Source organism: Variovorax sp. OK605 (assembly GCF_900115445.1).
GTDB lineage: Bacteria > Pseudomonadota > Gammaproteobacteria > Burkholderiales > Burkholderiaceae_C > Variovorax.
The window spans coordinates 280,950-338,168 of the sequence record NZ_FOWL01000005.1 but is presented as its reverse complement, the minus strand read 5'-3'; the positions used below and the strand labels follow the sequence as shown (position 1 = coordinate 338,168).

The window sequence follows — 57,219 nt, the reverse complement described above, 5'->3', positions numbered from 1 at the left end:
GTCACCACGCTGGTGCTGATCGTCTGCTTCGCCGCGCTGGGCGCGGGCAACGGCGCGCTGTTCCAGCTGGTGCCGCTGCGCTGGCCCGCGAGCACGGCCGTGGCCGGCTCGATGATCGGCGAGATCGGCGCGCTCGGCGGCGGGCTGGTGCCCAACGCCATGGGCTTGTCGAAGCAGTACCTGGGCAGCTACCTGTGGGGCTTCGTGTTCTTCGCGCTGCTGTCGCTGGTGATGCTCGGCGTGATGCGCGTGATGCAGATCCGCTGGACCCGCACCTGGGCCGAAAAGGGGGGCCGTGCGCGCCTCACGCCTTCGCACGCTGCGCACGCTGCAACCTCCAAAGCCTCCTCGCGCGTTCGCAAGGCCGCCCGCTCATGACCCTCGCCGCCCGCCCCCGCCCTCGCCCTCGCCCTCGCTCAACGTGGCAGGAACAGCAGCCACACGATGAGCAGCACGTTGAACAGCACCGACACGCCCAGCGCGAGCTTGTAGAGCGCCAGCGGGTCGCGGCGGATCAGCGGCGTGGCGGCGGGCGCGTTCACCGGGCGGGACGCGCCGCGCTCCAGCGCGAGCAGCAGCTCCTCGGCGGTTTCGAAGCGCTCGCGCGGGTCGCGGGCCACGGCCTTGCGCACCAGGTGGTCGAGCCAGATCGGCACGTCGGGGCGGATGCGCGACAGGGCCACCGGGTCGCGCCGGTAGCGCGCCACCTGGTAGGGCTCGATCTCGCCGTACGGCAGGTGGCCGGTGAGCCACTGGTACAGCGTGACGCCGAATGCGAACAGGTCGCTGCCCGCGTCGGCCACGCCGCCCTCTTCCCACTGCTCGGGGTTGATGTAGCTCGGCGTGCCGGCATGCAGCTCGCGCTGCGCCGCGCCTTCGCGCCCGGACAGCGCCACGCCCAGGTCGAGCACGCGCCAGCGGCCGTCTTCGCCCAGGTGCAGGTTGCCCGGCTTGATGTCGCGGTGCACCACGCCCTGGCGGTGCAGCCGGCCGAGTGCACGGCTCAGTTCGATGGCGGCGCCCACCACCTCGGCCACGGCGCCGCGCGCGTTGGCCTTGCGCAGCTGCTCCAGCGTGCGCCCGCCGTGCCAGTCGAACACGATGTACAGCGCGCTGGCCTGCGCGGCGCGCTCGTGCACGCGAACGAACCCGTTGCCGCCGACGCGCAGGCCGAGCCAGGCTTCGTGCGCCAGCATCGCGCGCTCCTGCGGGTCGCTGGCGCGCGAGGGGTGCAGCGTCTTCAGCGCGACCAGCTCGCGCGTGACCGGGTGCCGCGCCTGGTACAGCAGGTGCACGCCGGTGTCGGCCACCCGCGCGGTGACGGCGTAGCCGTCGAGCACGTCGCCCACCTTCAGGGCGCCCGGCGGCGCCAGCCGGCGGCCGTCGCCGAGCTCGTCGTCGAGCTGCCGCGCGTCGAGCCCCACCACGCGGATGACCAGCGCGGTCGCGTTGTCGTGCGTGCCGGCCTCCAGCGCCGCGTTCACCAGCGCCTCGCTCGCGGCCTCGGCGTCGCCCTGCAAGGCCAGCGCGGCCACCTGCTTCGGCTTGAGCACGCCGTGCACGCCGTCGGAACTCAGCACGAAGCAGTCGCCCACGCGCACATCGCCCTGCAGGTAGTCCACGCGCACCTGGTCGTCCAGGCCGATGGCGCGTGTCAGGCGGCTGCGCATGTCGGGATGGTCGAAGGCATGGTCCTGCGTGAGCAGCAAGGCCGGCCCGCCGTCGTCGCGCACGCGCCAGGCGCGCGTGTCGCCCACGTGGGCCAGCGTGTAGCCCTGGCCGTGCAGCACCAGCGCGGTGAGGGTGGTGAGCGCCGTGCCGCCGGCCTCACTGCCCTCGCCGCTTTGCCTGCTCTGCCGCCGGCGGTTGTGGTCGGCCAGCCAGCCGTTCTGCGCGCCGATCAGCCGGTCGAGCGCCGCGGTCGGCTCCCAGGTGTCGGGCGTGGCGAAATAGTCGGCCAGCAGGCCCATCACCGTGGTCTGCGCCGCTTCGCGTCCGCGACCGCCGCTGGACACGCCGTCGGCAATGGCCGCGATGAGCCCGCGCGCCTCGTCGCCGCGCGGCGCATGCACCGCACCGGCGAAGTCTTCGTTCAGCTCGCGCGGTCCGCGCTGGCTGCTGTAGCCGATGTCCACTTCAAAGCTCATGGCGCGATTCTGACCGCGCGCCACGGGCGTCCGCTCGCTCTGATCCCCTGAAAGGACCCGCCCCATGAAGAAAATGAAACTCGTGATGGTCGGCAACGGCATGGCCGGCGTTCGCACGCTCGAGGAGCTGCTGAAGATCGCGCCCGACCTGTACGACATCACCGTCTTCGGCGCGGAGCCGCACCCCAACTACAACCGCATCCTGCTGTCGCCGGTGCTGGCCGGCGAGCAGACGGTCGACGAGATCGTGCTCAACAGCTGGGAGTGGTACGCCGACAACCACATCACGCTGCACGCGGGCAAGAAGGTGGTCGAGGTCGACCGCGTGAAGCGCACCGTGCGCGCCGTCGACGCGCAAGGCGACGTGACCGAGGCCGCCTACGACCGCCTGCTGATGTGCACCGGCTCCAACCCCTTCATGCTGCCGGTGCCCGGCAAGGACCTGAAGGGCGTCATTGCCTACCGCGACATTGCCGACACCGACTACATGATCGAGACCGCGCGCACGCACAAGAACGCGGTGGTCATCGGCGGCGGCCTGCTGGGCCTGGAAGCCGCCAACGGCCTGATGCTGCGCGGCATGAGCGTGACGGTGGTGCACGTGATGCCCTGGCTCATGGAGCGCCAGCTCGACGATGTGGCCGGCAAGCTGCTGCAGAAGTCGCTGGAAGACCGCGGCCTGAAGTTCCTGATGGGCGCGCAGACGCAGGACATGCTCGGCGACGGCGACGATGGAAAGGGCGGCCGCGTGAAGGCCATCCGCTTCAAGGACGGCACCGAGGTCGCGGCCGACCTGGTGGTGATGGCCGTGGGCATCCGCCCCAACGTGGAGCTGGCCGAGAAGATGCGCCTGCACTGCCACCGCGGCATCGTGGTGACCGACACCATGCAGACCGTGACCGACGCGCGCATCTACTCGGTGGGCGAATGCGCGGCGCACCGCGGCATTGCCTACGGCCTGGTGGCGCCGCTGTTCGAGCAGGCCAAGGTGGCGGCCAACCACCTGGCGCAGTTCGGCATCGGCCGCTACCTGGGCTCGCTCACCTCCACCAAGCTGAAGGTGACGGGCATCGACCTGTTCTCGGCCGGCGAGTTCATGGGCGGCGAAGGCACCGAGGAAATCGTCATGAGCGACCCCTTCGGCGGCGTCTACAAGAAGCTGGTGATCAAGGACGACAAGCTGGTGGGCGCCTGCCTGTACGGCGACACGGTGGATGGCAGCTGGTACTTCAAGCTGCTGCGCGACGGGCGCAGCGTGCACGACATCCGCGACAAGCTGATGTTCGGGGAATCGAACATCGGCGACACCGGCCACGAAGGCCACAGCAAGGCCGCGAGCATGCCCGACGACGCCGAGGTGTGCGGCTGCAACGGCGTGAGCAAGGGCACCATCTGCAAGGCCATCAAGGACAAGGGCCTGTTCACGCTCGACGAGGTGAAGAAGCACACCAAGGCCAGCGCCAGCTGCGGCTCGTGCACCGGGCTGGTCGAGCAGATCCTGATGTTCACCGCGGGCGGCGACTACTCCGCCACGCCCAAGAAGAAGGCCGTGTGCGGCTGCACCGACGTGAGCCACCAGGACGTGCGCGACGCCATCCGCAAGGAACACTACCTGACGCACGACGCGGTGTACCGCAACCTGGGCTGGCGCACGCCCGACGGCTGCGCCACCTGCCGCCCGGCCGTCAACTACTACCTGATCAGCACCTGGCCCAAGGAGGCGAAGGACGACCCGCAGAGCCGCTTCGTCAACGAGCGCAGCCACGCCAACATCCAGAAGGACGGCACCTACTCGGTCATTCCGCGCATGTGGGGCGGCCACACCACGCCCGACGAGCTGCGCCGCATCGCCGACGCGGCCGACAAGTACAAGATTCCGACCGTCAAGGTCACGGGCGGCCAGCGCATCGACCTGCTGGGCGTGAAGAAGGAAGACCTGGCCGGCGTCTGGAAGGACATCGGCATGCCCAGCGGCTTTGCCTACGCCAAGTCGCTGCGCACGGTGAAGACCTGCGTGGGCAGCGAGTGGTGCCGCTTCGGCACGCAGGACTCCACGCAGATGGGCAAGGACCTGGAGCGCGCGCTGTGGGCCATGTACGCGCCGCACAAGGTCAAGCTGGCGGTGTCGGGCTGCCCGCGCAACTGCGCGGAAGCCGGCATCAAGGACGTGGGCGTGATCGGCGTCGACTCGGGCTGGGAAATCTACGTGGGCGGCAACGGCGGCATCAAGACCGAGGTGGCCGAGTTCCTCGTGAAGGTGAAGACGGCCGAGGAAGTCATGGCCTGCGCGGGCGCGTTCCTGCAGCTGTACCGCGAGGAAGGCTGGTACCTGGAGCGCACGGTGCACTACATCGGCCGTGTCGGCCTGGACCACGTGAAGAAGAAGATCCTGGAAGACGCCGAGGGCCGCAAGGCGCTGTGGGAGCGGCTGCAGTTCGCGCTCGACGGCGAGCCCGACCCGTGGTTCGAATCGTCGCGGGCCTCGGTCGACGTGCGGCAGTTCACGCCGCTTTCCGTGTGATGAACGACACGACACACGGAGCCCACGGTTTGAAACGCAGAGTCTTCATCGCTTCCACGGCCATCGCCGGCATGGGTGTCGGCATGGGGATCGGCATGGGCACCGTCGCCCACGCGCAGGTCCTGGACCTCAACGACGCCATCAACAAGGCGGGCCGCCAGCGCATGCTGTCGCAGCGCGCGAGCAAGGCCTACCTGGCGCTGGCGCAGAACGTCGAGTCGCGCAATGCGCAGCAGGTGCTCGACAGGTCGGTCTCGCTGTTCGAGCGGCAGCTGGGCGAGCTCAAGTCCTTCGCGCCCAGCGCGGCCATTCGCGGCACCTACGACGCGCTCGACGGCGCGTGGGGCGAATTCAAGCGCGAACTCACGGGACTGAATCCCGGCAAGGCCGAAGCCGCCAAGGTGGTGAAGCTCGACGCCGCCGTGCTCGCGCTGGCCAACCAGGGCACCACGCAGTACGAGGCCGCTTCGGGCAAGCCGGTCGGCAAGCTCGTGAACATCGCGGGCCGCCAGCGCATGCTGTCGCAGCGCATGGCCAAGTTCTGCCTGGCCAGCGCCATGCAGATCGACCCGGCGGGCAGCACGGCCGAAATCGGCAAGTCGCGCACCGAGTTCCTCGCGGCGCTCGAGGTGCTGCGCAACGCCCCCGAGGCCACGGCCGCGATCCGCCAGGAACTGGTGCTGGCCGACGCGCAATGGATCTTCTTCAACCGCGGCCTGCAGCGCCTGGATGGCGCGAGCGCGTCGGCCTCGCTGATGTCCGACGTGTTCGTTTCCAGCGAGAACCTGCTCGCGATCATGGACCGCGTGACCGGCCTGTACGCCGAGATCAAGTCATAGAACAGAAGAGAGCCCCACCATGAGCGACTGGAAAGTCATCTGCCGCATCGACGACATCCCCGTGCTCGGCGCGCGCCGCGTGGCGCGGCCCGCAGGCGTGGACGTCGCCGTGTTCCGCAATGCCGGGGACCAGGTGTTCGCGCTGCTCGACCGCTGCCCGCACAAGGGCGGCCCACTGAGCCAGGGCATCGTGTTCGGCACCAGCGTGGCCTGCCCGCTGCACAACTGGGCCATCGGGCTGGACGACGGCTGCGCCAGGTCGCCCGACGAAGGCTGCACGCCGCGCTTCGCGGTGAAGGTGGAAGACGGCGTGGTGCACCTGGACGCCGCCGAGCTGGCCACGCATGCCATCGACCTCGAGCGCCCGGTGGCGGGCCCCAGGCCTTACCCGACGATGTCGGTCTTGCCGCTGGAGCCCCTTGAGCCGCTTGAGCCCCTTGGGTCGCTGGAGCCGCTGGAATGAGCCATGACTGAAACACGCTCCACCTGCCCCTATTGCGGCGTCGGCTGTGGCGTCATCATCGAATCCCAAGGCGCCGAGATCACCGGCGTGCGCGGCGACCCCGGCCACCCCGCGAACTTCGGCCGCCTCTGCACCAAGGGCTCGACGCTGCACCTCACGGCCAGCGCCACCGTCACGCGGCAGACGCGCCTGCTGCAGCCTCTGCAGCGCCTGGTGCGCGGCGAAGCGCCCGCCGCGGTGCCATGGGACACCGCGCTCGACAACGCCGCCGGCAAGTTCGCGCAGGTGGTGCGCGACCACGGGCCCGACGCGGTGGGCTTCTACGTGTCGGGCCAGTTGCTCACCGAGGACTACTACGTCTTCAACAAGCTCGCCAAGGGCCTGGTGGGCACCAACAACATCGACACCAACTCGCGCCTGTGCATGAGCAGCGCGGTGGCCGGCTACAAGCAGACGCTGGGCGCCGACGCGCCGCCGGCCTGCTACGACGACCTGAAGCACGCCGACTGCCTGTTCATCGTGGGCAGCAACACGGCGTGGGCGCACCCCATTCTGTTTCGCCGCATCGAGGACGCGAAGGCCGCCAACCCGGCGCTGAAGATCGTCGTGGCCGACCCGCGCCGCACCGACACGGTCGAGATTGCCGACCTGTTCCTGCCGATCCAGCCCGGCACCGATGTGATGCTGTTCAACGGCATGCTGCACCTGATGCTGTGGGAAGGCTGGACCGACGCGGCCTACATCGCGGCGCACACCAACGGCTTCGACGCGCTGAAGGCCACGGTGCGCGAGTGCACGCCCGACAAGGTGGCGCAGGTGTGCGGCATCTCGAAGGACGACCTGCTTGCGGCGGCGCGGCTCTTCGCCACCTCGGCGGCCACGCTGAGCCTGTACTGCCAGGGCCTGAACCAGTCGTCGAGCGGCACCGCGAAGAACGCGGCGCTCATCAACCTGCACCTGGCCACCGCGCAGATCGGCCGCCCCGGCGCGGGCCCGTTCTCGCTGACCGGCCAGCCCAATGCCATGGGCGGGCGCGAAGTGGGCGGCCTGGCCAACCTGCTGAGCGCGCACCGCGACCTGGCCAACCCCGGGCACCGCGCCGAAGTGGCCGCGCTGTGGGGCGTACCGTCGGTGCCCGAGAAGCCCGGCAAGACGGCGGTGGAGATGTTCCAGGCCGCGGCCGACGGCGAGATCCGCGCGCTGTGGATCGCCTGCACCAATCCCGCGCAGTCGATGCCCGACCAGGCCACGGTGCGCCGCGCGCTGGAGCGCGCCGAGTTCGTCGTGGTGCAGGAGGCCTTTGCCACCACCGCCACCTGCGCCTTCGCCGACCTGCTGCTGCCCGCCACCACCTGGGGCGAGAAGGAAGGCACCGTGACCAACAGCGAGCGCCGCATCTCGCGCGTGCGCCCGGCCGTGCCGGCGCCGGGCGAGGCGCGCAACGACTGGTCGATTGCCGCGGCCTTCGCGCGCCGGCTCGAGCAGCAGCTGGGCCGCGCCTGCACGCTGTTTCCGTACGACACGCCCGAGCAGGTGTGGAACGAGCACCGCGAGTCGACGCGCGGGCGCGACCTGGACATCACCGGCCTGAGCTACGCGATGCTGGAAAGCGCCGGCCCGCAGCAATGGCCGCTGAAGGAAGGCGAAAGCACCGGCCGCGTGCGCCTGTACGAAGACGGCGTGTTCCCCACGCCCGACGGCCGCGCGCGCTTCGCCGACACCGTCTACAAGCCGGTGGCCGAGGCCCGCGAGGCGCGCTACCCCTTCTCGCTGAACACCGGCCGCCTGCGCGACCAGTGGCACGGCATGAGCCGCACCGGCACGGCGGGCCGGCTGTTCGGCCACGTGCCCGAACCCATGGTGCAGATGCACGCGCAGGACATGGCGCGCCGCCAGATCCAGGAAGGCGACCTGGTGCACCTGACCTCCAAGCGCGGCTCGATCCTGCTGCCCGCGCGCGCCAGCGCCGAGGTGGGGCTGAACCAGGCCTTCGTCGCGATGCACTGGGGCGAGGAATACCTGAGCGGCTGCTCGTCGACCGGCGCGCGGCTGGCGGGCATCAACGCGCTGACGACGCCGGCCTATTGCCCGACCTCGAAGCAGCCCGAGCTGAAGCACACGCCGGTGAAGATCCTGAAGGCGGAGCTGCCGTGGTCGCTGCTGGGCATGGCCTGGCTGCCGCCCGACGCGGCGCTGGCCGCGCAGCGCGCGCTGCAGCCGCTGATGGCGATGTTTCCGTTCGCGACCTGCGTGCCGTTCGCCGGGAACACGCAAGGTGCGCAAGGTGAAGAACGCAGCGGCATCCTGTTTCGCGCCGCCGCGCACGACGCGCCCGACGATGCGCTGGTCGAGAAGATCGAAGGCCTGCTCGGCCTGCAGGTGGCCGACACCCTGCGCTACGCCGACCGTCGCCGCGGCCAGCGCCGCAGCGCGCGGCTGGTGCGCCGCGCCGACGGCAGCGCCGGGCTCGAGGCCTTCCTGCTGGGCGGCGACACCAGCGCCGAGGCCTGGATCTCCACGCTGCTGCGCGAGGAGCTGCCGGCCCAGAGCTACGGCCGCCTGCTGCTGTCGCCGGGCGCGCGCGCGCCGGTGGCGGTGCAGTCGCGCGGCAAGACCGTGTGCGCCTGCTTCAACGTGGCCGACGCGGCGATCCAGGCCGAGCTGGGGCGCTGCAGCGGCACGCCCGACGAGCGGCTGGCCAAGCTGCAGGGGGCGCTGAAGTGCGGCACGAACTGCGGCTCTTGCATTCCGGAGCTCAAGCGGATGGTGCGGGCGACGCCGGCGGAAGCGCAGGCGCTCACGCCATGACCGCCTGCCTTGCGCTTGCGCCCTCCCCCGCTCGGGGAGGGCCGGGGTGGGGGCCGGGGTGGGTGCCGGCGGCGTCACCATCGGGCGTCCTGCCTGCCCCCATCCCGGCCTTCCCCCGAAGCGGGAAGGAGCCAATCCAAGGCATAAGCCAACTCACATTCCGGCATAAGCCTTGCAGGACAATCCCTTACCCATGGGAATCAGCCAATACATCAAGGAAATCGGCCGCGGCGCGCGAGGCGCCAAGCCGCTCGCGCGCGAACAGGCCATCGACCTGTTCGGCCAGGTGCTGGACGGCACCGTCACCGACCTGGAACTCGGCGCCTTCTGCCTGGCCATGCGCATCAAGGGCGAGACGCCCGAGGAGATGGCCGGCTTCCTCGACGCCACCCATGCGCGGCTGGACCGCATCCCGGCCGGCGACCGTGCCCTGGTGGTGCTGCCCAGCTACAACGGCGCGCGCAAGCTGCCGGTGCTCACGCCGCTGCTGGCGCTGCTGCTGGCCCGCGAAGGCCTGCCGGTGCTGGTGCACGGCAGCGCCAGCGAAACCTCGCGCGTGCTGGCGTCGAACGTGCTCGCGGAACTCGGCGTGGCGCCGATGACCGCCATCCGCCCCATCGCCAACGGCGAAGCGGCCTTTGCGCCCACCGAACTGCTGAACCCCGCGCTGAAGCGCCTGCTCGACGTGCGCCGCGTGGTCGGCCTGCGCAACCCGGGCCACAGCGTGGTGAAGCTCATGCAGCCCGGCGCCGGCCCCTGCGTGGTGGTGGCCAGCTACACGCACCCCGAATACGCCCGCACCATGGGCGAGACCTTCGAGCTCACGGGCATGACCGCCCTGCTCTCGCGCGGCCTCGAAGGCGAGGTGGTGTCCGACCCGCGCCGCACCGCGCAGATCGACGGCTTCGTGCGCGGCGTGCGCACCGAGCTGCAGGCCCAGCAGCCCGGCACCACCGCCGACGTGCCCGGCCTGCCCAAGGAAATCGACGTCGCCACCACGGCCGGCTACACGCGCCGCGTGCTGGCCGGGGAGCTTCCCGTGCCCGAGGCCATCGCGACGCAAGTCAGGCACATCACGCAACTGGCATCCCACGCATGAACAACAACGCCCACCCCACTTCCTCCGCCCTGATCACCGGACGCTGCACGCTGGTGGGCGCCGGCCCCGGCGACCCGGAGCTGCTGACGGTCAAGGCCGTGAAGGCGATCCAGGCCGCCACCGTGCTGCTGGTGGACGACCTCGTGAACGACCAGATCCTGGCCTACGCCCGCCCCGACGCGCGCATCGTGCACGTGGGCAAGCGCGGCGGCTGCAAGAGCACGCCGCAGGCCTTCATCGAGCGGCTGATGATCACGGCGGTGCGCGAGGGCGAGACCGTGGTCCGGCTCAAGGGCGGCGACCCGTTCATCTTCGGGCGCGGCGGCGAAGAGGTGGAGCACCTGCGCGACGCCGGCATCGAATGCGCGGTGGTCAACGGCATCACGGCCGGCCTGGCCGCGGTGACCTCGCTGGGCGTGCCGCTCACGCACCGCGACCATGCGCAGGGCGTGGTGTTCGTCACCGGCCACGCCAAGACCGGCGCCGGCGCGGCCGAAGACCCGACCGACTGGCGCGCGCTGGCCGCCACGGCGTACAACGCGCGGCTCACGCTGGTGATCTACATGGGTGTGTCGGGCGCGGGCCACATCGAGCGCGAACTGCTGCAGGGCCTGCCGGCCGACACGCCGGTGGCCGTGATCCAGCACGCGAGCCTGCCGCACCAGCGGCACATCGCGACCACGCTGGGCAACCTGAAACACGGCATCGCCGAAGCCGGGCTGGCCAGCCCGGCGGTGATCGTGGTGGGCGACGTGCTGCGCGGGCTGGCCGCGGCCGCCCTGCCGGTGGACGCGGGCACGGACGCGGGCAAGGACGCGGGCAAGGACGCGGGCAAGTTCGGCACCTGACCCGGCACGGGTCGCGCGGGCGCCGCGCACCGGAGAGTGGCGCGGCCGGGCACCGCGCACCGTAACGTGGCATGGATCGTGCTGAGCCTTCGGCAATGAATGCCGTTGTCACGCCTGTCCCCGCCGCGGTCGAGATCGTCGCGCTCACCAAGCGCTACGCCCCCGGCACCCCGGCCGCCGTCGACCAGATCGACCTGCGCATCGCCAGCGGCAGCTACTGCTGCCTGCTGGGGCCTTCGGGCTGCGGCAAGAGCACCACGCTGCGCATGATCGCCGGCCACGAGTCGGTCACCAGCGGCGACATCCTGCTGGACAACCGCAACATCACCAACCTGCCCGCCGCCGCGCGCGGCACGGCCATGATGTTCCAGAGCTTCGCGCTCTTTCCGCACCTCTCGGCCACCGACAACGTGGCCTTCAGCCTCAAGATGAAGGGCATCGGCAAGGCCGAGCGCCACAAGCGCGCCAACGACCTGCTGGAGCGCGTCGCCATGGGCCACCTGGCCGCGCGCAAGCCCGGCGAGCTGTCCGGCGGCCAGCAGCAGCGCGTGGCGCTGGCGCGCGCGCTCATCACCGAGCCGCGCGTGCTGCTGCTCGACGAGCCGCTGTCGGCGCTCGACCCCTTCCTGCGCATCCAGATGCGCGCCGAGCTGCGGCGCTGGCAGAAGGAGCTGGGCCTGACCTTCGTGCACGTCACGCACTCGCAGGAAGAAGCGATGGCGCTGGCCGACACCATGGTGGTCATGAACCACGGCGTGATCGAGCAGGTCGGCTCGCCGCACGCGGTCTACAACCATCCGGCCAGCGAGTTCGTGGCGCGCTTCATGGGCGGCCACAACGTGCTGGACACGCCGGCCGGCCCGATCGCGGTGCGCAACGACCACATGCGGATCGCCGCGGCGTCCGAGGGCACGGGCGGCCTGGCCGCCACCGTGACCGACGTCGAATACCAAGGTACCTACGTGCTGCTCGGCCTGGCGCTCGACGCCGCCGCGCCGGGGCGCCAGAACGTCTCGGTGCTTCTGGGCGAAGCCGCTTTTCTGGCGCGCCCGTACGCGCAGGGCGAGCCGGTGCGGCTGTCGTGGGCCGAGGCCGACGCGCGCGCGCTCGGCCCCGGCGTCAAGCCGCCGGGCGAGCGGGCATCGGCCCCCGCCGGCGCCTCCCTGCGCGACGACACCGCCGCGCTCGCCATGCCCCTGTGAGCGCAGCAGCCGCCAGCTTCCCGTTTTTTCGCGTCCGTTTCATTCCACTTCTTTCCCTGGAGACTCAGCCATGACCGAACCCATCGACTCGTCCGCCGGCGTCAAGCGCCGCATGCTGCTGCAAGGCACGGCCGGCATCCTGGCCACGGGCATCGCGCCCTTCGTGCACGCGCAGGAAAAGGTGGTGCTGCGCTACCTGGGCACCGCGGTGAACCAGGACAAGGCGATCGCCGAGAAGTTCAAGGCCGACACCGGCATCGAGATCCAGTACGTGGCCGTGACCACCGACGACGTGACCAAGCGCGCCGTGACCGCGCCCAACAGCTTCGACCTGATCGACACCGAGTTCTTCTCGCTCAAGAAGATCGTGCCCACCGGCAACCTCAAGGGCATCGACACCAAGCGCGTGAAGAACGCCGACAAGATCACCTCGCTGTTCACCAAGGGCGAAGTGGCCGGCAAGAAGGTGGGCGACCAGGGCACGGCGCCCGTGAAGGTGATCTACCTCGAGGGCGAGAAGAGCAAGGCCTTCGCCAAGTCGGCCACGCAGTACATGTCGCTGATTCCGACCACCTACAACGCCGACACGCTGGGCATCCGCCCCGACCTCATCAAGCGCCCCATCGGCTCGTGGGCCGAGCTGCTGAACCCCGAGTTCAAGGGCAAGACCGCGATCCTGAACATTCCGTCGATCGGCATCATGGACGCCGCGATGGTGGTGGAGGCCAAGGGCATCCACAAGTACGCCGACAAGGGCAACATGACCAAGGCCGAGATCGACCTGACGATCAAGACCCTGATCGAAGCCAAGAAGGCCGGCCAGTTCCGCGCGCTGTGGAAGGACTTCAACGAGTCGGTGAACCTGATGGCCTCCGGCGAAGTGGTGATCCAGTCGATGTGGTCGCCGGCCGTGACGGCGGTGCGCAGCAAGGGCATCGACTGCACGTTCCAGCCGCTGAAGGAAGGCTACCGCGCCTGGGCCTCGGGCTTCGGCCTGCCGGCCACGCTGTCGGGCAAGAAGCTGGACGGCGCGTACGAGTTCATCAACTGGTTCCTCGACGGCTGGGCCGGCGCGTACCTCAACCGCCAGGGCTACTACAGCGCCGTGCTGGAGACCGCCAAGACCAAGATGGAAGCCTACGAGTGGGCCTACTGGATGGAAGGCAAGCCCGCCGCGCAGGACATCAAGAGCCCGCAGGGCGACGTGATCGCCAAGGCCGGCTCGGTGCGCGACGGCGGCAGCTACGAGCAGCGCATGGGCGGCATCGCGTGCTGGAACGCCGTCATGGACGAGAACGAGTACATGGTGCGCAAGTGGAACGAGTTCGTGGCGGCCTGAAAGCCAGCCCGACCTCCCGCCCGAACTCCGCCTTCACTCCGTGAGCGCTCCCGCCACCCGCGCGCCCGTCGCCGCCGCCCCCCACGCCGTGAAGGCGTGGTGGCAGGCGGCGCCGTTCGCGCTGGTGTTCCTGCTGTTCTTCCTGATTCCGCTGGCGCTGGTCGCCATGGTCAGCCTGTGGAATTTCAACGAGTACGAGCTGATCCCGGCCGTCACGCTGCGCAACTACCTGAGCCTGTTCGAGGGCTGTTCGCACCTCACCGACAACGGCGACCTGTGCGTCACGCTCAACACCTACCTGAGCACCTTCAAGTTCTGCCTGCTGGTGTGGGGCATCACGCTGCTGATCGGGTTCTCGGTTGCGTACTTCCTGGCGTTCCATGTGCGCTCGTCGACCGTGCAGACGGTGCTGTTCGTGCTGTGCACGGTGCCGTTCTGGACGTCGAACGTGATCCGCATGATCTCGTGGGTGCCGCTGCTGGGGCGCAACGGCCTGGTCAACCAGGCGCTGATGGGCACGGGCCTGGTGAACCAGCCGGTCGAGTGGCTGCTGTTCTCCGATTTCTCGGTGGTGCTGGCCTTCGTGCACCTGTACACCATGTTCATGATCGTGCCGATCTTCAACAGCATGATGCGCATCGACCGTTCGCTGCTCGAAGCGGCCAACGACGCGGGCGCCTCGGGCTGGCAGACGCTGTGGAACGTGGTGGTGCCGCTGTCGCGCACCGGCATCCTGATCGGCTCGATCTTCGTCATCACCATCGTGATGGGCGACTTCGTGACCATCGGCGTGATGGGCGGGCAGCAGATCGCATCGATCGGCAAGATCATCCAGGTGCAGACCTCGTACCTGCAGTTTCCGCTGGCCGCGGCCAACGCGATGATTCTTCTGGCGGTGGTGCTGATGATCATCTGGGGCCTGACCCGGCTGGTCGACATACGCAAGGAGCTCTGAGATGCAGACACCCATCAGCGCACAGCGCGCCCCGGGTTTCTGGCCGCTGGCCGCCGTGTTCGCGCTCTTCGTGCTGTTCCTCTACGGCCCGATGATCACCATCTTCGTTCTGAGCTTCCAGGGCCCCGAAGGCGGCCTCACGTTCCCGCTGCGCGGCGTGTCGCTGCACTGGTTCCACAAGCTGGCCGAGGGGCTGGGCACGGTGGACATCGGCGCGGCCTTCCGGCGCTCGCTGGCATTGGGCGCGGTGGTGATGGCGTTCACCGTGGTGCTGTCGGTGCTGGCCGGCCTGGCGTTCCGCAAGAAGCTCGCGGGCAGCAATGCCCTGTTCTTCGTCACGGTGGCGAGCCTGATCATGCCGTCGATCATCATTTCGCTGGGCATCGGCCTGCAGTTCCGGCTGCTCGACACCGGCATCAAGGGCGTGCTGAGCGCCATGGACGCCACCACGCTGCTCGAAGGCTACGGCACCGCGCTGGGCCTGTTCAGCTCGGCCCTTGGCGCGCACCTGACCTGGACGCTGCCCTTCGGGCTGCTCATCATGTTCGCCGTGTTCAACCGCTTCAACCCGGCCTACGAGGAAGCCGCGCGCGACCTCGGGGCCACGCCGTGGCAGGCCTTCCGCTTCGTGGTGCTGCCGCTGATCGGCCCGTCGATCGTGGGCATCGGCATGTTCGGCTTCACGCTGTCGTGGGACGAGATCGCCCGCACCTCGCAGGCCATCGGCGACGTCAACACGCTGCCGCTGGAGCTGCAGGGGCTGACCTCGACCGTGACCACGCCTTCGATCTATGCGCTGGGCACGGTGACCACCGTGGTGTCGCTGGTGGTCATGGGGGTGGCGCTGGGCGCGGCCGCCATGCTGCGGCGGCGCTCCGTGCGCAAGGCGTGAGCGTTTTCCTACAGCCCCCTCTAAAATCGCGCTCCAACAAAAGCGCAAGCAAAAGAAGAGGTGGGCATGCTGGATATCGACAAACTCAACGAATTCACCCAGAACCACGGCGAACTGCGCCGTGGCCGCGGGCTGGTCACCGGCACCATCGCCCTGAGCCTGGCCATCCTGTGCTTCCTGGGCGTCCTGGCCTTCCACTTCCCCCAGTACCTCACCACGCCGGAGTTGCGCAAGAGCTACAACGTCGACGTGATGCGCTTCATCCTGCTGGCGGCGCTGGTCATCTCCGGCGGCATGTCGCTGGTGAACATCATCTTCAACCGCTCGCGCTGGCTCTCGTCGGCCGCGTTCCTGCTGGTGGCGGCCTCGGCGCTGCTGGGCGGGCACAAGGTGCCGGTGCACGACTTCGCGGACAACACGCCGTACATCGGGCTGGACTGGTTCATTCTTGACCTGCTGGGCTCGTCGCTGATCTTCATCTTCATCGAGAAGCTGTTCGCGCTGCGCAAGGACCAGCCGGTGTTCCGCGAAGAGTGGCAGACCGACTTCCACCACTTCGTGGTGAACCACATGATCGTGGGCTTCGTGCTGCTGGCCACCAACCTGATGGTGCACAAGCTGTTCGGCTGGGCGGCCAACGACGGCATCCGCGGCTGGGTGGGCAACCTGCCGTTCTGGGCCGGCATCCTGCTGATCGTCCTGGTGGCCGACCTGGTGCAGTACTGGACCCACCGCGCCTACCACGAGGTGCCGGTGCTGTGGCGCCTGCACGCGGTGCACCACAGCGTGAAGAGCATGGACTGGATGGCCGGCTCGCGCCAGCACATCCTCGAACTGCTGATCACGCGCACGCTGGTGCTGGCACCCATCTACGTGCTGGGCTTCAGCAAGGAAGTGATCGACGCGTACATCGTGGTGGTCGGCTTCCAGGCGGTGTTCAACCACTGCAACGTGAGCGTGCGGCTGGGCCCGCTGCGCTACATCATCGTGACGCCCAACTTCCACCACTGGCACCACAGCCAGGACATCGAGGCGCTCGACAAGAACTACGCGGCGCACTACGCCTTTCTCGACTACCTCTTCGGCACGGCCGTGAAGAGCACCAAGCTCTGGCCCGAGAAGTACGGCGTGCTGGGCGACTACGTGCCCAACGGCTTCTTCAAGCAACTGAAGTTCCCGTTCGTCTGGAAAGGCTGATGCGCTTGCGTTTCCAGACCTTCGCGGCCCTGACTGCCGCGGGCGCCGCCCTGCTGCTCACGGCCTGCGCCACCCGCCTCGACCTGCCCTCCAAGGACAACGGCCTGCGCCTGCGGGTGCAGAGCTCGGTGATCGCGCCGGGCAACGGCGGCGAGCTCATCGCCGCCGACGCGCTGGAGCCGGGCGACATCCTGCTGACCTCGATCGCCACGGTGAACTCCTTCGGCATCCGGCTGGGCACCTTCTCGCCGGTGAGCCACGCGGTGCTGTACCTCGGCGACGGCCAGATCGCTGAAGCCGTGGGCACCGGCGTGCGCGCGCGGCCGTTGGCCGAGGTGGTCGACGAAGAACAGATGGTGGTCGCCTTTCGCGTGCCCGGCGTGGACGAAGCCGGCGCCGGGCGCATGCGCGCCTGGGCGCTGTCGCAGGTCGGCGCGCGCTACAACACCGTGGGCGTGCTGCTGAACGCGCCCTTCGTGCTGAACCGCCGCCTGTGCGAGCTGCCGCTGGTGCCGGCGGCCGTGAGCCACTACTGCATGAGCGGCATGGCGATGGTGCAGCTGGGCGCGAGCCGTGACGACCAGTTCTTCTGCTCGCAGTTCGTGCTCGAGGCCTACAAGCAGGCCGGCCTGCCGATCACCAGCGCCGACCCGCGCTGGGTGAGCCCGGCCGACCTGCTGCACATGCGCGAGGGCGACGTGCCCTCGATCGCCGCCACGCAGCCGCTGCGCTACGTGGGCCACCTCAAATACAACCCGCCGCCGCTGCTGGCGGCCGACGGCCCTTGAGCGCGGCCGACGTGTCCCGCTTCGACGTCGTCGTGATCGGCGCCGGCGCCGCCGGGCTGTTCTGCGCCGGCGTGGCCGGCCAGCGCGGGCTCAAGGTGCTGGTGGTGGACCACAGCGAGAAGGTGGGCGAGAAGATCCGCATCTCGGGCGGCGGGCGCGCCAACTTCACCAACCGCGACCTCGACGTGCGCGCGCCGCAGCGCCACTTCATCGGCGACAACCCGAATTTCTGCCGCTCGGCGCTGTCGCGCTACGCGCCGCAGCAGTTCATCGAGCTGGTGCAAAAGCACGGCATCGCCTTCCACGAGAAGCACAAGGGGCAGCTGTTCTGCGACGGCTCCTCGCAGCAGATCGTCGACATGCTGCTGGCGGAATGCACCGCGGGCGGGATCGAGCGGTGGCAGCCGTGCAAGGTCGGAAAGATCGCGTTTTCCGCTGCGGATGCTGATGGAACCGGCCCGGGCAGCTATCGAATCGAGAGCGATCGCGGGGTCATCGAGACGGCGAAGATCGTGGTGGCGACGGGTGGCTTGTCGATTCCGCAGATCGGCGCCAGCGACTTCGGCTACCGCCTCGCAGAGCAGTTCGGGCTGCGGCTGGTCACGCCGCGTCCGGCGCTGGTGCCGCTGACCTTCGGCGGCGACGCCTGGGCGCCGTATGCCGAACTGGCCGGCCTGGCATTGCCGGTGCGCATCGAGACCGGGGCCAAGAAGGACAAGATGGCCTTCCTCGAAGACCTGCTTTTCACCCACCGCGGCCTGTCGGGCCCGGCGGTGCTGCAGATCTCGAGCTACTGGAAGCCCGGAACGCCGCTCACGCTGGACTTTGCACCGGGCGTGGACGTGGCCGGATCGCTCGGCGAAGCCAAGCTGCGCTCGAAGAAACGCATCGCCAACGAACTGGCCACGCTGGTGCCCTCGCGGCTGGCGGACGCCTGGGTCGGGCAAGACCCCGCGTTGCAGCGGCCGGTGAACGAAGCGGCCGACAAGGCGCTGGCGGTTTTGTCGGAGCGCATTGCGCGCTGGCAGATCACCCCCAGCGGCACCGAAGGTTACAAGAAGGCCGAAGTCACGGCGGGCGGCGTCGACACGCGCGACCTGTCGTCCCAGACGATGGAATCGAAGCAACCGGGCCTGTATTTCATCGGCGAAGTGGTCGATGTGACCGGCTGGCTGGGCGGGTACAACTTCCAGTGGGCGTGGGCAAGCGCTCATGCGTGCGCCACGGCCCTCTGACTCTCTTCGCCAGGGACACCGCGGAACCGGCTTTGCCGGGCCGCTGGTGTCGCCCCCGGCCAGGGGGAAAAGAAGTGACAGGAAGTGCGTGAAGCCTGTGTGGGTGCTATACTCGCGGGCTAACTTTTGGCCTCCCCTCAACGGCCACAAAATTTTTCAGTTGAGGAACCCCGGCTTTGGGCCTCGATCTCCCCGAGCCAACTTCAGTTCAACGATTCATCAATGACCACCATCCGCGTTAAAGAAAACGAGCCCTTCGACGTCGCACTTCGCCGTTTCAAGCGCACCATCGAAAAGCTCGGCCTGCTGACCGACCTGCGTGCCCGCGAGTTCTACGAAAAGCCGACCGCCGAGCGCAAGCGCAAGAAGGCCGCTGCCGTCAAGCGCCACTACAAGCGCGTGCGCAGCATGCAGCTGCCCAAGAAGCTGTACTAAGCAACGCCCCGGGCGGCAGGCTCTCGACGAAAGTCAGCGCCGTCGCCTCGTTGCCTCAGCCGCGCCAGGGAAACCTGCCGCGGCTTTTGTTTTTTCCGAAAGGTTGCGAATGACACTCAAAGAACAGATCACCGAAGACATGAAGACGGCGATGCGCGCCAAGGACTCCGAGCGCCTGGGCACGATCCGCCTGCTGCTCGCGGCCATGAAGCAGAAGGAAGTCGACGAGCGCGTGGAGCTCGACGACGCCATGGTCATCGCCATCGTCGACAAGATGGTCAAGCAGCGCAAGGACTCGATCGCCGCGTTCACCACCGGTGGCCGCCCCGACCTGGCCGACAAGGAAGCCGCCGAGATCAAGGTGATCGAGGTCTACCAGCCCCAGCGCATGAGCGCCGACGAAGTCGCCACCGCGGTGAAGGCCATCGTGGCCGAGCTGGGCGCCAGCGGCCCGGGCGACATGGGCAAGGTGATGGGCGCGGTGAAGACCCGCCTCGCCGGCAAGGCCGACATGGGCCAGGTCAGCGCAGCGGTCAAGGCCGCTCTGACGGGCGCCTGATGACCACCGGCAGCCCCTCCGCCCCGATCCTCAAGGCCTGCGCCTGCATGGTCGACTCGCGAGGCCGGCTGCTGGTGTTCCGCCATCCCGAGGATGGCAACATGCAGCTCCCCAAGGGCACCATCGAGCCCGGCGAGTCGCCCGAGGCCGCCGTGCGGCGCGAGCTGCTCGAAGAGTCCGGCATCGACTACGCCGGCCCGCTGCAGGCGCTGGGCACGCTCGACCGCGAATGCGAAGCCGGCGTGGAGGGCAACACGCACCGCCACCCCCAGCTCTGGCACCTGTTCCTGATGCGCGCCGAAGGCCGGTTGCCCGAGACCTTCCTGCACACCGCCACCGGCAGCCCGGAAGAAGAAGGCCTGGTCTTCCTGTTCCGCTGGCTCGAAGCCGGCGAGGCCATCGACGACTTCGCCCTGCCCTACCGCCAGACCATCGAGCGCGTGCGCGCGGCGCTGCTGCTCGCCGCCTGAGCTCCGCCCTCAGGCCAGGGCGCGTACGACCATGTACGAGCCCAGCAACGCGAGCCCGACCAGAAAGCAGCGCCGGAACACCGCCACCGGCAGCCGCTTGCGCAGCCAGGTGCCCAGCACCAGGCCGCCGACGGCCGGCACCAGCATCGCCAGCGACGCACCCACCGCCGACATCGGATAGCCACCGTTCCCCGCCAGCCCGATGGCCAGCACCACCGTCGAGGTGGTGAAAGAGATCCCCATCGCCTGGATCAGCGCGTCGCGCTGGAACCCCAGCGCCTGCAGGTACGGCACCGCCGGCACCGCGAACACGCCGGTCACCGCCGTCACCAGCCCCGTGACGACACCCACCAAAGGCCCCAGCCAGCGCGCCTGCGCATCGCTCACGTGCAGTTGCCGCCCGGTCAGGCTCCAGCCCGCGTAGAGCAGCAGCGCCACCCCCAGCGCCACCGAGGCCCAGGCGCCCGCCGGCACGCCCAGCCACAGCGCCCCGCCCAGCGTGCCGATCACCACCCCCACCTGCATGCCGCCGATGCGCCTGAGCACCGGCATGAAGGTCGCGCGCGGCCCGGTCTGCCAGATGTTGGTGACCAGCGACGGCACGATCAGCAGCGCCACCGCCTGCACCGGCGACATCCACAGCGCGAGCAGCGCCATCGACACCGTGGGCAACCCCAGGCCGATCACGCCCTTGATCACGCCGGCCAGCAGGAACACGGCCGTGGCGGCGGCCCAGAAGCTCGGGAGGTCGTTCGAATGCGTCATCGCGGCCGAGTCTGCCGGGCAATGCCGCGGCTGCAAATGCGGGGTTCGCAGAGCCGGCCTCAGGCTGGGCCTGAGGCTCGTGGTGCACACTGCGGCGACCATGCGATTCGACCTCACCGACCTGCGGCTCTTCCTGAACGTCGCCGAAGCCGGCAGCCTCACCGGCGGCGCGGCGCGCTCGCACATGACGCTGGCCTCCGCCAGCCAGCGCGTGCGCGGCATGGAAGACGCGCTGGGCACCCCGCTGCTCACGCGCCATGCGCAGGGCGTGCGCGCCACCGAGGCCGGCCGCACGCTGCTGCACCATGCGCGCGTCGTGCTGCAGCAGATGGAGCGGCTGCGCGGCGAGCTCGGCGAATACGGCCAGGGCCTCAAGGGCCACGTGCGCTTCATGTGCGGCACCTCGGCGCTGACAGAGCACCTGCCCGAGGTGCTGAGCCGCTTTCTCGCCGAGCATCCGCGCATCTCGGTCGACCTCGAGGAGCGCGCCAGCCCCGACACGGTGGAGGCCCTGCGCGCCGGCCTGTGCGACATCGGCATCGTCTCGGACGCCATCGACAGCGACGGCCTCGAATGCCACCCCTTCCGCCGCGACGACCTGGTGCTGGTGATGCCGCGCGGCCACGCGCTGGCCGGGCGCCGCCGCCTGCGGCTGGCCGACGTGGTCGACAGCGAATTCGTCGGCCTGCCCGCGGACAGCGCGCTGCAGCAGCTCATCACGCAGCATGTGCGCGCCCTCGGCAAGCACCTGGCCTACCGCGTGCGCGTGCGCAACTTCGAGGCGGTGTGCCGCATGGTGGAGTACGGCATTGGCGTGGGCATCGTGCCGCAGACCGCGGCCGAACGTTGCGCGCGGTCCATGAAGATCGCGCGCGCCTCGCTCGCCGACGCCTGGGCCGAACGCACGCTGATGGCCTGCGTGCGCTCGTCGGAAGACCTGCCGCTCAACGCCCGGCGCATGCTCGAGCACCTGATCGCGCCGCCCGACGAAGCTACGAGGAAGTGATCGGCCGCCCTTGCCGCTTGCGCGCCGCCACGAAGGCATCGAAGGCCTCGCTGCTGGTCTTGCGCGGCACGTAGCCGAAGCGCGCCTTCAGCGCCGTGTTGAGCAGCACCGGCCGGTAGCGCAGGAAGTCCAGCTGTTCCGGCCCATAGCGGCTCACGCCCAGCGCGGAACCCACCGACAGTGCGGTCTTCAGCACACCGGCCGGCCAGCCGGCGGCGCGCTTGCCCAGGCGCGACGCGATCTCGTGGATCGTCAAGGCACCATCGCCCGCGAGGTTGTAGCAACCGGGCGGTGCGCCGGCGAGCGCATGCGCGATGGCACCCGTCACGTCCTCGTCCCACACGAATACGAAAGGGCTCGCGCTGCCGCGGATGGCAATGAGCCGTTTCTTCTCGAACAGCGCGGTGATCTGGTTGTCCACGTGCTCGCCGAGGATGGTGCCGATGCGCAGCACCGTCTGCGCCAGCGCCGGATGCCGCGCGCGGTAGTCGGCCAGCATCTCTTCCACCTGCCGCTTGTGGTCCGCATAGGCGAACACCGCATTGCCGCGCAGCGGCTGCGACTCGGTCATCCACGCCGGGTTGTCCGCGTGATAGCCGTAGGCCGCGCCGCTGGACGACACCACCACGTGCCGCACGCCGTTCGCCACGCAGGCTTCGAGCACGTTGCGCGTGCCGCCCACGTCCACCGAATGCTCGAACGCGCGGTTCGAGTCCTTGCCCGGCGTGACGATGGAAGCCAGGTGCACCACGGTGTCGATCGCGTGGTCGGCGATGGTCTCGGCGATGCGCGCGTCGCGCACGTCCTGCTGCTGGTAGGCCACGCCCATCAGTTGCCGGTCGGGCGGCACCTCGCGCACGTCGAGGGCCACCAGCACCTCGAGCCCGCCCTGCTCGCACAGCGCGGCGAGCACCGTGCGCCCCAGGAACCCGTCGGCACCCGTCACCAGCACGCGCCTTGCCACGATGCCCTCGCTCATGGCGCCACCGGCCTGCGGCCCCACCAGCCCGCGAGCGCAAGGCCCGCGATGATGTCCCAGAAACCCCACACGCCGGCCACCACGGCCATGCCGCCGAGCCCGCCGAAGAAGCTGAAGATCAACACCAGCCCGAGCCCCGAATTGCGGATGCCCACCTCGATGGCCACCGCGCGCCGGTCGTAGTCGCCCAGCCCCGAGAGCCGCGCGCACAGGTAGCCGGTGCCGAAGGCCAGTGCGTCATGGATGACCACGGCCAGCAGCACCAGCCCCACGTAGTCGAGAAAGAAGCGCCAGTTGCCCGCGATGGCGCCCACGATGAACACGATCAGCGCCACGAAGCTCACGATGCCCACCGGCTTCTTGATGCGCGCCGTGAGCCCCGGCAAGCGGTGCGAGCAGGCCACGCCCAGCACGAACGGAATGCCGATGATCATCACGATGTGCCCCAGCATGTCGAGCGGATCGAGGGCGATGGTCTTCAGCAGCGGCGCGGCCGCCGGGTGCATGCCGCCCCAGAACGCGAAGTTCAGCGGCATCACCACGATGGAGATCGCATTCGAGATCGCCGTCATCGACACCGACAGCGCCACGTTGCCGCGCGCGCGGTGCGTGAGGATCTGCGAGATGTTCCCCGGCGGGCAGCAGGCCACGAGGATCATGCCCAGCGCGATGCTCGGGCCGGGCTTCAGCAGCAGCGTGAGCGCGAAGGTCACGGCCGGCAGCACGACGAACTGCGCGCCGATGCCCACCGCCATCGCGCCGGGCATGCGCGCCACGCGCCTGAAGTCCTCGATGCGCGTGTCCAGCGCGATGCCGAACATCAGGAAGCCCAGCACCACGTTCAGCAGCACCAGCGAGGCCGGGTTGAAGTGCAGGCGGATCTCGTCGACAGGCAGCATGCGGGGGCCCTCGCTGGTTCAGGTGGGGTCGGCCAGTGCCGCGGCCGCGTTGCGCACGGCGGCGCGGTAGGTGTCCTTGTGCACGTAGTACGCCATGCGCTCCAGCTGCAGGTACTTGAAGCCGCCCGACAGGTCGGGAGGCGGCCCCTGCACCGCCGCGCGCAGGGCCTGCGCCTTCGGCGAGCCGCTGGCCTTGGCGCGAAAGTAGCGCGCCACCAGCTCGGCCTGTTCGTAGCGCCCCTGCCAGCCGATGCCGCTCGCTTCGATCATGCCCAGCACGGCGATGTTCTCGAAGCGCGGCGAGAAGATGTTGAGGTACAGCCGCGGCGCCATGCCCTGCCAGTTGAGCAGTTCGCGCTCGATGAACGGGTAGTGCAGCGCGTAGCCCGTGGCCGCCAGGATCAGGTCGTAGTCGCGCGCGCTGCCGTCCTTGAAATGCACCGTGTGCCCGGCCAGGCGCGCAATGTCGCCGCGCACGCCGATGTCGCCATGCCCCACGTGGTGCAGCACCAGCGAGTTCACGATGGGATGCGACTCGTACATCCGGTAGTCGGGCTTCGGGAAGCCGAAGCGCACCGGGTCGCCGGTGAACCACTTGAGCACGGTCGCGTCGATCTTCTGCTTGAGCCACGGCGGCAGCGGGCGCTTGCCGCCCAGCGTGTCGGCGGGCTTGCCGAACACGTACTTGGGCACGAAGTAGTAGCCGCGCCGCACCGAGATGTCGACGCTCTTCGCGTAGTGCACCGCATCGACCGCGATGTCGCAGCCCGAGTTGCCCGCGCCGACGATCAGCACGCGCTTGTCCTTGAAGAGCTCGGCGTGCTTGTAGTCGCTGGTGTGCAGCAGCTCGCCGTCGAAGCGGCCTTCGAACTGCGGGCGCTTGGGCTCGGACAGCGTGCCGTTGGCGATGACCACGCCCTTGTACTCGGCCGTCTCGCGCGTGCCGTCGGCCGCCTCGGTGCTCACGCGCCAGCGCGTGCCGGGCGCGTCGCTCACCGGCTCGACGCGCAGCACGCGCGTGTGGAATCGAAAGTGCGCGCGCAGACCGAAGCGGTCCGCGAAGTCGCTGAAGTAGCGGCGCAGCTCGCGGTGGCTCGGGTAGTCGGCCACCGTGTCGGCCATCGGGAATTCGGCGAACTCGGTGGTGCGCTTACTGGAGATGAGGTGCGCCGAGTGGTAGACGGTGGAGCGCGGGTTGTCGATGTCCCACAGCCCGCCCACGTCGCCGTGCGCCTCGAAGCCCTGGAACGGCACGCCGTGCTTCTGCAGGTTGCGCGCGCCGGCCAGGCCCGAAGGGCCGGCGCCGATCAGCGCGATCTGTTCATGGGTCGGTGCGGTGGCGGTGCTCATCGGGTGGGGGCTCCTTCGACACATCGGAAAGACCTGGAATGGCCGTGGCACCGGCCTCGCCCACGCGCGGCTTGCGCGGCTGGCCGCGCAACAGGCGGTCGTGTAGCGCCTCGGGCAGCAGGTCGAGCGCCTTCGACAGCCAGCCGATGCGCCGCGGCAGCACGACCTTCTCGCGGCCCGCGCCCACGGCGGCCAGCAACCGGCGCGCGGCCTCGTCGGCTTCGAGCAGCCCCGGCATCGCGAAGCGGTTGCCGGCCGTGAGCGCGGTGCGGATGTAGCCGGGGCTGACGGTATGCACCGTGAGCCCGGTCTCGCGCAGCTCGGCACGCAAACTTTCGAGGTAGCGGATCAGCCCCGCCTTGCTCGCGCAGTACGCGCCGTTGCCCGGCATGCCGCGCCAGCCGGCGATGCTGGCCACGCCGACCAGCGCGCCCCTCGCGCGTCTCTCGACCCTCTCGCCTTCGTCGCCTCTTTTCTGCTCGCGCATGGCGGCCACGAAAGGCTGGAAGGTGGTGGCCGCGCCGAGCAGGTTGATCTCCAGCATGCGGCGGAACACCGCAAGGTCGCCGGCTTCGGCGGTGTCGTAGCCGCCTGCGACGCCCGCGTTGGCGATCACGAGGTCGGGCACGCCGGCCTTCGCCATCCAGTGGGCGGCCATCGCCTGCATGGCGGGGCCCTGGGAAACGTCGGGGGTGTAGACCGCGCAGCGTTCGGGCGCGAGCGAGGCCAGCGCCGCGAGCCTGCCGGTGTCGAGCCCCACCAGCGCCACCTGGGCGCCGCCGCCGATCAGCTCACGCGCCAGCGCCTGGCCCAGGCCCCCACAGGCTCCGGTGAGGACGACGTTGCTAAACGGCAGGCGCGGTGGCGGTCGCGGCGACAGGGGCATTGACGCAGTGGCTCCGGGTGGCAAAACCCGGCCACTTTAGCCGCGCGGGTGCGCGGTGCCCCCCGGCATTTCCCCTTGGGTTTCCCCTGGAAGGAGGGGCGTGAAGAGCGGCACGAAAAGCGCCGCCCCCGGGCTCAGCTGCCGGCGATCTTCATCCGGTTCACCAGCACCGACCCCGTGGTCTTGGCGCCGAAGGTGTAGGCGTCGGCACCGATGGCCTCGATGCCCATGAGCATGTCCTTCAGGTTGCCGGCGATGGTGATCTCTTCCACCGGGAAGGCGATCTTGCCCTTCTCCACCCAGAAGCCGCTGGCGCCGCGCGAGTAGTCGCCGGTCACGTAGTTCACGCCCTGGCCCATCAGCTCGATGACGAACAGGCCCGTGCCCAGCTTGGCGAGCATGGCGTCCAGGTCGTCGCCGTGCTTGGTGAGGCGCGAGCTCAGCGTCAGGTTGTGCGAGCCGCCGGCGTTGCCGGTGGTCTTCATGCCCAGCTTGCGGGCCGAATAGGTCGACAGGAAGTAGCCTTCCAGGCGGCCGGCATCGACCACCTTGCGCGCCCGGGTGATCACGCCTTCGTCGTCGAAGGGCGAGCTGCCCTTGCCGCGCATCACGTGCGGGTCTTCGGCCACGTCCACGTGCTTGGGCAGCACCGGCTTGCCCAGCGAGTCGAGCAGGAAGGTGCTCTTGCGGTACAGCGCACCGCCGCTCACGGCCTGCACCAGCCCGCCCAGCAGGCCCACGGCCAGCGGCGACTCGAACAGCACCGGGCATTCGGTGGTCTTGATCTTGCGCGACTTCAGCCGGCTGAGCGCCCGTTCGGCGGCGTAGCGGCCCACGGCCTGCGGGCTGGCCAGTTCGTCGGCCGCGCGCATCGAGCTGTACCAGGCGTCGCGCTGCATGTTGTCGCCCTTGCCGGCGATGGGCGCCACCGAAATCGAGTGACGCGAGCTGGCGTAGCCGCCGCGAAAGCCGTGCGTGTGGGCGCTGAAGAAGTGGCTCTGCTGGGCCGAGACGCCCGCGCCTTCGCTGTTGGTGATGCGCCTGTCGGTCGACAGCGCCGCCGCTTCGCACTCCAGGGCCAGCTTGGCGGCCTGCTCGCTCGTCACGTCCCAGGGGTGGAACAGGTCGAGCTCGGGGTGGTCCTTGGCGATGTCCGCCTCGTCGGGCAGGCCGCTGACCGGGTCTTCGGCGGTAAAGCGGGCAATGTCGTAGGCCGCCTGCACGGTCTGCTCGATGGCGGCTTCGGAGAAGTCGGAGGTGCTGGCATTGCCGCGGCGGTGCCCCACGTAGACCGTGACGCCCAGCGACTTGTCGCGGTTGCGTTCGACGTTCTCCAGCTCGCCCTTGCGCACCGACACGCTCAGGCCGCAGCCCTCGGAGGCCTCGGCCCCGGCGTCGGTGGCACCGAGCTTCTTGGCATGCGCCAAGGCCGTGTCGACCAGGTTTTCGAAGAAGGAGCGGCTGTAGGCGAAGCCGGAATCGGCGCGCGAGGAGGATGTCGTCATGTGGTGGCTATGATACTTGCGCCCCCCATTTCCCGTTTTCCCTCCAGCTTCCCACTGCGCGTTGCAACGCCGCACGGTGCGGCCCAGAATCCACTCCATGTCCCGCAAACCCAAAAAAGGCTATTTCGTCCGTGGCCAGTTCGTCGCCGAAGGCAGCGAACTCGACCTCGAGCTCAAGCGCGAGCTCAAGGGCTCCGACGATGCCAGCCGCACCGACCTCAAGCGCGAAAGCGACGAGCTGCAGAAGCTCGGCACCGAACTGATGGGCCTGCGCGCCGCCCTGTTCGACGCGCTCCAGCTCGACGAGAAGCTGGTCGACGCCCTGGCCGAGGCCAAGCGCATCACCAATTTCGAAGGCAAGCGCCGCCAGATGCAGTTCATCGGCAAGCTCATGCGCAAGCTCGAACCCGAGGTGCTGGAGGCCGTCAAGCGGGCCCTGGCCGAACAAGACACCGTGCCGGCCGCCGAAACCGCCGCCCTGCACGAGGCCGAACGCTGGCGCGACCGCCTGATTGCCGACGACGACGCCCTGGGCGGCTGGATCGAGACCCACCCGGCCACCGACTCGCAGCAGCTGCGCGCCCTGGTGCGCCAGGCCCGCAAGGACATGAAGACCGGCCCGGCCGGCGAAGCGCCGCGCCAGGGCAAGGCCTTCCGCGAGATCTTCCAGCTGGTGCGCGCGCAGCTGGCGGTGCATGGCGGTGACGACCACGCAGAGGCGGCCGCCGCCCAAGACCGGGAAGAAGACGCATGAGCGTCGGGTCTTTTCCCCTCCCCTCCCGGGGAGGGACGGGGTGGGGGCACGATGGCCTTCGAGCCGCCATGGCGTCATTGGCGCCGCATGCCCCCATCCCCACCTTCCCCACCTTCCCCCGGAAGGGGAAGGAACAACACCATGAGCACACCTGACACCGTCCGCATCGGCATCGTCTCCGTCAGCGACCGCGCATCCAGCGGCACCTACGAGGACAAGGGCCTGCCCTCGCTGAAGGAATGGCTCGGCCGGGCGCTGAAGAACCCGCTCGAATTCGAACCGCGCCTGATCCCCGACGAGGCCGAGCGCATCAGCGCCACGCTGATCGAGCTGGTCGATGCCGGCTGTTCGCTGGTGCTGACCACCGGCGGCACCGGCCCCGCGCTGCGCGACGTGACGCCCGAGGCCACGCTGGCCGTGGCCCACAAGGAAATGCCCGGTTTCGGCGAACAGATGCGCCAGATCAGCCTGCGCTTCGTGCCCACCGCGATCCTGTCGCGCCAGGTGGCGGTGATCCGCGGCAAGAGCCTGATCATCAACCTGCCGGGCCAGCCCAAGTCGATCGCGGAAACGCTCGAGGGCCTGAAAGATGCCGACGGCGCGCAGGTCGTGCCCGGCATCTTCGCGGCCGTGCCCTACTGCATCGACCTGATCGGCGGCCCGTACCTCGAGACGGACAACACGGTCTGCAAGGCCTTCCGGCCGAAGTCGGCCATCCGTCCCGGCCGCTGAGGGCCGCCGGGACCATGCCGGCGGAACTGGCGGACATCTACCGCACCTGCGCCGACCACGCCAACGCCGCCCGCCTGCTGGCCGACTGCACGGCGCAAGCCGTGACGTGGCGCTGGGCCACCGAGTCGATGGGCGAGGAAACGCCCTTCCTGCAGGAGCAGTACGGCGGCCCCAGGGCCCGTTGGCTGGCCGACGACAAGGCCGACCCCGAGCGCCACATGCACCACGGCTTCGACGCCGAAGGCCGGCTGGTGCTCCAGCGCCAGAGCCGCGACCGCGCCACGGCCTGGCTGCACGAGGCCGGCCGGCGCACCGGCGTGCAGCTGCAGGTGCACGACGGCGAGACCCGCATCGGCACCGTCACCCAGTTCCGCCATGCCGGCGGCCTGCTCGCGTCGCAGCACGTCAGCCACGGCCACAGGGGATTCGACACCCGCTACGAATGGCAAGACGGGCAGCTGCGGCGCGCCGTCACGTCCAACTGGGCCGAAGGCCAGAAGACCTGGCTGTGCCAGGACGTCTACCGCTACGACGAGGCCGCACGGCTGGACACCATCACGCTCGAATACCTCGGCGACGACGGCACGCCCAGCGGCCAGACGCGCCTGAGCTACCGCCGCCCGCGCAAGGGCGAGACGCTGTCCACGCTGGCCGCCAAGGTCGAGGCCCTGCTCGTCGACGAGATCGCGCGCGCGCTCCCGCAGATCCCCGCGGAGGAGCCGATCTACTGCCTGCTGATCTGCTACACGCAGGAAGACTTCAACGCCGCATGGCCGCCCTTCCTGGTGTGGGGCCTGGCGTCGTACCGCGACGAGGTGCTCGAGGCCGGTGAAGAGGTCGGCTACCACCTCTGGGCGCCCGACGAAATCCGTGCGGTGCAGGGCGACGCGCACGAACGCTGGTTCGACGACGCGGCGCTGAAGGAAGCCTGCCTGCTGCACGGCCAGTTCATGGACGTCGCACAGAGCACGGCATCGGCCCGGCGCGTGCTGAAGAATCTCGCAGCGCACTTCAACGCGCCCGCCGCGCACGCGATGCTGAACGCGACCGACGACTTCGTCGTCGCGCATGCCGACAACACCGGCGAGATCGACCCGCTCAAGGCCATGAAGACCGCCATCGCGCCCGCGCACTGGGCTTTGCTCAAGGCGCGCGGGCGGGTCTGAGGGCTACGACTGCGTCGCCTGCACGGCGGGCACCGCATTCACCTCTTCTTCCTCGTCGCGCCGGTACGCCATGCGGTACAGCAACGGCAGCACCAGCAGCGTCAGCGCGGTCGACGACAAAATGCCGCCGATCACCACCGTCGCCAGCGGCCGCTGCACCTCGGCGCCGGTACCGGTGGCGATCGCCATGGGCACGAAGCCCAGCGACGCCACCAGCGCCGTCATCAGCACCGGGCGCAGCCGCGTGAGCGCGCCTTCGCGGATGGCCGCGTCCAGCGGCAGCCCGCCTTCGCGCAGGTTGCGGATGAACGAGATCATCACCAGCCCGTTGAGCACCGCCACGCCCGACAGGGCAATGAAGCCCACCGCCGCCGAGATCGACAGCGGAATGTCGCGCAGCCACAGCGCCACGATGCCGCCCGTGAGCGCGAACGGGATGCCGGTGAACACCAGCAGGCCGTCCTTCAGGTTGCCGAACATCGCGAACAGCAGCGTGAACACCAGCAGCAGCGACACCGGCACCACCACCTGCAGCCGCTCCGTGGCCGAGGCCAGGTTCTCGTACTGGCCACCCCACGCGGTCCAGTAGCCGGCGGGAATGTTCACGCTGCGCATGGCCTCCTGCGCTTCGGCCACGAAGGACCCCAGGTCGCGCCCGCGCACGTTGGCGCTGACCACGATGCGGCGCTTGCCGTCCTCGCGGCTCACCTGGTTCGGGCCGGGCGCGATGTCGAGCGTGGCCACTTCGCCCAGCGGAATGAAGCTGGTGCGCAGGGCCTCGCCACCCGCGCCCGCGCCCGTACCTTTGGGCAGCGCCACGGGCAGCCGCTTGATGGCCTCCAGGTCGGTGCGCAGGTGCTCCGGCAGCCGCACGATGATGTCGAAGCGCCGGTCGCCGTCGAACAGCGTGCCCGCCTCGCGCCCACCCACCGCGATGGAAATCGCGTCCTGCACGTCGCCCACGTTGAGGCCGTAGCGCGCGGTCTTCTGGCGGTCGATGTTCACGGTGAGCATCGGCAGGCCTGTCGTCTGCTCGACCTTCACTTCGGCCGCGCCGGGAATCTTGCCGAGCGTCTCCGACACCTGCGCGGCCGTCTTGTTGAGCACGTCCATGTCGTCGCCGAAGATCTTCACCGCCACGTCGCTGCGCACGCCCGAGATGAGCTCGTTGAAGCGCAGCTGGATCGGTTGCGAGAACTCGTAGTTGTTGCCCGGCAGTTGCTCGACCTCTTCCTGCACGGCCGCAAGCAGCTCGGCGCGCGTGCGGCGCGACTTGCCTTCGAGCGCCGGCCACTCGCTCTCGGGCTTGAGCATGATGTAGCCGTCGGAGATGTTCGGCGGCATCGGGTCCGACGCGATCTCCGCCGTGCCGGTGCGCGCGAAGACGCGCTCGATCTCCGGAAACTTCGCCTTCAGCGTGCTTTCCAGCTGCTTCTGCATCTCGACCGACTGCGTGAGGCTGGTGCCCGGAATGCGCAGCGCCTGGATCGCGAAGTCGCCCTCGCTCAGGCTCGGCACAAACTCCGTGCCCAGCCGCGTGGCCAGCAGGCCCGACAGCAGCACGGCCACCACCGCGGTGGTGATGACCAACGGCTTGGCGCGCATCACGCGCGCCAGCAAGGGCTCGTAGCCGCGCTTGGCCCAGGCCATCAGCTTGTTCTCTTTCTCGCTGACCTTGTCGCCGATGAACAGCGCCACGGCGGCGGGAATGAAGGTGATCGACAGGATCATCGCGCCCAGCAGCGCAATCACCACGGTGAAGGCCATCGGGTGGAACAGCTTGCCCTCCACGCCCGTGAGCGCAAAGATCGGCAGGTACACGATCATGATGATCAGCTGGCCGAACAGCAGCGGGCGCCTCGCCTCCTGCGAGGCCGCGAACACCTCGTGGAAGCGCTCGCTGCGCGTGAGCGGGCGCCCGTGCTTTGCTTGCGCATGCGCCAGCCTTCGCACGCAGTTCTCCACGATCACCACCGCCCCGTCGATGATGATGCCGAAGTCCAGCGCGCCCAGGCTCATGAGGTTGGCGCTGACCTTCTGGTTCACCATGCCGGTGAAGGTGAAGAGCATCGACAGCGGAATCACCAGCGCGGTGATCAGCGCCGCGCGGATGTTGCCCAGGAACAGGAACAGCACGGCAATGACCAGCACCGCGCCCTCGAACAGGTTCTTCTTCACCGTGGCGATGGCCTTGTCGACCAGCACGGTGCGGTCGTACACCGTCACCGCCTTCACGCCGGCGGGCAGCGAGCGGTTGATCTCCTGCATCTTTTTGTCGACGGCCTGCGACACGGTGCGGCTGTTCTCGCCGATCAGCATGAACACCGTGCCCAGCACCACTTCGCGGCCGTTGTCGGTGGCCGCGCCCGTGCGCAGCTCCTTGCCGATGCCGACCTCGGCCACGTCCTGCACGCGCAGGGGAATGCCATTGGCGTTGCCCAGGATCACGTTGCCGATGTCCTCGGCCGACTTCACCTGCCCCGGCGCGCGAATCAGGTACTGCTCGCCGCGCTTCTCGATGTAGCCCGCGCCCACGTTGGCGTTGTTGCGCTCCAGCGCGGTGACCAGGTCGGTCATGGTGAGGCCGTGGGCCAGCAGCTTGGCCGGGTCGGGCGCGATCTGGAACTCCTTGGCGTAGCCGCCGATGGAGTTGATCTCGGTCACGCCCGCCACGTTGCGCAGCTGCGGCTTGATGATCCAGTCCTGTATTTCGCGCAGGTCGGTCGGCGAATAGGGCTTGCCGTCGGCCTTCTTCGCGCCCTCTTCCGCCTCCACGGTCCACAGGTAGATCTCGCCCAGGCCGGTCGAGATGGGCCCGATCACCGGGGAGATGCCGCCCGGCATGCTCTCGCGCGCCGACTGGATGCGCTCGTTGACCAGCTGGCGCGCAAAGTAGATGTCGGTGCCGTCCTTGAAGATCACCGTCACCTGCGAGAGGCCGTAGCGCGAGAGCGAGCGCGTCTGCTGCAGGCCGGGCAGGCCGGCCATGACGGTCTCGATCGGGTAGGTCACGCGCTGCTCGGTCTCCAGCGGGGAGTAGCCGGGCGTGGCGGTGTTGATCTGCACCTGCACGTTGGTGATGTCGGGCACGGCGTCGATGGGCAGCTTCTGGTAGCTGAAGACGCCCAGCGCCGCCATGCCGAGCACGGCCAGCAGCACGAGCCAGCGCTGCGCGATGGAAAAACCGATGATGCGTTCGAACATGCGGCGTCCTCAGTGCGTGTGCGTGGCCGAGCTCTTGCCCTGCTGCGACTTCACGACGAAGCTGCCGCTGCCCGCATGGCTGGCGCCGGGCGCAAGGCCGCCGACGATCTCCACGCGCCTGCCGTCGCTGCGCCCGGTCTGCACGTGCTGCGGCACGAAGCCGCCGGGCACGCGCAGGAACACGGTGGGCTTGTCTTCGACCGTCTGCAGCGCCTCGGCCGACACCGTCACCGGCGCATCGGCCTCGGAGGCCACGAGTTCGACATTCACGAACAGCCCCGGTCGCCAGATGCGCTGCGGGTTGGTCAGCGTGACGCGCGCGGTGGCGGTGCGCGTCTGCGCGCCGATGAGCGAGCCCACGTACGACACCTTGCCCGTGGCCGCCTGGTCGAACGCGCTGGCGCGGATGGTCACCGGCTCGCCGATGCGCACCAGGTTCAGGTTGCCGGCCGCCACGCTGATCTCGGCCCACACGCTCGACAGGTCGGAGATGGTGAAAACGTTGACGTCTTCCTTCACCGATTCGCCCAACGCGATGTGCTTCTCGACCACCATGCCGTCGAAGGGCGCGCGCAGTTCGTAGCGGCCCAGCGCCGCCGAGGCGGGCGTGGCACCGAGTGCCAGCAGCTTCTGGTTGGCGTTGGCCACGGCGATCTGCGCCTCCTGCAGTGCCTGCTCGGCCTGCAGGTAGTCCTGCTGCGGGGAGATCTTTTCCTCCCACAGCTTCTTCTCGCGCTCGTGGGTCGTGCGGGCCAGCGCCAGGCGGCGCTGCGCCGATTGCAGCGCGCTGCGCTGCTCGGACAGCGAAGGGCTCGACAGCACCGCCAGCACCTGGCCGCGCTTGACCTCCTGCCCCAGGTCGGCCGACACGCTGTCGACCACGCCCGCCACGCGTGGCACCACGTGGGCGGTGCGGTCTTCGTTGAACTTGATCTCGCCGGGCAGCTGCAACGACAGCTTGATGCGCGCGGGGCCCGCGCCTTCGATGGCGATGTCGGCGGACTTGATCTGCGCGTCGGTGAAGGCGATCCTTTCTTCCTTGTGTTCTTCCTTGTGTTCTTCCTTGTGCGCTTCCTTGCCCTCTTCCTTGTGATCGCCCTTGTGATCGTCCTTGTGCTCTTCCTTTTCTTCCTTCTCGGCCTTGCCCTCCGCGTGGTGCTCCTTGTCGGCATGGCCCGCGGCCTCGCCGTGGCTGTGGTCGTGGTCCTCTTCCTTGCCGTGGGCCTTGCCCTCTTCGTGGTGCTCGCCGTCGCCGTGCCCGGCCGCTTCGGAATGACCGGCGGCCTCGGGCTTGGCCGGCGAGGTGCGCAAGATCATCGCGCCCGCGCCGAGGCCCAGGGCCAGGACCACCGCGATGGCGATCCACTGCTTCTTGCCGACGCGCTCGGCAAGGGATGTGCGTTGTTGTGCGTTCATGGTGTGTGAGCTTTCCTGTCAGCGCGCGACGGGTGTCGCGAGCGAGATGTCATCGCCGTGGCGGCCCAGCAGCCGGTCGAGTTCGCCGGCCGCGCGGTGCGCGTCGGCCAGTGCCAGCAGGTACTGCGCGCGCACCTGGAACAGCGTGCGTTGCGCGTCCAGCGCCTCCAGGAAGCTGAACTTGCCCAGCTCGAAGCCCTTGGTGGCGGCCCTGTAGGCGCTCTCGGCGCCTGGCAGCGCGTCGCGCTGCAGCGTCTGGGCGGTGGCCCGCGCGGAGCGCAGGCGCTCGGTGGCCTGCGCCACGTCGGTGCCCAGTTGCAGTTCGGCCGCGGCAAGGTCGTCGCGCGCCTTCTCCTCGCGGCTCAGCGCCTCGGCCACGTTGCCGCGGTTGGTGTCGAAGATCGGCAGCGGCACCGACAGGCCCAGCACCACCTGGTTGCGCCGCCCGCCCCCCATCTCGCCTTCGGAAGAAGGCACGCGCTTGGCGCCGAGCGACACGGTCAGGTCGGGCACGCGCCTGGCCTGCTCGAGGTCGGACAGCGCCCGGCGCCGCTCGACCTCGAGCCGCGCCTGCCGCAGCACGGGCGCGTCGGCCAGTCGGGCTTGCGCGTCATGCGGAGGCGCCATGGCCGGTAACTGGTCGACCGCGCCGTCCACCTGCGTGAAGCGCGGGCTCGGGTTGCCCCACGACGCCGCGAGCTGCTGGCGCGCCGAGCGCAGCGTGCCTTCGGCCTGCAGCAGTTCGACGCGAATGCCGGCCTCGGCCACGCGCGCTCTGGTTTCCTCCAGCGGCGACACCTTGCCCGCCGCCACGCGGTTGGCGGCGGCGCGGGTGCCCGTCTGCGCAAGGCCGACCGAGTCCTGTGCCAGGCGCAGGCGCTCCTGCGCGGTCAGCACCTCGAAGAAGGCGGTGACCGTGGCCGCGCGGACCTCGGCGCGGCGCGCAGCAAGCGCCGACGCGGCCTGGTCGCGTGCGCGCTCGGCCGCCGTCACGCGCGCGGCGCGCTTGCCGCCCAGCTCGATGGGCTGGCTCAGCTGCAGCGTGGTGGTGCGGTTGTCGCGGCGCAGGTCTTCCACCTGCGCGTCGAGCGTGGGGTTGGGCCAGGCGCCGGCCTGCACGATGGCGGCCTCGGTGGCGTCCTGTTCGCGCGCGGCGGAAGACAGGCCCGGGTTGGCCTGCAGCGCCATCGCAATGGCGCCCTGCAGGTTCAGCGGGCCGATCGGCTCCAGCGTGCGGCCGGATGAAGGCCGGGGAACGGCCGAAGTCTGGGTCTGCGAGGCCTGTGAGGCCTGTGAAACCTCTGAGCCCTCTGAGCCCTCTGAAAGGGCCGGGGTCGCCGCCATGGCCAAGACGGCCAGCGGCACGAAGAGCGTGCGCATCGAATTCTCCTGGGTTGCAAAACAACGGACGGACGAATTCGGCGAGAGCTCAGCTGACGGTGAAGTTCAGAAGAAGTGGGGTGTGTTCTCTCGCCGAATCAAAGGGCGAGAGACCAGTCGGGACGCACCGGAACGTCGGCGATGTGCGAGGCGAAGCGCTCGGCGTGCATGGCACGCAGCGGCTGGGCCACGCGCGCGATGGCGGGCATGGGCTCGCCCGTTGCGTCCGCGTGCTGCGCCCAGCCCGCATGGCAGACCGCGCAGTCGCCGACCACGGCGTTGGGCTGGGTGCTGGCGTTCTTCTGCGCGCCCTCGCCGCTGTGGCTGCGGTCGGTGCCGCGGCTTTCGCTTTCGTGGTGGCCCCAGTGCTCGGGCTGCGTGTCGCGCTCATGCTGGCAATACGCCGATGCCGCGGCCCAGCTCAGCTGGAGCGGCAAGAGTGCAAGCAGGAAGATGAGGAGCCAGCGGCGCATGGAGGCAAAAAGTATATCGGCGGCGTGCATGGAGCCTTGCGCCACGGAGCCTAAAGCCCCGCGGCCTGGAGGCCCGGCGCAATGTATGACAACAACACAAGTGCTTGTCCGTCGATAGGATTACTAAATCGTAATCTCTGTATCGAAAGTGCTTGGGTACCATTTGCCCATGCGCATTCTTGTCATCGAAGACGAGCCCAAACTGGGCGATTACCTTAAAAAAGGCCTTGAAGAGAACGGATACGTGGTCGATATCGCCCGCGACGGTATCGAAGGGAGGTTTCTCGCCACCGAAGGCGACTATGCGCTGGTCCTGCTCGACGTACAGCTCCCCGGCATCGACGGTTTCGCGGTGCTGCAGGCCATACGCCGGACCAAGAACGTGCCCGTGCTGGTGCTCACCGCGCGCGACAAGGTCGAAGACCGCGTGCAGGGCCTGCAGCAGGGCGCGGACGACTACCTCGTCAAGCCCTTCTCCTTTTCCGAACTGCTCGCGCGCGTGCAGGCGCTGTTGCGCCGCGGCAAGCTGCAGGAGTCGACGGTGCTGCGGCTGGCCGACCTCGAGGTCGACGTGGTCAGCCGCAAGTGCTTTCGCGGCCGCACGCGGCTCGAGCTCACGGCCAAGGAGTTCACGCTGCTGCTGGTGCTGCTGCGGCGGCGCGGGCAGATCCTGTCGCGCACCACGCTGGCCGAGCAGGTGTGGGACATGAACTTCGACAGCGACACCAACGTGGTCGAGGTGGCCGTGCGGCGCCTGCGCAGCAAGCTGGACGATCCCTTCGACGTGAAGCTGCTGCACACGGTGCGCGGCATGGGCTACGTGCTGGAAGACCGCTCCTGGGCATGAGCCCGCGGCCGCATTCGCTGCAGCGCCGCCTCTCGCTCTGGCTGGCCGCGCAGACCCTGTTCGGGCTCAGCGTCATCTGCCTGGCGATCTACCTCGTCACCGCCTGGAACTTCGGCCAGAAACAGGACGAAGTGCTGGCCCAGAAGGCCGCGCTGGTGCGGCACCTGCTGCAGGAGGCGGAGAAAGGCGGCGACCTGGTCTTTCTGCGGCACAAGCTCGACGACTTCTTCTCGATGCAGGACGACGTGTCGCTGCGCATCTCGCATGCGGGCCGCGAGCTGTTCCGGTCCACGCCCGCCAGCAGCGGGCGCTGGCTGCACCGCGACCTCGAGGTGCCCTGGACCCAGGGCGGCGCGGTCACGCCGCTGTCGGTGGAACTGGGCATGAACGTGACGCAGGAGGCACGGCTGCTGCAGCGCCTGGCGTGGACGCTGCTGGGGGCCGTGGTGCTGGGCACGGCGCTGGTCTCGCTCACGGGCATGTGGCTGGTGCGGCGCGGCCTGCGGCCGTTGAAGGCGCTGGCCGAGCGCACCGCGGCCATGGCACCCGACAGGGCCAACCAGCCGATCGACGCGATGGCCTTCGCCGAAGAGCTGCGCCCGTGGATCACGCAGTTCAACGCGCTGCTGCTGCGCGTGCAGCGTGCCTATGTGCAGCTCGAATCCTTCAATGCCGACGTGGCGCACGAGCTGCGCACGCCGCTGGCCAACCTGATCGGCGCCACCGAACTCGCGCTCACGCGCCCGCGCAGCAACGAAGAGCTGCAGGGCGTGCTGGCCTCCAACCTCGAAGAGGTCGGGCGGCTCTCGGGCATCGTCACCGACATGCTGTTTCTCTCGCAGGCCGAGCGCGGCGTGCCGATGCGCACGCGCGCGGCCACCAGCCTGGCCGTGCAGGCGGGCGACGTGATCGACTTCTACGACGCCATGCTCGAGGAGGCCGGCCTGCGCGCCGAGGTGACGGGCGACGCCACGGCCGACGTGGACGCCGCGCTGGTGCGGCGCGCCCTCTTCAACCTGCTGGGCAATGCGGTGCGCTTCGCCGCGCCGGCGTCGGTCATCCGCATCGAGATCGGCCGCGACCCGCAGGCGGATGACGCGTTCGCCGTCACCGTGGCCAACCGGGGCGAACCGATCGACCCGGCCGCGCTGCCGCGCCTGTTCGAGCGCTTCTACCGCGCCGCGCAGGCGCGAGACGGCTCGACCCGGCACCACGGGCTGGGCCTGTCGATCGTGGAAGCCATTGCCCGCATGCACGGCGGGCGCGTGTTCGCGTCGAGCGAAGATGGCGAGACGCGCATCGGATTCACTGTGCAGCGCGGCGGCTGAGCCGCGCCGGACCTCGCCTCAGGGAGTTGTCAGGACTTGGCGGCCGCGCCGCCGACCTCGGCCGCCTCCGCCGCCGCCGCCGCTGCCCCACGTGCCTTGCGCCCGATGAACAGGTTGATCAGCGGTCCCGTCATCGCGGTGGTCGCCAGCGCCATCACCAGCAGCATCGTGAACAGCTCGGGGCCGATGAGACCGGCGTCCAGGCCGATCTTCATCACGATGAGTTCCATCAGCCCGCGCGCGTTCATCAGCGAGCCGGTGGCCAGGCTGTCGCGCCAGCCGTAGCCCGCCATGCGCGCGCCGGCCGCGCCGCCGGCGACCTTGCCCAAGGTGGCCACAGCCACGATCAGCAGCATCGCGCCCAGGCTCGCGCCCGTGAAGGCACTGGCCGTGGTGCCCAGGCCCGCGAGCGCGAAGAACAACGGCATCAGCACGACGATGGAAATGGGTTCGATGCGCTCGGTGAGCGACTTCAGCAGCCGGTCGTCGCGCGGCAGGCAGGCGCCGAACAGGAAGGCGCCGAACACCGCATGCAGGTGCAGCCACTCGGTCGCCAGCGCGGTCACGAGCAGGCCGAGCATGAGCGCGGCCATGACCGTGGTCGAGGGCTCGCCGCCGGGCGCCTTGGTGCGCAGCAGCCAGGCAAAGGCCGGCTTCGCGCCCAGGAACAGCACGCACAGCACCACCGCCATGCCCAGCGTGGTCTTGAGCAGGCCGTGGTAGCCCTCGCCCGCGCCGACCATCGCGACCACGAAGGCCAGCAGGATCCACGCGAACACGTCGACCACCGCGGCGGCGCCGAGCGACAGCTGGCCGAAGGGCGTGCCCGTCATGGCGCGGTCCTTCAGGATGCGTGCCATCACGGGGAACGCGGTGATCGACAGCGCCGCCGCGATGAACAGCGCGAACGGCCAGAAGGCCACACCGGCCGGTGCCAGCGACGGATGCAGCGCGGGCGCGATGGCCACGCCCAGCGCGGCCGGCACCACGATGCTCAGCACGCCGACATAGCCCGCGGAGCGCAACTGCTCGCGCACGCCCTGCGACGCGCGCAACTCCAGGCCCACCACGAACATGAACAGCACGAGCCCCAGCGTCGAGAGCGACGAGAGCCCCTGCAGCGATTCCTTGGAGAACAGCTGCGCATGCAGCGACGGAAACAGCGCCCCCATGACGACGGGGCCGAGCATCAGGCCGGCCGCCATCTCGCCGACCACCGCCGGCTGGCCTACATGACGCAGAACCCAGCCGCACACGCGTGCGGTGGCGAGGATGACGATGAGTTGCAGCAGCAGCGAGGTGGCGGACATGGGAGCGGGATGCGGGGAATGCAGGGAGCGCGGGGGCAGGCGAAGCGGCACATGTTAGTGCCCTCGCGTGACGCGCTCAACCCGCCCTGCTCACGCCGTGCACCCGCTGCGCGCCAGCAGCCGCCGGCTTGCTGCCCCGCGCCGGCCATCGCCATCGCGCTGCTCGCGGCAACCGCGTTGCCGCCATGCGCAAGGCGGACGCGGGTACCGGCTCAGTCCTTCGGCGCGCGCATCAGCCGCAACCCGTTCGCCACCACCAGCAGGCTCGCGCCCATGTCGGCGAACACGGCCATCCACATGGTGGCGCTGCCGAACACCGCGAGCACGAAGAACACGGCCTTGATGCCCAGCGCCAGCGTGATGTTCTGCCACAGCACCGCATGCGCGCGGCGCGACAGGCGGATGGTCTCGGGAATGCGGCGCAGGTCGTCGTTCATGATGACCACGTCGGCCGCTTCCATCGCGGTGTCGGTGCCGGCGCCGCCCATGGCGAAGCCGATGTCGGCCTGCGCGAGCGCGGGCGCGTCGTTGATGCCGTCGCCGGTCATCGCGGCCGCGCCGTAGCGCTGCTGCATGGCCTTGATGGCGTCGAGCTTTTCCTCGGGCAGCAGGTTGCCGCGCACGTCCTCGATGCCGGCATGCGCGCCGATGGTCCTGGCGGTGGCGGCGTTGTCGCCGGTGAGCATCACGGGCACCACGCCCAGCGCGCGCAGCTCGGCCACCGCGGCCTGCGACGACGCCTTGATGGTGTCGGCCACCGCGAACAGCGCAAGCACGGCCGTGTCCGAGGCCAGCAGCGTGACGGTGCGGCCGGCTTCCTCGTGCTGCTTGAGTTCGGCTTCGAGCGCGGGCGTGCACAGGCCGCGCTCTTCGATGAGCCGGTGGTTGCCGAGCACATAGGTCTGGCCCGCGACCACGGCCTGCACGCCGCGGCCGGGCAGCGCGGTGAAGTCGCCGGCTTCCTCCGCGCGCGCGCCCTTCAGTCCTTCGGCAATCGCCTTCGACACCGGGTGGTCCGAGCGGCCCGCGATGCTCGCGGCCGTTGCGAACACCACCGCCTCGTCGGCCGACGCACCGGCCGGCGTACCGTGCAGCGACGACGCCACCAGCTTCGGCTTGCCTTCGGTGATGGTGCCGGTCTTGTCGAGCGCGATCGCCTTCAGCTTGCGCGCTTCTTCCAGGTAGGTGCCGCCCTTGATGAGGATGCCGCGCCGCGCGGCCGAGGCCAGCGCGCTCACCACGGTCACAGGGGTGGAGATGACCAGCGCGCACGGGCACGCGATGACCAGCAGCACCAGCGCCTTGTAGAGCGCCTGCGTCCAGGTCCAGTCCATGAACAGCGGCGTGAACAGCGCGACGGCCAGCGCCAGCACGAAGACGGTGGGCGTGTAGACGGCGGCGAACCGGTCGACGAAGCGCTGCGTGGGCGCGCGCGAACCCTGCGCCTCCTCGACCGCGTGGATGATGCGCGCGAGCGTGGTGTTCGACGCCACCGCGGTCACGCGAAACTCCAGCGCGGCGGTCTGGTTGATGGTGCCCGCGAACACCGGGTCGCCCACGGTCTTGTCGACCGGAATGCTCTCGCCCGTGACGGGCGCCTGGTCGATCGCGCTGGCACCCGCGGTGACGATGCCGTCCAGCGGCACGCGTTCGCCGGGGCGGATGCGCGCCACGGCGTCGAGCGCCACCTCGCCGGCCCTCACGGTCTGCCAGCTGCCGTCGGGCTGCTTCACCTCGGCCTGCTCGGGCGCGAGCGCCAGCAGGCTCTGGATGGCGTTGCGGGCACGGTCCACGGCGCGCGCCTCGATGAGCTCGGCAATGGCATACAGCGCCATCACCATCGCGGCCTCGGGCCACTGGCCGATGACGAAGGCGCCCGTGACGGCCACGGCCATCAGCGCGTTGATGTTCAGGCGCCCGCGCACCAGCGCGGCGAAGCCCTTCTTGTAGGTGTCCAGGCCCGCGAGGCCGATGGCGCCCAGCGCGAGCGCCATCTCGGCCGCCATGAAGGCCTTGCCGTCGAAGCCCATGAAGGAGATCGACTCGGCCGCGATGGCCAGCACCAGCGCGGCCACCAGGCGCACCAGCCCCGCGTTCATGCCGGCGATCGTCGCGGGCGCGGCGGCCGGTGCCGCCCCGCCCTGCACGTCCACCGGCTCGGGCTTGAAGCCGGCCTTGCGGATGGCGTCGAGCGCCTGGGGCAGCGCGCCTTCGTCGGTGGTGATGGCCATGGTGCGCTCGCCGAGGCGAAAGCGCAGCGCCTTCACCCCGGCAATCGGCTCCAGCGCGCGGCGGATCTCGGACTCTTCCACCGCGCAGTCCATGGTGGGAATGCGAAACAGCAAGGCGCCCTTGGGCAGGTCGGCCGGCGTGGCGGACGCCGTCGAGCCGCGGACGACGGGGCTGCCGCAGCAGGCGGGCTCGGCGTGGGCGTGCGCGTGGGCATGCGCGTGGCCGTGCCCTTCGTGCGCGTGGCCGTCGTGGTCATGTGCATGGCCATGGTCGTGCGCATGGTCGTGGCCGTGCGGGTCTGCTTGGGGAACCTTGAGGTTCAGGGCGCTTTCGTTCGTCATGGAATCGATTGGAAACCCTGAAGCAGGTGTAGAGTCAAACGCTCATTTCCACCCGTTCGGATACCGCATCATGAAAATCGGTGAGCTGGCCAAGGTCACGAACACGCCGGTCGAAACCATCCGGTACTACGAGCGCGAGCACCTGCTGCCCGAGCCCGCGCGCACCGACGGCAACTACCGCATCTACGACGAAGACCATGCCCAGCGCCTGGGCTTCATCCGCCGCTGCCGCTCGCTGGACATGACGCTCGACGAGATCCGCAGCCTGCTGAAATTCCGCGACGCGCCGCAGGAGGACTGCGGCCAGGTCAACCAGCTGCTGGACGACCACATCGGCCACGTGGCCGCGCGCATCGCCGAACTGAAGACGCTCGAGAAGCAGCTGAAGGCGCTGCGCCAGCAATGCGGCGGGCCCGAGTCGGCCAACGCCTGCGGCATCCTGCAGGAGCTCGACACCGCCGCGCTCGCGCCGGACACCTTCGGCCAGCATGCGGGCCATGTGCACGGCGCGCTGCATGCGCCGGCCAAGCGCGGCGCCTGACCCCGCCTACGCCTCGTCTTCCGGCTCGCCGCCGAGCGCCGACAGCCGCTGCGCAATGCCGATGGCCTGCGCCACCCACTGGTTGCCGCAGTGGTGCCGCCGGATCGCCGCCACCTTGCGCTCGAAGCGCCCGCCCACGATGCGCACGCGCTCCAGCCCGCGCGAGGCCACCATCGCGGCGCCCAGCCGCGCCGGAAGAATGCCCATGCCGCAGCCCGCCGCCGCCAGGTCGAGCGTGAGTTCGACCGAGTTGCTCTCGATGGCCGGGAGCAGCGGCCGCCCGCATTCGCGCTCGACGATGCGGCGCAGCACGTAGGGCCGCGGCGGCAGTATCAACGGCTGCGCAGCCAGCTGCGCCACCGCGATCTCGCGCGGCAGCCCCTGCCCCGCCAGCCGGTAGCCCACCAGACGCTCGTCGTGCAGCAGCACGCGCTCGACTTCCTCGGAGTCGATGGCCACGTCGTAGACGAAACCCATGTCGGCCTTGCCGCGCACCACCGCCTCGACCACGTCCTGCGAGCTGGCCGTCATCAGCGTGAGCCGGGCCGTCGCGCCCTGCTGGCGGAAGGCCACGGCCAGGTCGGGCAGCAGGTAGGCCGCCAGCGTGTTGACGGTGGCAATGCCCAGGTGATGGGTGGAGGCGCCGGCGGCGGCCGCCGCGCCCATGGCATGGTCGATCTGCTCGAACGCCGGCTCCAGCCGCGCCAGCAACTCCGCGCCCGACGCGGTGAGCGCAATGCCGCGCCCGTGGCGGCGGAACAGGGCAAAGCCCAGTTGCTCCTCGAGCCGGCGGATCTGCTTGCTCAGCGCCGGCTGCGAGATGGCCAGCGTCTCCGCAGCCTTGCGCAGCGAAGGCGAGCGCGCGGCAAACACGAACTGCCGCAAGGCGTGGTCTGAGGTGTCCATGGGAGGCAAAGGCTAGCGCATCCGGGGCCGAGCCGTACGGTCTTGCAGCGGGCGAGCGATAACCCGGGGTTATCTCTGGAATGCGGCGCGGGCGGTTTCTCCGGTGGGCGCAAACACGGAGCATGGCCGCTTCCCACCTCACGACGGAACCGACATGCAACGACGCCAGCTTCCCGCCGCGCTCTTCGCGCTTTCAGTGGCCACGCAGGCCGTGCGCCCTGCGCTGGCGCAACCGGCGTCGGCTTCCGCGGCGGCTTCGCCGTCTTCGCGCGCGGTGCGCCTCATCAACGGCTTCTCGGCCGGCGGCGCGGTCGACACGCTGTCGCGCGCCGTGGCCGAGCGCCTGGGCGCGGTGCTGGGCCAGCCCGTGGTGGTCGACAACCGGCCCGGCGCCTCGGGAATGATCGCGGCCGACGCGGTGGCGCGCGCCGCGCCCGACGGCCTCACGGTGGGTGTGCTCGACGTCGGCGCGCTCGCCGTGAACCCGGCCTTGCAGAAGCGCCTGGCCTACGACGCGGGCAAGGACTTCGCGTACATCGGCCTGGTCGCGCGCATCCCGCTGCTGCTGGTGGCGCACCCCTCGGTACCCGCGGCCAACCTCAAGGAACTGACGGCGCTGCTGCGCGCCAACCCCGGCACCTATGCCTACGCCACGGCCGGCATCGGCAACCCGCTGCACCTGGCCATGGAGGCCTACCGGCAGGCCAGCGGCGTGGAGGTGGTGCACGTGCCGTACAAGGGCGCGAGCGCAGCCGTGCAGGACGTGCTGGGCGGGCGCGTGCCGCTGATGTTCATCGACGTCAACACCAGCGCGCAACACCTTCGCGCGGGCACGCTGAAGCCCTTGGCCATCGCCACGCGCGAGCGCAACCCCACGCTGCCGGGCGTGCCCACCTTCGCCGAATCGGGCTTCCCTGGCTTCGAGGCCACGCCGTGGATCGGGCTGCTCGGGCCGGCCGCGCTGCCGGCCGACACCAAGGCGCGCATGGCCGATGCGTTGGCCCAGGTCATGGCGCAGCCCGACACGCGCAACAAGATCACCGCGCTGGGCTTCGTCGCGCTGCAGGACGGACCCGATGCGTTCGCCAGGTTGGCGGGCGAAGATCGCATCGCCTATGCGAAGCTGATCCGCGAGCGCGGCATCTCGCTCGACTGACCCGATCGACCTGCTGGAGGTTTCCATGACGACACCCGACATACCCGAACTCGGCGCCGTCGAGGCGCTGGCCGCGTTCGACAACGGCACGCTGACCTCGGAGGCCTATGTGCAGGCCCTGCTCGCGCGCGCCGAGGCGCTGCGCTCGCTCAACAGCTGGATCACGCTCGATGCGCAAGGCGCGCTGCAGGCGGCACGCGCCGTGGACGCCGCCCGTGCGCGCGGAGACAAGCTCGGCGCGCTGGCCGGCCTGCCGCTCTATATCAAGGACAACATCGACACCCAGGGCATCCGCACCACCGGCGGCACGCCCGCGCTCAAGGACTTCGTGCCGCGCGCCAATGCGCCGGTGCTGGAGCCGCTGCTGGCGGCCGGCGCCATCGTGCTGGCCAAGGCGAGCCTGCACGAGCTCGCGTTCGGCAGCACCTCGAGCAACGCGGCCTTCGGCTTCGTGAAGAACCCGTACGACACGGGACGCATCCCGGGCGGCTCGTCGGGTGGTACCGCGGCCGGCATCGCCGCGCGCATTGCGCCCGCAGGGCTGGGCACGGACACGGGCGCGTCGGTGCGGCATCCGGCGTCGTTCTGCGCGCTCGTGGGCCTGCGCCCGTCGGTGGGCAACGGCGGCGCCCATAGGCGCTACCCGGGAGGCGGAGTGGTGCCCATCTCGCGCACGCGCGACACGCCCGGCCCGATGGCACGCACCGTGGCCGACGTGGCGCTGCTCGACGCGGTCGTCACCGGCGCACCCACGGCCCCGCTGGCGCCCGCAGCGCTCGCGGGCCTGCGGCTCGGCCTGCCGCGCGCGTACTTCTGGGAGAACCTCGACCGCGAGGTGGAGGCCGTGATGAACGCGGCCGTGCAGCGGCTGCGCGAAGCGGGCGTGGTCTTCGTCGAGGCCGACCTGCAGGGCGTGCCCGAGCTCAACGAGCGCGTCTCGATGCCGGTGGCGCTCTACGAGTTCTACCACCGCGACCTCGAGGCTTACCTGAAGGCAGAAGGCCTGCAGCTCACGCTCGACGAAGTGATTGCGCAGGTAGCGAGCCCCGACGTGAAGGGCATCTTCGGCATCGCGAAGGACATGCCCAGGGCCGCCTACGACGACGCCATCGGCGTGCACCGGCCGAAGCTCGTCGCGGCCTATGCCGACTACTTCTCGGCGCATGCGGTCGAGGGCGTGCTGTTCCCGACCTGCGCCATTCCGCCGCCGCCCATCGACCCTGACTTCACGGGCAAGGTCGAGATCAACGGCGTGCCGCAGCCGGGCGGCCCCGCCGCGCTGTTCCAGGTGCTGATCCGCAATGTCGATCCCGGCAGCAATGCCGGCATCCCGGGCCTCGCGCAGCCGGCCGGCATGACCGCGGCCGGGCTGCCCGTGGGCCTGGAGATCGACGGCCCGCTGGGCAGCGACCGGCGGCTGCTGGCCATCGGCCTGGCCATCGAGCAGCTGCTGGGCAAGCCCCCGGCGCCCCCTGTCACTTCCCTTTGACGCCCCCACGCACCATGAACACACCTGAGCGCGCACAACTGCGCGACACCGTCAACGGCACCCTCGGCTCGCCGCTGCGCCCCGCGCCCCACTGGACGCTCGAACAGAAGATGGCCATCGCCTGCCGCTACCTCGCGCTGCAGGAGCACTGCGAAACGCTGGCCGGCCAGATGACCGTGCGCCTGGGCGAAGGCCGCTTCGCGACCACGCCCATCGGCGTGGCGTTCGACGAGATGCGCCCCGGCGACATCCTCGTGGTCGACGACGAACTTGCGCTGCTCGAGGGCCGCGGCATGGCCAACCCCGCCACGCGCTTTCACATGTGGGTGTACCGCGCGCGGCCCGACGTGGCCTGCATCATCCACACGCACCCGCCGGCCACGTCCGCGCTGTCGATGATCGAAGAACCGCTGGTGGTGGCGCACATGGACCAGACGCCTTTCTTCAACGACTGCGCGTTCCTGAAGGAATGGCCGGGCCTGCCGATCGCCGACGACGAAGGCGTGGTGATCTCGGCCGCGCTGGGCGGCAAGCGCAGCATCCTGCTTGCGCACCACGGCCTGCTGACCGCCTGCGCGACGCTCGAGGAGGCCACCTACATGGCGGTGTTGCTGGAGCAGGCCGCGCGGCGCCAGTTGATGGCGGCGGCGGCCGGCACGGTGCATCCGGTGGCGGACGCGCTGGCACAGGAGTCGCACGACTTCCTGCTGAAGCCGAGCATCGTGAACGCGACCTTCGCGATGTATGCCCGCCGCGTGCTGCGCGCGGGGCATCCGCAGGATGACTTCCTGGGCAGTTGAGCCGGTACGGCCCTGAACATGGGCCCTGAACACGGCTTGCCGGGGGGCCCTGCTGCCCTTACTTGCCCACCAGCTGCGTGAGCTTCTCCGCCTCGAAGCTCTCGTCGCGCGCGGCATCGCAGGGCACGCAGTCCTTGGTGCCCGGTTGCGCCGACAGCTTCTCGATGGCCTGCCACAGCAGCGCGATCTGGTGCTCCTGGCTGGAAGCGTTGTCGATCAGCCCGCGCATGGCCTGGCTCAGCGGGTCGTCCTCCTGCGTGATGCCGTAGGCGGAAAACTTCTGCGGCGCGGCCACGTCGGCGCCCTCTCCGGCTTCGCCGGCCTCGCCGCTCTTCGACGGAATGATGCGCGCGGGAATGCCCACCGCGGTCGCCCCGGCCGGCACCGGCTTGATGACCACCGCGTTGCTGCCGATCTTGGCGCCGTCGCCCACGACGAAGCCGCCCAGCACCTTGGCGCCCGCGCTCACTACCACGTTGCGGCCCAGCGTCGGATGCCGCTTGGCGCCCTTGTAGAGCGAGGTGCCGCCCAGCGTCACGCCCTGGTAGATGGTGCAGCCGTCGCCGATCTCGGCGGTCTCGCCGACCACCACGCCCATGGCGTGGTCGAAGAACACCCGCTCGCCGATCTTGGCCGCGGGGTGGATCTCGATGCCGGTCAGCCCGCGTGCCACGTGCGCGATGAAACGCGCCGGCCACTTGAAGCCATGGGTCCAGCAGGCATGCGCCCAGCGATGCAGCACCACGGCATGGAAGCCGGGGTAGACCGTGATCACTTCCCAGGCGCTGCGGGCGGCCGGGTCGCGTTCGAGGATGCACCGGATATCGGCGCGCAGGCGAGAGAACATCGCTGCCTTCTTGTCGTTATATGGTTATGTCGACGGGGGGCGCGCAGTCTATAGCCCGCTGTCATCGCGTACGGGCGATGGGGTCTTAGCCTCGGGCCCGGGCGCCGCGCCGCCGCCGACAAGCGGCTTGACGGCGTCGCGCGGCGGCTTGATGGTGTCGCGCGGCAGCTTGGTGGCATCGCTCATGGCCTTGGCGATGCCGCGCAGGATGTGGATCTCTTCCGGCGTGGGCTGGGCCCGGTTGAACAGCTGCTGCAGCCGCGGCATGAGCTTCTTGGGCGCCGCGGGGTCGAGAAAACCGATGTCCACCAGCGAGCGCTCCCAGTGCTCGAGCATGCCGGCCACGGCCTGCGCGTCGGCCGCCTGCACCGGCGCCGTGGCCTCTCGCACGCCGTAGCCGCCCAGGGCCAGCCGCCATTCGTAGGCCACCACCTGGATGGCCGCGCCCAGGTTCAGCGAGCCGAATTGGGGGTCGGTCGGAATGGTCAGCGCCACATTGCAGCGGTAGACGTCTTCGTTTCGCATGCCGAAACGCTCGGAGCCGAACAGGAAGGCCACGTGCTGGTCGGCTTGCTGGCCCAGTGGTTCGAGGTGCTCGCGGGGCGTGCGCGTGGGCGGGCCGAAGTCGCGCGGGATCATGGCCGTGGCGCACAGGTGGGTCACGCCGTCCAGCGCTTCCTCGAGCGTCTCGACGATGCGGGCGTTGGCCAGCACGTCGAGCGCGCCGCTCGCGCGCTGGATGGTTTCCTCGCGCCGCAGCACGTTGGCCCAGCGCGGCGCGACCAGCACCAGGTCGGTGAAACCCATGGTCTTCATGGCACGGGCGGCGGCGCCCACATTGCCGGCGTGGCTGGTCTGGATCAGGATGAAACGGGTGCGCATGACGGGTTTAGCAGACACAAAACGGCGGAGCCGGTAAAATCCCCCGATTCTCGCCGCCCGCATCGCCGGGCCGCTCACGGGGCGCCAAGCCCCTCCTCTTGCTCTTCTCACAATCCAATGTCGTCCCCCAACCTGCATCCCATGCTCAATGTGGCCGTCAAGGCCGCACGCGCCGCCGGCGCGATCATCAACCGCGCTGCCCTCGACGTCGAGTCCGTGCGCATCTCCCAGAAGCAGGTCAACGACTTCGTCACCGAAGTCGATCACGCCAGCGAGAAAGCGATCATCGAGACGCTGCTCGGCGCGTACCCGGGGCACGGCATCCTGGCCGAGGAATCGGGCACCGAGCACGGCGCCAAGGATTCCGACTACGTCTGGATCATCGATCCGCTGGACGGCACCACCAACTTCATCCACGGCTTCCCGGTGTACTGCGTGTCCATCGCGCTGTCGGTGCGCGGCAAGATCGAGCAGGCCGTGGTCTACGACCCGAGCCGCAACGACCTGTTCACCGCCACAAAGGGCCGCGGCGCCTACATGAACGACCGGCGCATCCGCGTGTCCAAGCGCACGCGCCTGAACGAGTGCCTGATTTCCACCGGCTTCCCGTTCCGCACCGGCGACAACTTCAAGCAGTACCTGGCCATCATGGCGGACATGATGCCCCGCGCGGCCGGCCTGCGCCGCCCCGGCGCCGCCGCGCTCGACCTGGCCTACGTGGCCGCCGGCTTCACCGACGCCTTCTTCGAAACCGGCCTGAACCCCTGGGACGTGGCCGCGGGTTCGCTGCTGGTCACCGAGGCCGGCGGCCTGATCGGCAACTTCACGGGCGAGCCCGAGTTCCTCGAGCAGCGCGAATGCCTGGCCGGCGCCCCGCGCATCTACGGCCAGCTGGTGCCGCTGCTCGCCAAGTACTCCAAGTTCGCCAACGTCGACGACAAGCTGCGCGCCAGCGACCGCGTGCGCGCCGTGTCCGCCTCGACCAAGGCCAACGCGGAAGACGCATCGGTCGACCTGTACGCCCGCAGCACGGTGCCCGACTTTGCCGACGAGACCGCCGAAGGCGCTGAAGGTGCCGCGCCCGCCCCCGCCGCGGCGCCCGCGCCCCGCAAGCTCACGCGCATTCGCCGTGACGCGCCCCCCGCCGCCGGTGCCCGCTCCGAGGGCGACACGTCCGCCAAGTGACGATGCTGGGGCCCCGCGCCGCGCCCCGGGTTCGCGAAGCTCTGCGCATTGCGCTGAGCCACTACGTCGCGAGCGGGCTGACCGTGGCGCTCGGCCTGCTGTTCATCTCGGGCGGCATCCACCTGTGGCTGGGCACCCTCGCGGCCTCGGCCGCCGCCACCGGCGTGATCGTCACCGCGCCGCCCGACCTGCCCGGCCCGCGCCGCGGCAAGTTCTTCCAGATGCTGCCGGCGCCGCTCATCGGGCTGCCGCTGTTCTTCGCGGTGCAGATGCTGCACACCGCGCCCATCCGCCTCGGGCTGCTGCTGGTGCCCGCCACCTTCATGGCCTTCCTGGCCATGGCCTGGGGCAAGCGCGGCATCCCGATCGCGATCGCGGTGATGTTCTCGATGGTCTTCTCCATGGCCACGCCGGCACCCGGCGGCATGGCCGACGCCCTGCAGCGCACCTGGGAGTTCGGGCTGGGCGCGGGGCTGTACGTCATCTGGGCCACGCTGGCCAACCTGGCGCTCAACGGGCGCTTTCGCACGCAGTCGGTGGCCGACGTGCTGTATTCGCTGGCCGCGCTCATGCGCACCGAGGCCAGCCAGTTCCTGCCGCAGGACGAGACCCGCGACGTGCGCGACACGCCCGCGCCGCTGCTGGGCCAGCTGCTGCGCGAGCAGGCCGCGCTGGCCGACCAGCTGCAGGCCACGCGCGACATCGTGCTGGAGTCGCCGCGCACGCCGCGCCGCCAGCGGCTGGCCGCCATGCTGGTGATCGTGCTCGAGATGCGCGACCAGCTGCTGGCCAGCGAGCTCGACCTCGACACCCTGCGCGCCCACCCCGCGCATGCCGAGGCGCTCATCGAGATGCGCACCGTGCTCGAGGAACTGTCCGACGAGACCATCGCGCTGGCCGACGCCCTGCTGCTGCGCCGCCAGCCCGACGCCGTGGCCGACCGCCGCCCGCGGCTGGCGGCCATCCACGTGTCCGCGGACGACAGCGCCAATGCGCTGGGCGGCACCGGCGGCCACATCGGCCCCACGGCGGCCATGCTCGCGCGCGGGCTGGCAAGCCGCATCGGCCACATCAACGACGAGGTGCTGCGCCTGTCGGCCATGGCGCGCGGCGACGCCGAGCCCAACCTGGCCGTGGTGCGCGCCAACTGGCAGATGTTCGTGAGCCCGACCGACTGGTCGCTGCGCCCCTTCTTCACGCTGTGGCGCTGGGACCAGCCGCCGCTGCGCCACGCCATTCGCGCCGCGCTGGCCATTGCCGCGGGCTACGCCATTGCCGTGTCGATGCCGTGGGGCTCGCACGACTACTGGATCCTGCTGACCATCGTGGTGGTGCTGCGCGGCAGCCTGTCGCAGACGCTGGAGCGGCGCAACGCGCGCGTGGCCGGCACGCTGCTGGGCTGCGTGCTCGCGGTGGGGCTGCTGTCGGCGCATCCGTCGGCGCTGATGCTGCTGGTGATCGTGACCGTGGCGCAGGCCATTGCACACAGCTTCGCGGTGCGCCGCTACCTCATCACCGCGGTGGCGGCCACCGTGCTCGGCCTGGTGCAGGCGCACCTGCTGAACGTGGGCGTGGCGCCCATCTTCGCGCTGTTCGAGCGCATTGCCGACACGCTCATCGGCGCCACGCTGGCCTGGGGCTTCTGCTACGTGCTGCCTTCGTGGGAGCGCACGCAGATCCCGGCGCTGGTGGCGCGCGTGCTCACCGCGCAGGCGCGCCATGCGCGGCTGGCGCTCGGCCTGGGCCAGCTGCAGGCCGTCGACAGCAGCCCCGAACTCGAATGGCGCCTCGCGCGCCGCGAGGCCTACGACAGCCTCTCCGCGCTGGTGCAGGCCACGCAGCGTTCGCTGTCCGAACCGCGCGCGGTGCAGCCGCCGCTGGAGCCGCTGGAGCACCTGCAGGCCCACAGCTACCAGCTGCTCGCGCAGCTGAGCGCCGTGAAGTCGATGCTCGTGCTGCGGCGCGACCGCCTCACGCCGGGCGAAGTCGAAGGGCCGATCAGCCGGACTTCGCAACGAATCGAAGCCGCCATCGGAACTCTGCCCACCACCGGGCCCTCTCACCCCGAGAGCCCGGGTTCGACCACCGTCGGCGGTCCGATCCCCTTGCCTGACCCGTTCGACAACGACATCAGCCCCTGGCTGCTGCGCCGGCTCGATCTGGCCACGGCACTCGCCACGCAGCTGCGCGACGACGCAGCGCGCATTCTTCAACCTCTGAACGAGACAACGGAACAAGCAAAGACGACCACCGCCTGATGATCAAAGAGATACTCGCCCACCCCTGGTTCGGCACATGGGTTGCCGCCCTGATCGCAGTTCCCCTTTCTCTTCTCGCCCACCGCATCGGCGGCCTTGTGTTGAGGCGGATCACCCGCCCGGCCCCGACGATCCACACGATGGTGGTCAATTGCAACGCCGCGGCGCGCTTCGTGCTGCCGCTGGTTGCGCTCAATGTGGTGTGGCAAGGCGCGCCCGACGACCTGCGCTTCATCGGCAACGTGCGCCATCTCACCGGCCTGCTGCTCATCGCGTCGACCACCTGGCTCGCGGTGAAGGCCATCAGCGGTTTCGCCGACGGCGTGCTCGCGCAGAACCCTTCCGACATCGCCGACAACCTGCAGGCGCGCCGCGTGCTCACGCAAACCCGCGTGCTCGCGCGCACCGCCGCCACGGTGGTGCTGGTGGCCGGCGGCGCCATGATGCTCATGACCTTCCCCGGCGCGCGCCAGGTGGGTGCGAGCCTGCTGGCCTCGGCGGGCGTCATCGGCATCGTGGCCGGCCTGGCGGCCAAGCCGGTGTTCAGCAACCTCATTGCGGGGCTGCAGATTGCGCTGGCGCAGCCCATCCGCATCGACGACGTGCTGGTGGTCGAAGGCGAATGGGGCCGCGTGGAAGAGATCACCGGCACCTTCGTGGTGATGAAGATCTGGGACGAGCGCCGGCTGATCCTGCCGCTGACCTACTTCATCGAGAAGCCGTTCCAGAACTGGACGCGGCATTCCTCGCAGCTGCTGGGCGCGGTGTTCGTCTACGCCGACTACGGCATGCCGCTCGCGCCGCTGCGCGAAGAGGCCGAGCGCATCGTGAAGGCCGCGCCCGAGTGGGACGGCCGCTTCTTCAACCTGCGCGTGACCGACGCCACCGAGCGCACCATGCAGATCCGCGTGCTGTGCACGGCCGCCACCTCGGGCCTGGCCTTCGACCTGCGCTGCAGCGTGCGCGAGGGGCTCATCGACTTCATGCAGCGCGAGTACCCGCAGTTCCTGCCGAAGATGCGCATCGAGACCGACGGCCCGCAGGAGCGCGAGCAGCCGAGGGCGATGCCCGGCATGGCCTCCATCGGCTGAATCGGCTGATCGCCTGAATCGCCTGAATCGTCAAAAAGGCCTGACCGGATTGCGGAGAAAGCTGAAAGCAAGCAGATAAGAATCATTCTCAACTATCATTGAGAATTCCTTCTTACAGCTTGCTTCCATGCTCGGCGCGTCTTCCCCCTCGCAGGACCTTTTGCATTCGCTCTACAGCGAAAACCAGCGGTGGCTGGTCCAGTGGTTGCGCCGCAGCACCGCCAGCGTCCATGAAGCCGCCGACCTGGCACAGGACACCTTCGTGCGGGTCGTGCAGCGCTGCCCCGACGAGATTCGCGAGCCCCGCGCCTTCCTGGCCACCATTGCGCGCGGCGTGCTCATCGACCATCGCCGCCGCATGGCGCTGGAGCGCGCCTACCTCGAGATGCTCGCGCGGATGCCCGAGGCCTGCGCGCCGTCGCCCGAGGAGCGCGCCATCGCGCTGCAGACGCTGGAGCAGCTCGACCGCATGCTCGACGGCCTCGGCAGCAAGGCCCGCAGCGCCTTCCTGCTGGCCCAGCTCGACGGCCTGCCCCACCGCGAGATCGCCTCACGCCTGGGCGTGACCGTGAGCTCGGTCGAGAAGTACATCGCCGGCGCGTTCCGCCACTGCTACCGCATCGCCTACCAGGACGGCGCGGCGTGAACACGAGCGCCGAGGCCGAATTCAGCGCCGGTCCCGACGACACCGTCGTCGGCCAGGCCATCCACTGGCTGATGCGGCTGCAGTCCGGCCAGGCCTCTCCTTCCGACTGGCAGGCCTTTCGCGACTGGCGCGAAGCGCGCACCGACCATGCCGTGGCCTGGGAGCGCCTGCAGGGCATCCAGGCCCGCTTCACCGAGCTGCCGGCGCAACCCACGCGCACCGTGCTGGAGAACGCCCGCAAGGACGTCACCCGCCGCCGCGCCATGCGCACGCTGGGCGTGGTGCTCGGCGGCGGCGTGGTGCTGTGGCTCGTGCGCGCGCAAGCCCCGGCGGATTCCCTGCTGGCCAGCTACGGCACCGGCGTGGGCGAGCAGCTGCGCGTGGCGCTGGACGACGGCAGCATGCTGGTGCTGGGCTCGTCCACGCGCGCCGACGTGCGCTTCGACGCGAACGAGCGCCGCATCCTGCTGCGCCAGGGCCGCGTGATGGCCACCACCGGCGCCGACGCCGACGTGGCGCAGTCGCGGCCCTTCTTCATCGAGACCGGCCACGGCCGCGTGCGTGCGCTGGGCACGCGCTTTTCCGTTTCGCTGGGCGCCGACGGCAGTGAAGTGCAGGTGTTCGAGGACGCCGTGCGCATCCGCCCGGCGGCCGGCACGGCCACGCGCACGCTCGAGGCCGGCCAGCGTGCCTGGTTCGACGCGCAAGGCGTGCACGACGCCGGCCCGCTCGAGGCCGACGCCGACGCCTGGGCCGACGGCCTGCTGGTGGCGCGCGAGATGAAACTGTCAGACCTCGTGGCCGAGCTCGCGCCCTACCGCCGCGGGCGCCTGGCCTGCGACGCCGACGTGGCCGAGCTGCGCATCTCGGGCGTCTTCAGCCTCACCGACACCGACCGCACGCTGTCGCTCGTCGAGAAGACGCTGCCCGTGCGCGTGGCCACCGCCACCCGCTACTGGGTCACGCTGAAGGCCAGGGCGCCGCGCTGAGCACGCCGGGAGCGCGCCCCGCGGCGCGCTGAACACGCCGGAACGCGCCGCGCGGCGCGCCGTCCCCACCCTCGCTGAAATTCTTTTGCCGGTCCGTTGCGGATTCGCGCATCTCGTTCGACCTATTCCACAGAGCGGCTCGAAAGCCGCCGCACTTTCCGAGTTCACGGACCCCACGGCAGTCGCCACCCCGTTCAGCCACGAAGGGCTTACCAAAGGATCCGCAGATGTCTTCCCCCCGCCCGCCGCACGCCCGTGGCGAGCCTCGCCATTCCCTGCTCGCGCTGGGCATTGCCGCCGCGCTGTGCACTGTCTCCCACGGTGCAGCGCATGCGCAAGCCGGCGCTGCCCCCTCACCTGCACCGGCGCGCGCCGCCGCCGGCGCGGCCCTCAGGACCTACAGCATCGGCGCCGGCCCGCTCGACGACGCGCTGCAGCGCTTCGCGCGCCAGGCCGGCGTGCTGATCTCGTTCGACCCCGCCGTGGTGCGCGGCCTGCGCACCGACGGCTTCAACGGCGAGGCCAGCGTGGCGGGCGTGCTGGGCGCGCTCATTGCGCCGCACCCGCTGGCCGCGCAGAGCGACGGGCCCGACGCGTGGCGCATCCGCGCGGCGCCGCGCCCGGTGGCGCCGCCCGCCGGCGGCATGCCCTCGGCCTCGGGCGGCGACCTGCCGCCGGTGGTGGTCACGGCCGACCGCGACGCGCGCCAGCGCGCGTACGACACGCCGGCCTCGGTGGCCGTGATCACGCGCGAGGACATGGACCGCCTGCCGCCGCGCAACACCAGCGACGTGCTGGCCGACGTGCCGGGCCTGTACACCTCGCAGGGCCGCGACAACCCCGGCGTGTCGGTCAACATGCGCGGCCTGCAGGACTTCGGCCGCGTCAACGTGATGATCGACGGCACGCGGCAGAACTTCCAGCAGAGCGGCCACGGCTCCAACGGTTCGGTCTACCTCGACCCCGAGCTGCTGGGCGGCGTGGACATCACCAAGGGCGCGAGCTCCACGGTGGGCGGCGCCGGAATGATCGCGGGTATCGTCAACTTCCGCACGCTGGAAGTGGACGACATCGTGCGCGAGGGCCAGACGCTGGGCGCGCGCGTCAACGCCACCTCCGGCACCAACGCCTACAGGTTCGCCGGCAGCACCGCGCTGGGCATCAAGGCGAGCCCCGACGTCGACGTGGTCATGGTCGCCAGCCGCAAGAAGATGGGCATGTTCGAGATGGGCCAGCGCGGCTCCATTGCCGACAACGAGGGCCTGGACAAGGTGGTGCACGGCGTGAACCGCCTCACCGAGCAGGACCAGAGCTCGGCGCTGCTGAAGGGCACCTGGCGCTTGGCGCCGGGGCAGCAGGTCAAGCTGAGCTACGTGGGCTTCGACGCGAAGTTCGGCGAAAACAGCGACAGCGGCGTGGAGGCCGGCGGCGGCGCCATGATGAACCACGTGCGCAGCGACACCCTGTTGGGCAACTACAACTGGAAGCCGGCCGGCAACCCGTGGATCGACCTCGCGGCCAGCCTCTACTACACGCGCACCAGCAACAAGGCACACCGCGCGGCCGGCGGCCTGCTCGACGGCAACGAATACAACCTGCAGTACCAGACCAGCACGGTGGGCGGCACGCTGCAGAACAGCTCGGGCATGAAGCTCGGCCCGCTGGACGCCGTGTTCAAGACCGGTGGCGAGTTCTTCCAGGACAAGACCGACCCCAAGGCCCAGTCGCTGAGCGTGGGCGCCGACGCCGGCACCACCGCGCTGTACACCGGCGCCACGCCCGCGGGCACGCGCACCGTGGCCAGCCTGTTCGGCGAACTCAGCCTGCTGCGCGGCGACTGGCTCGAAGTGACCGGCGGCATGCGCTACGACTGGTACGGCCTGCAGGGCAGCGGGCGCATGCGCGTGGGCTCCATCGCCAACCCGGCCGGCGTGCGCCCCGCCACCACCGCGCTGTACACCAACTTCGAGACCGACCGCCACAACGGCGCCATGTCGCCGAAGATTTCCATCGCGGTGAAGCCCGTCGAGCAGGTGCAGCTGTTCGCCAACTTCGGGCG

Annotated in this window: 49 protein-coding genes (2 of these 49 running past the window's edge); 33 read left to right on the top strand and 16 right to left on the bottom strand. The window is 69.9% G+C overall.

What is annotated here, in order from left to right; all coding sequences use genetic code 11:
* A protein-coding gene (locus BM013_RS15830; RefSeq protein WP_143098278.1) for an MFS transporter crosses the window boundary here: on the top strand, positions 1–378 show its 3' end. The gene continues 903 nt to the left of window position 1, outside the view; 378 of the gene's 1,281 nt are visible here — the last part of the coding sequence; the start codon falls outside the window, past its left edge; it ends in the stop codon at positions 376–378.
* 38 nt (positions 379–416) lie between these two features.
* On the opposite strand, the gene BM013_RS15825 is transcribed toward BM013_RS15830, so the two are convergent.
* Entirely contained in the window at positions 417–2,147 is a 1,731-nt protein-coding gene (locus BM013_RS15825; RefSeq protein ID WP_093128553.1) for a bifunctional protein-serine/threonine kinase/phosphatase, read from the bottom strand.
* A gap of 64 nt (positions 2,148–2,211) precedes the next feature.
* Between BM013_RS15825 and nirB the strand changes: the two genes are divergently transcribed.
* The 16 genes from nirB to BM013_RS15745 all read left to right on the top strand — a co-directional run bounded on the left by nirB (position 2,212) and on the right by BM013_RS15745 (position 19,797).
* Positions 2,212–4,668: a nitrite reductase large subunit NirB gene (gene nirB, locus BM013_RS15820; protein ID WP_093128552.1), complete on the top strand. Its 2,457-nt coding sequence runs from the start codon at positions 2,212–2,214 to the stop codon at positions 4,666–4,668.
* A gap of 29 nt (positions 4,669–4,697) precedes the next feature.
* Positions 4,698–5,507, top strand: a complete 810-nt coding sequence (locus tag BM013_RS15815) for a type IV pili methyl-accepting chemotaxis transducer N-terminal domain-containing protein (RefSeq protein WP_093128550.1) — start codon at positions 4,698–4,700, stop codon at positions 5,505–5,507.
* Between the two features lie 19 nt (positions 5,508–5,526).
* Positions 5,527–5,970: a nitrite reductase small subunit NirD gene (gene nirD / locus BM013_RS15810; protein ID WP_093128549.1), complete on the top strand. Its 444-nt coding sequence runs from the start codon at positions 5,527–5,529 to the stop codon at positions 5,968–5,970.
* Between the two features lie 3 nt (positions 5,971–5,973).
* A complete protein-coding gene (locus BM013_RS15805; protein ID WP_093128548.1) occupies positions 5,974–8,778 on the top strand; it encodes a nitrate reductase in 2,805 nt (934 codons plus the stop codon).
* Positions 8,779–8,971: 193 nt separating this feature from the next.
* The gene (gene ybiB, locus BM013_RS15800; RefSeq protein ID WP_093128547.1) at positions 8,972–9,877 is read left to right on the top strand and encodes a DNA-binding protein YbiB; all 906 of its coding nucleotides are present in this window, start codon (positions 8,972–8,974) and stop codon (positions 9,875–9,877) included.
* Positions 9,874–10,725, top strand: coding sequence for a uroporphyrinogen-III C-methyltransferase (gene cobA / locus BM013_RS15795; protein ID WP_093128546.1), 852 nt, complete (start codon positions 9,874–9,876; stop codon positions 10,723–10,725). Before ybiB ends, cobA begins: the two co-directional genes overlap by 4 nt.
* Positions 10,726–10,820: 95 nt before the next feature.
* On the top strand, positions 10,821–11,927 hold the full coding sequence (locus tag BM013_RS15790) for an ABC transporter ATP-binding protein (RefSeq protein ID WP_093128545.1): 1,107 nt from the start codon (positions 10,821–10,823) through the stop codon (positions 11,925–11,927).
* A 70-nt stretch (positions 11,928–11,997) separates the two neighbouring features.
* Positions 11,998–13,266 carry an ABC transporter substrate-binding protein gene (locus BM013_RS15785; RefSeq protein ID WP_093128543.1) on the top strand — a complete coding sequence of 423 codons (1,269 nt, stop codon included), beginning with the start codon at positions 11,998–12,000 and terminating at the stop codon, positions 13,264–13,266.
* A gap of 40 nt (positions 13,267–13,306) precedes the next feature.
* Positions 13,307–14,221, top strand: coding sequence for an ABC transporter permease (locus tag BM013_RS15780; protein ID WP_093128542.1), 915 nt, complete (start codon positions 13,307–13,309; stop codon positions 14,219–14,221).
* Between the two features lies 1 nt (position 14,222).
* Positions 14,223–15,113, top strand: coding sequence for an ABC transporter permease (locus tag BM013_RS15775; protein ID WP_093128541.1), 891 nt, complete (start codon positions 14,223–14,225; stop codon positions 15,111–15,113).
* Between the two features lie 66 nt (positions 15,114–15,179).
* On the top strand, positions 15,180–16,310 hold the full coding sequence (locus tag BM013_RS15770) for a sterol desaturase family protein (RefSeq protein WP_093128539.1): 1,131 nt from the start codon (positions 15,180–15,182) through the stop codon (positions 16,308–16,310).
* Positions 16,310–17,098, top strand: coding sequence for a YaeF family permuted papain-like enzyme (locus tag BM013_RS15765; RefSeq protein ID WP_093128538.1), 789 nt, complete (start codon positions 16,310–16,312; stop codon positions 17,096–17,098). The genes BM013_RS15770 and BM013_RS15765 overlap by 1 nt, the downstream gene beginning before the upstream one ends.
* Positions 17,095–18,333, top strand: coding sequence for a BaiN/RdsA family NAD(P)/FAD-dependent oxidoreductase (locus tag BM013_RS15760; RefSeq protein WP_177225481.1), 1,239 nt, complete (start codon positions 17,095–17,097; stop codon positions 18,331–18,333). Before BM013_RS15765 ends, BM013_RS15760 begins: the two co-directional genes overlap by 4 nt.
* 222 nt (positions 18,334–18,555) lie before the next feature.
* Complete coding sequence (gene rpsU, locus BM013_RS15755) at positions 18,556–18,768, top strand: 30S ribosomal protein S21 (protein WP_007833691.1); 213 nt, start codon at positions 18,556–18,558, stop codon at positions 18,766–18,768.
* 109 nt (positions 18,769–18,877) lie between these two features.
* The gene (locus BM013_RS15750; protein WP_093128537.1) at positions 18,878–19,327 is read left to right on the top strand and encodes a GatB/YqeY domain-containing protein; all 450 of its coding nucleotides are present in this window, start codon (positions 18,878–18,880) and stop codon (positions 19,325–19,327) included.
* The gene (locus tag BM013_RS15745; RefSeq protein ID WP_093128535.1) at positions 19,327–19,797 is read left to right on the top strand and encodes an NUDIX domain-containing protein; all 471 of its coding nucleotides are present in this window, start codon (positions 19,327–19,329) and stop codon (positions 19,795–19,797) included. The genes BM013_RS15750 and BM013_RS15745 overlap by 1 nt, the downstream gene beginning before the upstream one ends.
* Before the next feature lie 9 nt (positions 19,798–19,806).
* Here BM013_RS15745 and BM013_RS15740 read toward each other — a convergent pair whose 3' ends face one another.
* The gene (locus tag BM013_RS15740; protein WP_093128534.1) at positions 19,807–20,562 is read right to left on the bottom strand and encodes a sulfite exporter TauE/SafE family protein; all 756 of its coding nucleotides are present in this window, start codon (positions 20,560–20,562) and stop codon (positions 19,807–19,809) included.
* Positions 20,563–20,662: 100 nt separating this feature from the next.
* Here BM013_RS15740 and BM013_RS15735 point away from each other — a divergent pair, with 100 nt between their 5' ends.
* A complete protein-coding gene (locus BM013_RS15735; RefSeq protein WP_093128533.1) occupies positions 20,663–21,568 on the top strand; it encodes a LysR family transcriptional regulator in 906 nt (301 codons plus the stop codon).
* Here the strand turns inward: BM013_RS15735 and BM013_RS15730 are convergent.
* The 5 genes from BM013_RS15730 to pmbA form a co-directional block, all read right to left on the bottom strand.
* On the bottom strand, positions 21,555–22,547 hold the full coding sequence (locus tag BM013_RS15730) for an SDR family oxidoreductase (protein ID WP_093128731.1): 993 nt from the start codon (positions 22,545–22,547) through the stop codon (positions 21,555–21,557). The genes BM013_RS15735 and BM013_RS15730 overlap by 14 nt on opposite strands.
* On the bottom strand, positions 22,544–23,446 hold the full coding sequence (locus tag BM013_RS15725) for a bile acid:sodium symporter family protein (RefSeq protein ID WP_093128531.1): 903 nt from the start codon (positions 23,444–23,446) through the stop codon (positions 22,544–22,546). Before BM013_RS15725 ends, BM013_RS15730 begins: the two co-directional genes overlap by 4 nt.
* An 18-nt stretch (positions 23,447–23,464) precedes the next feature.
* On the bottom strand, positions 23,465–24,796 hold the full coding sequence (locus BM013_RS15720; RefSeq protein ID WP_093128530.1) for a flavin-containing monooxygenase: 1,332 nt from the start codon (positions 24,794–24,796) through the stop codon (positions 23,465–23,467).
* Entirely contained in the window at positions 24,768–25,682 is a 915-nt protein-coding gene (locus tag BM013_RS15715; RefSeq protein WP_093128528.1) for an SDR family oxidoreductase, read from the bottom strand. Before BM013_RS15715 ends, BM013_RS15720 begins: the two co-directional genes overlap by 29 nt.
* A 134-nt stretch (positions 25,683–25,816) precedes the next feature.
* The gene (gene pmbA / locus BM013_RS15710; RefSeq protein WP_093128526.1) at positions 25,817–27,187 is read right to left on the bottom strand and encodes a metalloprotease PmbA; all 1,371 of its coding nucleotides are present in this window, start codon (positions 27,185–27,187) and stop codon (positions 25,817–25,819) included.
* Positions 27,188–27,284: 97 nt separating this feature from the next.
* On the opposite strand from pmbA, the gene yjgA reads away from it, so the two are divergent.
* From yjgA to BM013_RS15695, 3 genes are all read left to right on the top strand, one after another.
* Entirely contained in the window at positions 27,285–27,941 is a 657-nt protein-coding gene (gene yjgA, locus BM013_RS15705) for a ribosome biogenesis factor YjgA (protein WP_093128525.1), read from the top strand.
* A gap of 141 nt (positions 27,942–28,082) precedes the next feature.
* Positions 28,083–28,673, top strand: coding sequence for a molybdopterin adenylyltransferase (gene mog / locus BM013_RS15700; RefSeq protein WP_093128524.1), 591 nt, complete (start codon positions 28,083–28,085; stop codon positions 28,671–28,673).
* Positions 28,674–28,687: 14 nt separating this feature from the next.
* Positions 28,688–29,839 (top strand): hypothetical protein, encoded by a 1,152-nt coding sequence (locus BM013_RS15695; protein WP_093128523.1) that lies wholly within the window; start codon positions 28,688–28,690, stop codon positions 29,837–29,839.
* 3 nt (positions 29,840–29,842) lie between these two features.
* Here BM013_RS15695 and BM013_RS15690 read toward each other — a convergent pair whose 3' ends face one another.
* The 4 genes from BM013_RS15690 to czcI form a co-directional block, all read right to left on the bottom strand.
* Positions 29,843–33,043 carry a CusA/CzcA family heavy metal efflux RND transporter gene (locus BM013_RS15690; RefSeq protein ID WP_093128522.1) on the bottom strand — a complete coding sequence of 1,067 codons (3,201 nt, stop codon included), beginning with the start codon at positions 33,041–33,043 and terminating at the stop codon, positions 29,843–29,845.
* A 9-nt stretch (positions 33,044–33,052) separates the two neighbouring features.
* Positions 33,053–34,459 (bottom strand): efflux RND transporter periplasmic adaptor subunit, encoded by a 1,407-nt coding sequence (locus tag BM013_RS15685; RefSeq protein ID WP_093128520.1) that lies wholly within the window; start codon positions 34,457–34,459, stop codon positions 33,053–33,055.
* An 18-nt stretch (positions 34,460–34,477) separates the two neighbouring features.
* A complete protein-coding gene (locus tag BM013_RS15680) occupies positions 34,478–35,839 on the bottom strand; it encodes a TolC family protein (protein ID WP_093128519.1) in 1,362 nt (453 codons plus the stop codon).
* A 98-nt stretch (positions 35,840–35,937) separates the two neighbouring features.
* Positions 35,938–36,312, bottom strand: a complete 375-nt coding sequence (gene czcI, locus BM013_RS15675) for a cation efflux protein, CzcI family (RefSeq protein WP_093128518.1) — start codon at positions 36,310–36,312, stop codon at positions 35,938–35,940.
* Between the two features lie 169 nt (positions 36,313–36,481).
* Here czcI and BM013_RS15670 point away from each other — a divergent pair, with 169 nt between their 5' ends.
* Positions 36,482–37,159, top strand: coding sequence for a heavy metal response regulator transcription factor (locus tag BM013_RS15670; RefSeq protein WP_093128517.1), 678 nt, complete (start codon positions 36,482–36,484; stop codon positions 37,157–37,159).
* Positions 37,156–38,487: a heavy metal sensor histidine kinase gene (locus BM013_RS15665; RefSeq protein WP_093128515.1), complete on the top strand. Its 1,332-nt coding sequence runs from the start codon at positions 37,156–37,158 to the stop codon at positions 38,485–38,487. Before BM013_RS15670 ends, BM013_RS15665 begins: the two co-directional genes overlap by 4 nt.
* Positions 38,488–38,516: 29 nt before the next feature.
* Here the strand turns inward: BM013_RS15665 and BM013_RS15660 are convergent, their stop codons facing one another.
* Both BM013_RS15660 and BM013_RS15655 read right to left on the bottom strand, forming a co-directional pair.
* Positions 38,517–39,797, bottom strand: coding sequence for a cation:proton antiporter (locus tag BM013_RS15660; RefSeq protein ID WP_093128514.1), 1,281 nt, complete (start codon positions 39,795–39,797; stop codon positions 38,517–38,519).
* 212 nt (positions 39,798–40,009) lie between these two features.
* A complete protein-coding gene (locus BM013_RS15655) occupies positions 40,010–42,370 on the bottom strand; it encodes a heavy metal translocating P-type ATPase (RefSeq protein WP_093128513.1) in 2,361 nt (786 codons plus the stop codon).
* Between the two features lie 70 nt (positions 42,371–42,440).
* Between BM013_RS15655 and cadR the strand changes: the two genes are divergently transcribed.
* The gene (gene cadR, locus BM013_RS15650; RefSeq protein ID WP_093128512.1) at positions 42,441–42,911 is read left to right on the top strand and encodes a Cd(II)/Pb(II)-responsive transcriptional regulator; all 471 of its coding nucleotides are present in this window, start codon (positions 42,441–42,443) and stop codon (positions 42,909–42,911) included.
* 6 nt (positions 42,912–42,917) lie between these two features.
* On the opposite strand, the gene BM013_RS15645 is transcribed toward cadR, so the two are convergent.
* Positions 42,918–43,817, bottom strand: coding sequence for a LysR family transcriptional regulator (locus tag BM013_RS15645; RefSeq protein WP_093128510.1), 900 nt, complete (start codon positions 43,815–43,817; stop codon positions 42,918–42,920).
* A gap of 154 nt (positions 43,818–43,971) precedes the next feature.
* On the opposite strand from BM013_RS15645, the gene BM013_RS15640 reads away from it, so the two are divergent.
* The 3 genes from BM013_RS15640 to BM013_RS15630 are packed head-to-tail and all read left to right on the top strand — an operon-like array spanning position 43,972 to position 47,262.
* Positions 43,972–44,973: a Bug family tripartite tricarboxylate transporter substrate binding protein gene (locus tag BM013_RS15640; RefSeq protein ID WP_093128509.1), complete on the top strand. Its 1,002-nt coding sequence runs from the start codon at positions 43,972–43,974 to the stop codon at positions 44,971–44,973.
* Positions 44,974–44,998: 25 nt separating this feature from the next.
* Entirely contained in the window at positions 44,999–46,462 is a 1,464-nt protein-coding gene (gene iaaH / locus BM013_RS15635; RefSeq protein WP_093128507.1) for an indoleacetamide hydrolase, read from the top strand.
* 14 nt (positions 46,463–46,476) lie between these two features.
* Entirely contained in the window at positions 46,477–47,262 is a 786-nt protein-coding gene (locus BM013_RS15630; RefSeq protein WP_093128506.1) for an aldolase, read from the top strand.
* Between the two features lie 58 nt (positions 47,263–47,320).
* Here BM013_RS15630 and cysE read toward each other — a convergent pair whose 3' ends face one another.
* Both cysE and BM013_RS15620 read right to left on the bottom strand, forming a co-directional pair.
* Positions 47,321–48,109: a serine O-acetyltransferase gene (cysE, locus tag BM013_RS15625; RefSeq protein ID WP_093128504.1), complete on the bottom strand. Its 789-nt coding sequence runs from the start codon at positions 48,107–48,109 to the stop codon at positions 47,321–47,323.
* A 48-nt stretch (positions 48,110–48,157) separates the two neighbouring features.
* On the bottom strand, positions 48,158–48,991 hold the full coding sequence (locus tag BM013_RS15620; protein WP_256221520.1) for an RNA methyltransferase: 834 nt from the start codon (positions 48,989–48,991) through the stop codon (positions 48,158–48,160).
* Positions 48,992–49,108: 117 nt separating this feature from the next.
* On the opposite strand from BM013_RS15620, the gene BM013_RS15615 reads away from it, so the two are divergent.
* From BM013_RS15615 to BM013_RS15590, 6 genes are all read left to right on the top strand, one after another.
* Entirely contained in the window at positions 49,109–50,176 is a 1,068-nt protein-coding gene (locus tag BM013_RS15615; protein ID WP_093128503.1) for an inositol monophosphatase family protein, read from the top strand.
* A gap of 2 nt (positions 50,177–50,178) precedes the next feature.
* Positions 50,179–52,434, top strand: coding sequence for an FUSC family protein (locus BM013_RS15610; protein WP_093128502.1), 2,256 nt, complete (start codon positions 50,179–50,181; stop codon positions 52,432–52,434).
* Complete coding sequence (locus BM013_RS15605; RefSeq protein ID WP_093128500.1) at positions 52,434–53,525, top strand: mechanosensitive ion channel family protein; 1,092 nt, start codon at positions 52,434–52,436, stop codon at positions 53,523–53,525. Before BM013_RS15610 ends, BM013_RS15605 begins: the two co-directional genes overlap by 1 nt.
* Positions 53,526–53,652: 127 nt before the next feature.
* Positions 53,653–54,171, top strand: coding sequence for a sigma-70 family RNA polymerase sigma factor (locus BM013_RS15600; protein ID WP_093128499.1), 519 nt, complete (start codon positions 53,653–53,655; stop codon positions 54,169–54,171).
* Complete coding sequence (locus BM013_RS15595) at positions 54,168–55,160, top strand: FecR domain-containing protein (RefSeq protein WP_256221519.1); 993 nt, start codon at positions 54,168–54,170, stop codon at positions 55,158–55,160. Before BM013_RS15600 ends, BM013_RS15595 begins: the two co-directional genes overlap by 4 nt.
* Before the next feature lie 227 nt (positions 55,161–55,387).
* Positions 55,388–57,219 carry the 5' portion of a TonB-dependent hemoglobin/transferrin/lactoferrin family receptor gene (locus tag BM013_RS15590; protein WP_093128497.1) on the top strand. Its footprint extends 799 nt past the window's final position, so 1,832 of the gene's 2,631 nt are visible here — the first part of the coding sequence; it begins with the start codon at positions 55,388–55,390; the stop codon falls past the right edge of the window.

Coding starts and splice junctions, on each gene's coding strand:
- BM013_RS15660 (WP_093128514.1), bottom strand. CDS start 39,797: ATGTCCGCCACCTCGCTGCTGCTGCAACTCATCGTCATCCTCGCCACC.
- BM013_RS15745 (WP_093128535.1), top strand. CDS start 19,327: ATGACCACCGGCAGCCCCTCCGCCCCGATCCTCAAGGCCTGCGCCTGC.
- ybiB (WP_093128547.1), top strand. CDS start 8,972: ATGGGAATCAGCCAATACATCAAGGAAATCGGCCGCGGCGCGCGAGGC.
- BM013_RS15805 (WP_093128548.1), top strand. CDS start 5,974: ATGACTGAAACACGCTCCACCTGCCCCTATTGCGGCGTCGGCTGTGGC.
- cysE (WP_093128504.1), bottom strand. CDS start 48,109: ATGTTCTCTCGCCTGCGCGCCGATATCCGGTGCATCCTCGAACGCGAC.
- BM013_RS15715 (WP_093128528.1), bottom strand. CDS start 25,682: ATGCCCCTGTCGCCGCGACCGCCACCGCGCCTGCCGTTTAGCAACGTC.
- nirB (WP_093128552.1), top strand. CDS start 2,212: ATGAAGAAAATGAAACTCGTGATGGTCGGCAACGGCATGGCCGGCGTT.
- iaaH (WP_093128507.1), top strand. CDS start 44,999: ATGACGACACCCGACATACCCGAACTCGGCGCCGTCGAGGCGCTGGCC.
- BM013_RS15725 (WP_093128531.1), bottom strand. CDS start 23,446: ATGCTGCCTGTCGACGAGATCCGCCTGCACTTCAACCCGGCCTCGCTG.
- BM013_RS15645 (WP_093128510.1), bottom strand. CDS start 43,817: ATGGACACCTCAGACCACGCCTTGCGGCAGTTCGTGTTTGCCGCGCGC.
- BM013_RS15685 (WP_093128520.1), bottom strand. CDS start 34,459: ATGAACGCACAACAACGCACATCCCTTGCCGAGCGCGTCGGCAAGAAG.
- BM013_RS15600 (WP_093128499.1), top strand. CDS start 53,653: ATGCTCGGCGCGTCTTCCCCCTCGCAGGACCTTTTGCATTCGCTCTAC.
- BM013_RS15770 (WP_093128539.1), top strand. CDS start 15,180: ATGCTGGATATCGACAAACTCAACGAATTCACCCAGAACCACGGCGAA.
- BM013_RS15750 (WP_093128537.1), top strand. CDS start 18,878: ATGACACTCAAAGAACAGATCACCGAAGACATGAAGACGGCGATGCGC.
- BM013_RS15825 (WP_093128553.1), bottom strand. CDS start 2,147: ATGAGCTTTGAAGTGGACATCGGCTACAGCAGCCAGCGCGGACCGCGC.
- rpsU (WP_007833691.1), top strand. CDS start 18,556: ATGACCACCATCCGCGTTAAAGAAAACGAGCCCTTCGACGTCGCACTT.
- BM013_RS15775 (WP_093128541.1), top strand. CDS start 14,223: ATGCAGACACCCATCAGCGCACAGCGCGCCCCGGGTTTCTGGCCGCTG.
- BM013_RS15655 (WP_093128513.1), bottom strand. CDS start 42,370: ATGACGAACGAAAGCGCCCTGAACCTCAAGGTTCCCCAAGCAGACCCG.
- BM013_RS15610 (WP_093128502.1), top strand. CDS start 50,179: ATGCTGGGGCCCCGCGCCGCGCCCCGGGTTCGCGAAGCTCTGCGCATT.
- BM013_RS15790 (WP_093128545.1), top strand. CDS start 10,821: ATGAATGCCGTTGTCACGCCTGTCCCCGCCGCGGTCGAGATCGTCGCG.
- BM013_RS15785 (WP_093128543.1), top strand. CDS start 11,998: ATGACCGAACCCATCGACTCGTCCGCCGGCGTCAAGCGCCGCATGCTG.
- pmbA (WP_093128526.1), bottom strand. CDS start 27,187: ATGACGACATCCTCCTCGCGCGCCGATTCCGGCTTCGCCTACAGCCGC.
- nirD (WP_093128549.1), top strand. CDS start 5,527: ATGAGCGACTGGAAAGTCATCTGCCGCATCGACGACATCCCCGTGCTC.
- BM013_RS15630 (WP_093128506.1), top strand. CDS start 46,477: ATGAACACACCTGAGCGCGCACAACTGCGCGACACCGTCAACGGCACC.
- BM013_RS15695 (WP_093128523.1), top strand. CDS start 28,688: ATGCCGGCGGAACTGGCGGACATCTACCGCACCTGCGCCGACCACGCC.
- BM013_RS15640 (WP_093128509.1), top strand. CDS start 43,972: ATGCAACGACGCCAGCTTCCCGCCGCGCTCTTCGCGCTTTCAGTGGCC.
- BM013_RS15620 (WP_256221520.1), bottom strand. CDS start 48,991: ATGCGCACCCGTTTCATCCTGATCCAGACCAGCCACGCCGGCAATGTG.
- BM013_RS15765 (WP_093128538.1), top strand. CDS start 16,310: ATGCGCTTGCGTTTCCAGACCTTCGCGGCCCTGACTGCCGCGGGCGCC.
- BM013_RS15735 (WP_093128533.1), top strand. CDS start 20,663: ATGCGATTCGACCTCACCGACCTGCGGCTCTTCCTGAACGTCGCCGAA.
- czcI (WP_093128518.1), bottom strand. CDS start 36,312: ATGCGCCGCTGGCTCCTCATCTTCCTGCTTGCACTCTTGCCGCTCCAG.
- cadR (WP_093128512.1), top strand. CDS start 42,441: ATGAAAATCGGTGAGCTGGCCAAGGTCACGAACACGCCGGTCGAAACC.
- BM013_RS15665 (WP_093128515.1), top strand. CDS start 37,156: ATGAGCCCGCGGCCGCATTCGCTGCAGCGCCGCCTCTCGCTCTGGCTG.
- BM013_RS15605 (WP_093128500.1), top strand. CDS start 52,434: ATGATCAAAGAGATACTCGCCCACCCCTGGTTCGGCACATGGGTTGCC.
- BM013_RS15690 (WP_093128522.1), bottom strand. CDS start 33,043: ATGTTCGAACGCATCATCGGTTTTTCCATCGCGCAGCGCTGGCTCGTG.
- BM013_RS15730 (WP_093128731.1), bottom strand. CDS start 22,547: ATGAGCGAGGGCATCGTGGCAAGGCGCGTGCTGGTGACGGGTGCCGAC.
- mog (WP_093128524.1), top strand. CDS start 28,083: ATGAGCACACCTGACACCGTCCGCATCGGCATCGTCTCCGTCAGCGAC.
- BM013_RS15670 (WP_093128517.1), top strand. CDS start 36,482: ATGCGCATTCTTGTCATCGAAGACGAGCCCAAACTGGGCGATTACCTT.
- yjgA (WP_093128525.1), top strand. CDS start 27,285: ATGTCCCGCAAACCCAAAAAAGGCTATTTCGTCCGTGGCCAGTTCGTC.
- BM013_RS15615 (WP_093128503.1), top strand. CDS start 49,109: ATGTCGTCCCCCAACCTGCATCCCATGCTCAATGTGGCCGTCAAGGCC.
- BM013_RS15680 (WP_093128519.1), bottom strand. CDS start 35,839: ATGCGCACGCTCTTCGTGCCGCTGGCCGTCTTGGCCATGGCGGCGACC.
- cobA (WP_093128546.1), top strand. CDS start 9,874: ATGAACAACAACGCCCACCCCACTTCCTCCGCCCTGATCACCGGACGC.
- BM013_RS15740 (WP_093128534.1), bottom strand. CDS start 20,562: ATGACGCATTCGAACGACCTCCCGAGCTTCTGGGCCGCCGCCACGGCC.
- BM013_RS15720 (WP_093128530.1), bottom strand. CDS start 24,796: ATGAGCACCGCCACCGCACCGACCCATGAACAGATCGCGCTGATCGGC.